Raw genomic sequence first — 57,671 nt, 5'->3', positions numbered from 1 at the left:
GGTCCAGGGCCGCGTCGGTGCCCGACCCGCCGAGCATCCGCGCGAGCTCGGCGACCCGGTCCTCGCCCTCGACCTCGTGGACCATGCTGCGGGTGACGTGCCCGTCGTCGGACTTCTCGACGACGAGGTGGCGGTCCGCGTGCGCCGCGACCTGCGCGAGGTGGGTGACGACGACGACCTGGGCGTGCCGGGCCAGCGCGGCCAGCCGGGCCCCGACGTCGAGGGCCGCGCGCCCGCCGACCCCGGCGTCGACCTCGTCGAAGACGAAGGTGGGGACGGACGAGGCGCCGTCGGCGGTGGCGACCTCGATGGCGAGCATGACCCGCGACAGCTCGCCGCCGGAGGCCGCGCGGACCACCGAGCGCGGCGTCGTGCCGGGCCCGGAGGCGAGGCGCACCTCGACGACGTCCCGCCCGTCGGGGCCGTGACGGCCGGCGTCCTCGACCGCGACGGTGACGGTGGCCGAGCCCATCGCCAGGTGCGCGAGCTCCTCGGTGATCCGGGCCCCGAGCGTGGCGGCGGCCTCCTGGCGACAGGCGGTGAGCCGCGCGGCCACCTCCTCCCGCTCGGCCGTGAGCTCCTCGGCCCGTCGCTCGAGGTCGCCGATCCGGTCGCCGGTGCCCTCGAGCAGCTCGACGCGGGCGGCGGCCTCGCGGCCCCACTCGAGGACGTCGTCGACGGTCTCGCCGTAGAGACGGGTCAGCTCGGTGAGGGCGGCCCGCCTGGCCTCGACGTGGTCCAGCCGCGCCGGGTCGACGTCGGCGTCGGCCAGGTAGGAGCCGAGGTCGGCCGCGACGTCGGCGGCCAGGTAACGCAGCTCGTCGACCCGGGTGCCGAGGGCGGCGAGCGCGGGGTCGCTGGCGGACGCCTGGCCGATCCGGGTGGCGGCCCCGGCCAGGGCGTCGAGCACACCGGGCGCGGCGGCGGGGTCGTCGGGGTCGCCGCTCAGCGCGTCGTGCGCGGCGCCGGCCGCCGCCCGTAGCTCCTCGGCGTGCCCGAGCCGGTCGGACTCGGCGCGCAGCGCGGCGTCCTCGCCCGGCCGGGGGTCCAGCGCCTCGATCCGCTCCAGCCCGGTGCGCAGGGACTCGGCCTCACGGGCCCGCTCGGCGGCGGCGGCGCGCAGGTCGGCGAGCTCGGCCTCGGCGGCGGTGAGGTCGGCGTGCACGCGCCGGTGGGCCTCGAGGGCCTCCTGGAGGTCGGGGCCGGCCGAGGCGTCGAGCACCTCGCGGTGCTGGTCGGCCCGGCGCAGCCGCCACTGGTCGGCCTGGCCGTGGACGGCGACGAGGTGCTCGGCCAGCTCGCCGAGGACGCCCACGGGGGCGGCGCGGCCGCCGACGTGCGCCCGGGAGCGGCCGTCGGCCTGCACGGTGCGCACGAGCACCAGCCCGTCGGCGACGTCGGCCCCGGCCTCCTCGGCGCGGACGGTGGCGGGGTGGCCGTCGGGGAGGTTGAGGACCCCCTCGACGACGGTGCGCGCCGCACCGGTGCGCACGAGGGCGGAGTCGCCGCGGCCCCCGAGCAGGAGCCCGAGCCCGGTGACGACCATCGTCTTGCCGGCCCCGGTCTCGCCGGAGAGGACCGTGAGCCCGGGGTGCAGCGGCAGCACGGCCTCGTCGATGACGCCGAGGTCGCGGATCCGGATCTCCTCGATCACGGCCGGGGCTCCGCCCCCCGGGAGCGCCGGGCCCCGCCGCGCCAGCCGTGCACCGGGAGGTCGAACTTCTGGACGAGCCGGTCGGTGAACACGCCCGCGGAGAGCCGGGCGAGGCGCACCGGCTGCGCGGAGCGCTGGACCTCGACCTGGGCGCCGGGCGGCAGCGGGGCGGCGCGGCGGCCGTCGCACCACAGGACGGCGCGCGCGTCGGAGTCCGGCAGCAGCTGCACTGCGACGTGCGAGGTGGGGCCGACGAGCACGGAGCGGGCGAAGAGGGCGTGCGCGCTGATGGGGACGAGCAGCAGCGCCTCGACGTCGGGCCAGACGACGGGCCCGCCGGCCGAGAACGCGTAGGCGGTCGACCCCGTCGGGGTCGCGACGACGACACCGTCGCAGCCCCACGTCGACAGGGGCCGGCCGTCGATCTCGACGGTGAGCTCGAGCATCCGCTCGCGGGCGGCCTTCTCGACCGTCACCTCGTTGAGGGCCCACGACGAGAACACCTCGCGGCCGTCGGCCCGCGCCCGCACCTCGAGGGTCGTGCGCTCCTCGACCGTGTAGTCGCGGGCGCAGATGTGCTCGACGGTGGCGTCGAGGTCCTCGCGCTCGGCCTCGGCGAGGAAGCCGACGTGCCCGAGGTTGACCCCGAGCAGCGGCGCGCCCGAGCCGCGGGAGATCTCCGCTCCGCGCAGGATCGTGCCGTCGCCGCCGAGGACGCACACGAGCTCGCAGTCGAGGTCGTCGTCGTGCTCGTCGACCGCGCCGACGCCCTCGACCCGGGACAGCGGTGTGTCGTGCAGGTCGGCGCGCGGAGCGCACACCCCGATGCCGGAGCCGAGCAGCTTGCCCGCCACGGCGGCGGCGAGCTCCCGGGCGTCGGCCCGGGTGGCGTGGGTGACGAGCAGGACCCGGCGCGTCGGCGTCGTCATGGTCCTCCTCCGTCGGTGTCGTGGACGACGGCCTCGACGGCCGCCTCCACCTCGTCCCCCGTCATTGTGTCCGACGCCTCCGACCGTGCCCACAACAGGTACTCGGCGTTGCCCGTCGACCCGGTGACGGGCGAGGGCGCCAGGGCCCGGGCGCGGAGCCCGCGGTCGGCGAACGCCGCGAGGACCGAGCGCAGCGCGTCGGCCCGGTCGCCCGCGTCGGTGACGACGCCGCGCGACCCGAGCCGGGCCCGGCCGACCTCGAACTGCGGCTTGACGAGGGCGACGAGGTCGCCGCCCGGCGCGAGGAGGGCGGCCAGCTCCGCGGCGACGAGGGTGAGGGAGATGAAGGACAGGTCGGTGACGACGACGTCGAAGGGGCCGCCGAGGGAGGCCGGGTCGACGCCGCGCACGGTGGTGCCGGAGCGGTCGCTGACCCGGGGATCCGCGGCGAGGGCCGGGACCAGCTGCCCGCGGCCGACGTCGAGGGCCACGACGTGGGCGGCACCGGCGTCGAGGAGGACCTCGGTGAAACCGCCGGTGGAGGCACCGACGTCGACGGCGCTGCGACCGCGCACGTCGAGCCCGAGCGGGGTCCACCGGTCGAGGGCGGCGCGCAGCTTGAGGGCGCCGCGCCCGACCCAGCGCGCCCCGTCCCCGGACAGGACGATGTCGCTCACCGGGTCGACGGGATGCGCCGGCTTGCGGGCCGGGCGGCCGTCGACCGACACCCGCCCGGCGGCCACGAGGTCGCGCGCGTCGCCCCGCGAGCGGGCCAGGCCGCGCCGCACCAGCTCGGCGTCGAGCCGCGGGATGTCAGCCCCCGAGGTCGCCGAGCCGCGCGCGCAGGGTCTGCTGCAGCCGCTCGCCCGTCTCGAGCTGGTTGTCGAGGTCGTCGGCCGGCACCCGGGCCAGCTCACGCAGGGCGTCGTCGACGGTGTCGTCGCCGGTCTCCGGGGGCTCCGGCGCCGTCGTGGCCGGGTCCGAGGTGTCGGGTCCGGGGGGCGGGCTGCCCGTCACGTGCCGGACCCGCCGGTCGTCGTGGGCGTGGCCTTCGTCGTCGACGCCTTCTTCGCCGATGCCTTCTTCGTCGATGCCTTCTTCGCCGATGCCTTCTTCGTCGACGACTTCGTGGTGGATGCGTTCTTCGCGGGCGATGTCGTCGCCGGCGTGCTCTTCGTCGCGGACGCCTTCTTCGTCGACGCCTTCTTGGTCGACGCCTTCTCGCTCGATGCCTTCTTCGCGGACGCCTTCTTGGTGGATGCCTTCTTCACCGGCGTGCTCTTCGTCGCGGACGCCTTCTTCGCCGTCGTCTTCGTGGTGGACGCCTTCTTCGCGGACGCCTTCCTGGTGGATGCCTTCTTCGCCGGCGTGCTCTTCGTCGCCGACGCCGTCGTCGTCGGCGACGCGACGACGTCGGCGGGACCGCGCGCGGTGGAGGTCGCGGCGCCCCGGGCCCGGGCGGCCCGGCGGGCGGCGGTCTGCTTCGCGGTGGGTCGCGGCGTCGGCGGCGCGGTGACGTCGACGGCGGCCGGGGTCGCGAGGACCGGCTCGACCGGCGCGGCTGCCGGAGCGCCGCCCCGTCCGGACCGGACGCCCATCGCCCGGGCCAGCTCGTCGACCTGGGCGGCGAGCCCGGTGACGGTGGTCGCGAGCGTCTGCACCTCCCCGAGCATCCGACCCGCGTCGAGGCGGCCGATCGCGGTGTCGACCTCGCGCTGCACGAGCGCGAGCACCTGCTCGCGGTTGTGCTCGGCCGCGCTCAGCAGGTCGTCCGCGAGCCGGGTGACCTGGGTGGCGACCTGGCGCGGTGAGGGGTCGGAGCCGGCGAAGGCCAGGATCTCCTGGGCCGCCTCGACGGCGCGGGCCCGGGTCAGCTCGCCGAGACCGGCGGCGAGCTCGACGTAGGCGCGGAGCGTGCGTGTGACCATGGGTCCTCCTCGACCGGACGGATGGGGCCGGTCGCCCACGCTACTCGTCCTGCAGCCGCTGCAGCAGGGACACCACGTCCGCCCGGGGCGTGGCGGCGTCCTCGCCCGCGTCGGCGGCCCGGTGCGCCTCCGCCACTCGGGCGGCGACGTCCGTGAGCGAGGGGTCCCCCGCGTCCGGGTCGTGCAGGAGGCCGCGCAGGTCCGCGGCGACGAGGGTGGGTCGCCGTTCCTTCGGAGCGGCGAGCAGGGCGTCGACGTCGTCGACGCCGGTGAGCACGAGCAGCGAGTCCAGGCCCGCGCGGCGCGCCCCCTCGATGTCGGTGTCGAGCCGGTCGCCGACCGCGAGCAGCCGATGGGCGGGCAGGCCGAGCCGTTCGGCGGCCAGCAGGTACAGCGGCGCCTCCGGCTTGCCGGCGACGAGATGGGGCTCGTGGCCGACGGCGCGCGCGACGGCGGCGACCAGCGTCCCGTTGCCGGGGGCGATCCCGCGTGCGGTCGGCAGCGTGGCGTCGGTGTTCGTCGCGACCCAGCGTGCTCCGGCCTCCACGGCGAAGGCGGCCTCGGCGAGGTCGGCGTGGCTCACCGCGGGACCGTAGCCCTGGACGACGGCGTCGGGGGACCGGCCGTCCTCGGCGTCGGCCGGCAGGACGGCCGCGAAGCCCGCCTCTGTCAGGGCGGCGGCCACGCCGTCGCCGCCTACGGCGAGGACGTGCGCCCCGCGGGCCAGCTCCCGGCCGAGCAGCCACGCCGCGGCCTGGCTGCTCGTCACCACCTGGTCGGCGCGGCACGGGAGCCCCAGTCCGCGCAGGTGCTCGGCGACCCCGTCCGGCGTGCGCGAGGCGTTGTTCGTCGCGTACAGGACGGGGACCGGTACGGAGCGCAGGGCCTCGACGGCGTGCGGCACCGGCTCCGGCCCGCGGTAGACCACGCCGTCGAGGTCGCAGACGAGCGCGTCGTAGCGGCCGGCCAGCGAGGTCACGTCGGCGACCCCGGTTCGTCCGCCCCGTCCTGCTCGTCCGGAGGGGTGGGGGCGACGCCGACGGCCTCGTCGTCCTCGGCGGGACCGAGGTCGGTGAAGGCGACGCCGTCGAGCTCCTCGAGCCGCTCCACGGCGTCGGTCTCGTTCTCGGTGTCCCCCTCGATCGCCCGGAGGAACCACTCGCGCGCCTCGTCCGCCCGGCCGAGGGACACGAGCGCGTCGCCGTAGGCGTAGTGCAGCCGGTGGACCCCGGCCTTCGGACCCCGCGCGAGCTCGGGCACCTGCAGCGCCAGCAGGGCGGCGTCCGGCTGGTCGAGGTCGCGCCGGACCCCGGAGACGACGATGGCGAGCTCGACCCGTTCCGCGGCGGTCAGGTCCTTGGCCTCGGGGCTCGCCGCGAGCTCCAGCGCCCGTGTGTGCCGGCCGAGGCCCCGCTCGCAGTCGACCATGAGCGGCAGCAGGTGCGAGGACCCGCTGAGCCGGCGCACGGTGCGGAACTCGGTGAGGGCCCGGGCGAAGTCACCGGAACGGTAGGCCACCATGCCGAGCGCCTCCCGGGCGGCCGGGACCCGGCCGGCGCGGCGCACGGCGGTCTCGGCGTGGGCGAGCGCGGCGTCGATCTCGTCCGCCTCGAGGAACACCGCCACCATGACCAGGTGCTTGGCCACGCCCTCGGCGTTCTCCTTGGAGAGGGTGCGCAGCTGCACGTGGACGGAGCGGTCGAGCTCCTTGCCGGTGACCTCGTCCGGGATGCGCGGCTCGGGCAGCCGTGGGCCCTTGGGCGCGAGCCGGCTGCCGCTGCGTCGCTCCTGGTCCGCTCCCCCACGGTCCGGACGTCCGCGCCCTCCGCCGTCGCGTGTCCCCGGTCGCCCGCCACCGTCGCGGCCACCGGTGGGACGCCCGCCTCCGGGTCGTCCACCTCGGGGGCCGGCGCCCCGCCCACCGCGTGGTCCACCCGCGCCGCCACGACCGCCGGCCCCGGGCCCACGCCGTTCGTTCTCGCTCACGCGATCTCGTCCTCTCGTCCTGCGTCGTGCACGGTACCTCGACCGTCCGTGGAGTCTACGGACACCGATCACCGCGAAATGGGCACGAAAAAGGGCCCGTCGCAAACGACGGGCCCTTTTCCAAAGTATGTCCGGCTGCGTCCTACTCTCCCACACCGTCTCCAGTGCAGTACCATCGGCGCTGAAAGGCTTAGCTTCCGGGTTCGGAATGGAGCCGGGCGTTTCCCTTTCGCTATGACAGCCGAAACTCTATGGAGATGTCAGTCTTCCCGACCGTATCTCGGGAACTGCACAGTGGACGCGAGCAAAAGTCTTGAGTGTGAGTCAAGTTGTCGGCTTATTAGTACCAGTCAGCTTCATGCATTGCTGCACTTCCACATCTGGCCTATCAACCCGGTAGTCTAGCCGGGAGCCTCTCGGGGCAAGCCCCATGGAAACCTCATCTTGAAGCGCGCTTCCCGCTTAGATGCTTTCAGCGGTTATCACTTCCGAACGTAGCTAATCAGCGGTGCTCTTGGCAGAACAACTGACACACCAGAGGTTCGTCCATCCCGGTCCTCTCGTACTAGGGACAGCCCTTCTCAAGTTTCCTACGCGCACAGAGGATAGGGACCGAACTGTCTCACGACGTTCTAAACCCAGCTCGCGTACCGCTTTAATGGGCGAACAGCCCAACCCTTGGGAGCAACTCCACCCCCAGGATGCGACGAGCCGACATCGAGGTGCCAAACCATGCCGTCGATATGGACTCTTGGGCAAGATCAGCCTGTTATCCCCGGGGTACCTTTTATCCGTTGAGCGACGGCGCTTCCACAAGCCACCGCCGGGTCACTAGTTCCGACTTTCGTCCCTGCTCGACATGTCTGTCTCGCAGTCAAGCTCCCTTGTGTACTTACACTCGACACCTGATTGCCAACCAGGCTGAGGGAACCTTTGAGCGCCTCCGTTACATTTTGGGAGGCAACCGCCCCAGTTAAACTACCCACCAGGCACTGTCCCTGATCCGGATCACGGACCGAGGTTAGACATCCAGAACGACCAGAGTGGTATTTCAACGTTGACTCCACACACACTGGCGTGCATGCTTCACAGTCTCCCACCTATCCTACACAAGCCGTACCGAACACCAATACCAAGCTGTAGTAAAGGTCCCGGGGTCTTTCCGTCCTTCTGCGCGTAACGAGCATCTTTACTCGTAGTGCAATTTCGCCGAGTTCGCGGTTGAGACAGTGGAGAAGTCGTTACGCCATTCGTGCAGGTCGGAACTTACCCGACAAGGAATTTCGCTACCTTAGGATGGTTATAGTTACCACCGCCGTTTACTGGGGCTTAAATTCTGAGCTTCGACCCGAAGATCTAACCCGTCCTCTTAACCTTCCAGCACCGGGCAGGCGTCAGTCCGTATACATCGTCTTGCGACTTCGCACGGACCTGTGTTTTTAGTAAACAGTCGCTTCTCCCTGGTCTCTGCGGCCCTTTCCCCTAGGAGGCAAGCTCCTTCAGGGTCTGGGCCCCCCTTCTCCCGAAGTTACGGGGGCATTTTGCCGAATTCCTTAACCACGATTCACTCGATCGCCTTGGTATTCTCTACCTAACCACCTGAGTCGGTTTGGGGTACGGGCGGCTCGAACCTCGCTAGAAGATTTTCTTGGCAGCATAGGATCACCCTGCTTCCCGCATTCGCGGTCACTATCAGATCTCAGGATATGTGTGAGACGGATTTGCCTATCTCACTCCCTACACCCTTGGACGTGGACTACCATCGCCACGCGGAGGCTACCTTCCTGCGTCTCTCCATCGCTTGACTACTACAACCTCGGGTCGCGCGCTCCACTCAGGTCGTTCCCCGAAGGGTCGGACAAGAGCTTCAGGCGCTTAGCATCAGAAGGTTCGTCATGGGCGGTTCTTCGCCGGTTCCGGAATATCAACCGGATGTCCATCGACTACGCCTGTCGGCCTCGCCTTAGGTCCCGACTTACCCAGGGCAGATTAGCTTGACCCTGGAACCCTTGGTTATTCGGCGGACGGGTTTCTCACCCGTCATTCGCTACTCATGCCTGCATTCTCACTCGTGTGGCCTCCACGGCTGGATCACTCCGCCGCTTCCCTGGCCGCACGACGCTCCCCTACCCATCGACACGCTTGGACCGTGGACCCGCAGGTGTCACGGCCGGGCAGAAGTGTCAATGCCACAGCTTCGGTGGTGTGCTTGAGCCCCGCTACATTGTCGGCGCGGAATCACTTGACCAGTGAGCTATTACGCACTCTTTAAAGGGTGGCTGCTTCTAAGCCAACCTCCTGGTTGTCAATGCAACTCCACATCCTTTCCCACTTAGCACACGCTTAGGGACCTTAGCTGGTGATCTGGGCTGTTTCCCTCTCGACTACGAACCTTATCGCCCGCAGTCTCACTGCCACGCTCTCACTTACCGGCATTCGGAGTTTGGCTAACGTCAGTAACCTGGTGAGGCCCATCGGCTATCCAGTAGCTCTACCTCCGGTAAGAAACACGTGACGCTGCACCTAAATGCATTTCGGGGAGAACCAGCTATCACGGAGTTTGATTGGCCTTTCACCCCTACCCACAGCTCATCCCCTCAGTTTTCAACCTAAGTGGGTTCGGTCCTCCACGACGTCTTACCGTCGCTTCAACCTGGCCATGGGTAGATCACTCCGCTTCGGGTCTAGACCCAGCGACTCATTCGCCCTGTTCGGACTCGCTTTCGCTACGGCTTCCCCACACGGGTTAACCTCGCCACTGAGCACTAACTCGCAGGCTCATTCTTCAAAAGGCACGCCGTCACCCCACAAGGAGGCTCCGACGGATTGTAGGCACGCGGTTTCAGGATCTATTTCACTCCCCTCCCGGGGTACTTTTCACCTTTCCCTCACGGTACTTGTCCGCTATCGGTCACCAGGGAATATTTAGGCTTAGCGGGTGGTCCCGCCAGATTCGCACGGGATTTCTCGGGCCCCGTGCTACTTGGGATGGTTCTCTGGAGTTCGCATGATTTCGTCTACGGGGGTCGCACCCTCTGTGCCGGACCTTTCAATGTCCTTCGACTATCACGCGAGTTTTTGACTCCATGTCAGCATGTCAGTACTGACCGAGAAGTCCCACGACCCCATACCTGCAACGCCTGACAGCTATCACACAGATATGGTTTAGCCTGTTCCGCTTTCGCTCGCCACTACTCACGGAATCGCGGTTGCTTTCTCTTCCTGTGGGTACTGAGATGTTTCACTTCCCCACGTTCCCTCTACCTGCCCTATGTGTTCAGACAGGAGTGACTGGACTTGCCTCCAGCCGGGTTTCCCCATTCGGAAATCCTCGGATCACAGTCTGGTTATCGACTCCCCGAGGCTTATCGCAGATTCCTACGTCCTTCTTCGGTTCCTGGTGCCAAGGCATCCACCGTGTGCCCTTATAAACTTGAGCCACAAAGATTTAAGATGCTCGCGTCCACTGTGTAGTTCTCAACATACGGGCGGGCCCCTCGTCATGCTTCGGCGCCTGCCGGCTGATGCCGGCGGTTCGTCCGTGACGAGGGTCCTGGCCATAACGGCCTGAGGTGAGCATGACGCCCGAGCCCTCAGGACCCAACAACGTGTCAGGCACCGTGCCTCTCCGGGCCGCGTTCCACTCTCCATGAAGGAGCTGTACTGACGTGCCCGGGTCGACCCGGTGCCAAATAATCGATGTTCCACCCTTGAGCACCTGCCGACCGACATTCGCGGTCGGACCAGGCTCTGGACCGCTTGCGCGGCCAGTGCTCCTTAGAAAGGAGGTGATCCAGCCGCACCTTCCGGTACGGCTACCTTGTTACGACTTAGTCCCAATCGCCAGTCCCACCTTCGACGGCTCCCTCTCAAAGAGTTGGGCCACCGGCTTCGGGTGTTACCGACTTTCGTGACTTGACGGGCGGTGTGTACAAGGCCCGGGAACGTATTCACCGTAGCGTTGCTGATCTACGATTACTAGCGACTCCGACTTCATGGGGTCGAGTTGCAGACCCCAATCCGAACTGAGACCGGCTTTTTGGGATTCGCTCCACCTTACGGTTTCGCAGCCCTCTGTACCGGCCATTGTAGCATGTGTGAAGCCCAAGACATAAGGGGCATGATGATTTGACGTCGTCCCCACCTTCCTCCGAGTTGACCCCGGCAGTCTTCTATGAGTCCCCGCCATGACGCGCTGGCAACATAGAACGAGGGTTGCGCTCGTTGCGGGACTTAACCCAACATCTCACGACACGAGCTGACGACAACCATGCACCACCTGTATACGAGTGTCCAAAGAGAACGTCATCTCTGACGCGTTCTCGTATATGTCAAGCCTTGGTAAGGTTCTTCGCGTTGCATCGAATTAATCCACATGCTCCGCCGCTTGTGCGGGCCCCCGTCAATTCCTTTGAGTTTTAGCCTTGCGGCCGTACTCCCCAGGCGGGGAACTTAATGCGTTAGCTGCGGCACGGATCTCGTGGAATGAGACCCACACCTAGTTCCCAACGTTTACGGCGTGGACTACCAGGGTATCTAATCCTGTTCGCTCCCCACGCTTTCGCTTCTCAGCGTCAGTAGTGGCCCAGAGACCTGCCTTCGCCATCGGTGTTCCTCCTGATATCTGCGCATTTCACCGCTACACCAGGAATTCCAGTCTCCCCTACCACACTCTAGTCTGCCCGTACCCACTGCAAGTCCGGGGTTGAGCCCCGGATTTTCACAGCAGACGCGACAGACCGCCTACAAGCTCTTTACGCCCAATAATTCCGGACAACGCTCGCACCCTACGTATTACCGCGGCTGCTGGCACGTAGTTAGCCGGTGCTTCTTCTACAGGTACCGTCACTTTCGCTTCTTCCCTGTCGAAAGAGGTTTACAACCCGAAGGCCGTCATCCCTCACGCGGCGTCGCTGCATCAGGCTTTCGCCCATTGTGCAATATTCCCCACTGCTGCCTCCCGTAGGAGTCTGGGCCGTGTCTCAGTCCCAGTGTGGCCGGTCGCCCTCTCAGGCCGGCTACCCGTCGTCGCCTTGGTGAGCCTTTACCTCACCAACTAGCTGATAGGCCGCGAGTCCATCCCAGACCGAAAAACTTTCCAGACGGTAGAGATGCCTCTCCGTCTCGTATCCGGTATTAGCTCCGGTTTCCCGGGGTTATTCCAGAGTCTGGGGCAGGTTACTCACGTGTTACTCACCCGTTCGCCACTGATCCGGTCGGAGCAAGCTCCGTCCTTCACCGTTCGACTTGCATGTGTTAAGCACGCCGCCAGCGTTCGTCCTGAGCCAGGATCAAACTCTCCGTTGATGTGTGACTCTCGGCGCGAGGCCGAGAAATCTGTACCCTTGGAGGGTTGTTTCACTGGCTGAGCACGAACAACCAGCTTTCGCTGTTGTTCGTTGTCAACCAAAGGATTTTCGTGACGTCTCCGCGGGATCCCGGCCGATGGCCGGTGCCCCACCTCGACGTGACGAGGTAATTGGCATCGATTTTTGACACGCTGTTGAGTTCTCAAGGTTCGGACGCGCACCGCCGAGTCGCTCAGTGAGCTCGTCGTCCGGGGCTGTTCCGTCGGTGCTGTCCCAGTCGCTGGGAAGCAACCGGTCCAACGTAACCGCGTCCATGCTTGGGCGTCAAATCCGTGACCCGCTCCTCGAGCGGCCGGCTTCGATCGCGCTTGGATCTCTGCGGTGGGCCTCACCCTAGCACCCTGTCGGGCGCTTCCTCCACCTCGTCCTCCGGGCGCTGTCGCGACCCGTGGTCTTGCTGGGGGTGAGTGTCAGCTCGTGGGACCGGCCTTCTTGGTGCGGGGCTGTTCGGCCCTGCCGCTTGGTGTCCGTTCCTCCCTCTCGGGCTGACGTCGAGAACATTAGAGGACGTCCGTCGCGGAACACAAATCGCCCTCGCCTGCGTACGCCCTCGACCCCCCTCCACGAAGCGAGACCCGTTGCCGGGCAACGGGTCTCGCTCTCAGGTAACTGCCGATCATGGCGTCGGGGCGTCGTGCACCCGGCCGGCGGCCAGGTTCCTACGGCCCCGGCGGAGCACGACGACGCCCCCGGCGAGGACGTCGGCCTCCTCGATGACGGCCTCGACGTCGGCGACCTTGCTGCCGTTGACCGACGCCCCGCCCTCCCCGATGGTGCGCCGCGCCGCGTTGCGGGAGTCGACCAGCCCGACCGCCACGAGGGCGTCGACGACGGACATGCCGGTCGCGACCGTCCCCCCGGGGAGCTCCGCGGTGGCGTCCCGCAGGGTCGGTCCGTCGAGACCGCGCAGGTCCCCCGTGCCGAAGAGGGCCTCGCTCGCCGCCTGGACCGCGGCCGTCGCCGTCGCCCCGTGGACGAGGGTCGTGACGTCGGCCGCGAGCGCGCGCTGGGCGGCCCGCTTCCACGGCTCGTCGGCGACCTGCCGCACCAGCTCCTCGACCTCCCCGCGGGTGCGCTCGGTGAGCACCTTGAGGAGGGTGACGACCGACGCGTCCTCGACGTTGAGCCAGTACTGGTAGAAGGCGTACGGGCTGGTCATGTCCGCGCTGAGCCAGATGGCGTTGCCCGCGCTCTTGCCGAACTTCTCGCCCGAGGAGTCGGTGAGCAGCGGGGTCGTCAGGAGGTGGACCGACGCCCCTTCGGCCCGGTGGACCAGGTCCGACCCCGCGACGAGGTTGCCCCACTGGTCGCTGCCCCCGGTCTGGAGGGTGCAGCCGTACTGCCGGTAGAGCTCGAGGTAGTCGAGCCCCTGCAGCAGCTGGTAGCTGAACTCCGTGTACGAGATGCCCTCGTCGCTGGAGAGACGGGCCGCGATCGCGTCCTTCTTCAGCATCTGGTTGACCCGGAAGTGCTTCCCCACGTCGCGCAGGAAGTCCAGCGCGCTGAGGCCGGCCGTCCACTCGAGGTTGTCGACGAACACCGCCGGGTTCTCACCGCCGGTGTCGAGGAACGGGCGCACCTGGTCCTGGATCCGCCGGACCCACTCGGCCGTCTGCTCCTTGGTCTTCAGCACCCGCTCCGAGGTCGGCCGGGGGTCCCCGATGAGCCCGGTCGAGCCCCCCACGAGGCAGATGACCCGGTGCCCCGCCTTCTGCAGGTGCCGCAGGACGACGAGCTGGACGAGGTTGCCGAAGTGCAGCGACGGCGCGGTGGGGTCGAAGCCGCAGTACGCCGTGATCGGACCGTCGGCGAGTGCGGTGCGCAGGGCGGACTCGTCGGTGGTCTGCGCCACCAGTCCCCGCCACTGCAGCTCGTCGAGGATGTCGGCCACGGTGCTCGTCCTTCCCGGTCGTCGTCGCCGGCGGACCGCCGGACACGCCCAGCCTGCCACGACGAGGGTCGCCGGCGTCCCCGGGTCCCACGCGGCCGGCGGCCCGGGGCTCCCGCGGCCCTCCCCGACGACGCGGTGGACTGCGGCCGGCCGACGTGGTGGGCTCGGCGGGTGCGACGCATCCACGACGAGGAGGCCGACACCGGCGAGGACGTGGTCCGGTCGCTGGTGCGGTCGGCCGGACCGGCCTGGGCCGGGCTGCCCCTGCGGCCGCTGTCGACGTCGGGGACCGACCACGCGATGTACCGGCTCGGCGACGACCTCGTCGTCCGCCTGCCCCGGACCGCGGGTGCCGCCGAGAGCCTCGTCGGGGAGCTGGGGCAGCTCGAGGTGGTGGCGCGGGTGGTCCCCGTCCCCGTCCCCGTCGTCGTGCACCGCGGGGAGCCCGACGGCGCCTACCCGTACCCGTGGGCCGTGCTCACCTGGCTGGACGGCGAGGACGCCTGGGCGGCCCGTGACCGGCTCGGGGGTGCGGCGGACCTGGCCCTGGCCGAGGACCTCGCCGCGGTCGTGACGGCGCTGCGCGCGGCGTCGCCGACGGGCCTGGTCCGGCGCGGGTCGGGGCGGCGCGGCGGTCCGCTCGCCGGCGTGCTGGACCGCGCCCACCGCTGGCTCGCCGGGGAGTCCGGTCCGCTCCCGGCGTGGGTCGACACCGACCGGGTGCGTCGCCGCCTCGACCGGTGTGCCGGGGCGGCCGACGCCGACGTCGCGTACGTCCCGACCCACGGCGACCTCATCCCCGGCAACCTCCTCGTGCGCGACGGGCGGCTCACCGCCGTCATCGACTGGGGCTACCTCACCGCGGCCGACCCCGCCCTCGACGTCGTCCCGGCCTGGGCCGTCCTCGACGGGCCGGCGCGGCGCCGCTACCGGTCCCTCCTCGACGTCGACGACGCGACCTGGGCCCGGGCCTGGGCCAACGGCGTGGAGCAGGCGCTCGGGGGCATCGCCTACTACACCCCGCGCGGGCACCCCCTGGCCGACGTCATGTCCCGCACGTTGCGGCGTCACCTGGAGGACTCCTGACCGCCGGGCCGCGACGCGGGACCCGCCCGGGCCCTAGGTTGGGCCGATGGCGATCGAGGCGAGCGACGCGGCCGGCCCTCGCGACCGCCTCGCGGCGCTGGGTCTGGACTACCTCGTCGTCGTGGGCCTGCTCGCCGGCGCCGCCCTCGTCGGGGTCGGGGTGCAGGTGCTCGGCCCGGACCTGCGCGGTTCCGTCCTCGCCACCGACCTCCTCGCCCTCGCCTGCTCCGTCCTGCCCGTCGCGCTCTACCTCGGCCTCACCGAGGGCGGCGCGGCCCAGGCCACGTGGGGCAAGCGGCGTCGCGGCCTCGTCGTCACGACCGTCGACGGGCGCCGGGTGGGGCGGGGCCGGGCGCTGGCCCGCGCCGCCGTCAAGCTGCTGCCCTGGCAGCTCGCGCACGTCGCGGTGGTCCGTCTCGCGCTGGAGGTCGACGCGCCGATCGTGGTCGGCGTCACCTACGGCGCCTCGCTGCTGCTGCTCGTCCTCACCCTCGTCCTCGCGTGGCGCACCGCGCGGCACCGGGCCCTCCACGACCTCGTCGCCGGGACGGTCGTCGTCGACGCCCCGGGCCCCTCGTGCCGTCCCGGCGGTCTGCCAGCATGACCGGATGGCCCGCTCCCCCGTCCGCCGCGTCGCGGTCGTCGGGGGCGGGATCGCCGGGCTGACGCTGGCGGTGGCGCTGGGCCGCGACGTCGAGGTCGTCGTCCACGAGGCCGACCCCGGCCGGGCCGGTGCCGGGTCCTCGCTCGTCCTGTGGCGCTCGGCCGGCCGGGCGCTGGACCGGCTCGGGGTCCTCGACGCGGTGCGGCACGACCTGCGCCCCGTGGGACGGGGGCGGCTCTTCGACCTCGCGGGGCGGCCACTGACCTCCGCCCACGACCCCGGGCTCGCGGCGGTCCCGCGTCCGGCGCTGCTGGCCGCCCTCGCCGCGGCCCTCCCGCGAGGGGTGCGGCGGGTGGAGGACGAGGTGACCGCTCCGGAGGACCTGGACGCCGACCTCGTCGTCGGCGCGGACGGCGTGCGCAGCCGGGTCCGCGGTCTCGTCGACCCCGCCAGGAGCGCCCGGCGGTCCACGCCGTACCTCGCCCTGCGCGGGGTCCTGCCCCGGGCGCCGGAGCCGGACCGGGTCGGCGAGTACTGGGGACCGGGAGCGCTGTTCGGGCTCGTGGCGTTCGGGGACGGCGGCTCCTGGTTCACGACCCACCGGGGCGCCGCGGGCCCCGAGCCGCTCGACGTGCCCGCCGTGCTCGCGCAGGCGCGGACGGCGTTCGGGGACGCCCACCCGGCGCTGCGCCGGACGCTCGCGGAGGCCGGGCCCGGCACGTCCGCCACCCGGGTCTGGGTCGCTCCGCCGCTGCGGCGCTACACGCGCGGCCGCTACGTCGTCCTCGGGGACGCCGCGCACGCCATGACGCCCAACCTCGGACGCGGGGCCGGCGAGGCGGTCCTCGACGCCGTGTCGCTGGCCGCCGCGCTGCGCGCCGGCGCCCCGCTCGCCCGCTGGGAGGCCCGGCGGCTGCCGGTGACGCAGGCGGCGCGGGCGGCGTCGGGCGTCGTCATGCGGACCGCCCTCCTGCGGCGCGGGGCGCCCGTACGCGACGCGGTGCTGCGGGTCAGCCTCGCCGGCGCCGGACCGCGGGCCGGTAGGGGCTGACCGTCGGCTCGCCGTCGAGCCAGAAGCGCCAGGGGAAGCGGCTGCCGTCGCCGCCCTCGCCGCTGACCCCCACCCTCGGCCCGGTGCGGACCCGCGCCGGGTCCGCCGGGGGCTGCGCGAGGACCAGCGTGCCGTCCAGGAGGTCGAGCCCGTCGTGCTCGCGGTCGAGCCCGAGGGCGACGGCCAGCCGGGCCGGACCGCGGGCGAGGTCGCGCTCGCGCAGGTGGTCGCGACCGCGCCGCGCGGTGTCGCCGCCGGCCACGACCTCGCCGGCGCGCAGGAGGACGGCCGAGGCCTCCCCGTCGGCGCCGGTGACGACGTTGGCGCAGAAGTGCATGCCGTACGTGAAGTAGACGTAGAGCCGGCCGGCCGGCCCGAACATCGCGCCGTTGCGGGCGGTGCGGCCCCGGAACGCGTGCGACCCCGGGTCCCCGGCGGCGGCGTACGCCTCGACCTCGGTGAGGCGGACGGTGACGCCGGCGTGGGTGACCCGTGCCCCGAGCAGCGCCGGGGCGACCGTGAGGACGGGGCCGCCGAGCACCCCGGCCAGGCCCTCCGGCGCGGTCACGGGACCGGGTGCGCGCTCAGCGGGCGACCGGCACGTCGGTGGTCCAGGTGCGGGCCTCGCGCGCGACCGCGACGACGCGGTCCAGCTGCTCGGCGACCCGCGCCGGCGCCGTGCCGCCCTTGCCGGCCCGCGAGGCCAGCGAGCCCTCGACCGACAGCACCTCGCGCACCCCCGGCGTCAGGTGCTCGGACACCTCGGCCAGGTCGGCGTCGGTGAGGTCCCACAGCTCGATGCCGCGCTCCTCGCAGCGCCGCACGCAGGCGCCCGCCACCTCGTGGGCGACGCGGAAGGGCACCCCCTGCCGGACGAGCCACTCGGCGACGTCGGTGGCGAGCGAGAACCCCTGCGGGGCCAGCGACGCCAGGCGCCCGGTGTCGAACGCCAGCGTCGCGACCATCCCGGAGAACGCGGGCAGCAGCAGCTCGAGGGTGTCGACGGCGTCGAAGACCGGCTCCTTGTCCTCCTGGAGGTCCCGGTTGTACGCCAGCGGCAGGCCCTTGAGCGTCGTCATGAGGCCCGCGAGGTCGCCGACCAGCCGGCCGGCCTTGCCCCGGGCGAGCTCCGCGACGTCCGGGTTCTTCTTCTGCGGCATGATGCTCGACCCCGTCGAGTACGCGTCGTCGAGGGTGATGAACGAGAACTCCTTGGTGGCCCAGAGGATGACCTCCTCGGCGAGCCGCGAGACGTCGACGGCGACCATGGCCGCGACGAAGGCGAACTCGGCGGCGTAGTCGCGCGAGGCGGTGCCGTCGATGGAGTTCTCGACCGCGGCGCCGAACCCGAGGTCGGTGGCGACGGCCTCGGGGTCGAGCCCGAGGGAGGAGCCGGCCAGCGCTCCCGACCCGTAGGGCGAGACCCCGGCGCGCACGTCCCAGTCGCGGAAGCGGTCGACGTCGCGCAGCAGCGCCCACGCGTGGGCGAGCAGGTGGTGGGAGAGCAGTACCGGCTGGGCGTGCTGGAGGTGGGTGCGTCCGGGCATGGGCACCCCGAGGTGCTCGCGCGCCTGCGCGGTGAGGGCGTCGACGACGTCGAGGACGAGACCCGCGACCCGCCGGGCGTGCTCGCGCAGGTACATCCGGCCCAGGGTGGCGATCTGGTCGTTGCGCGAGCGCCCGGCCCGCAGCCGCCCGCCGACCTCCGGGCCGGCCCGCTCGATGAGACCGCGCTCCAGCGCGGTGTGGACGTCCTCGTCGGCCGGGTCGGCGACGAACGCCCCGGACTCGACGTCGGCCCGCAGCCGCTCCAGCGCGTCGAGCATGGCCGCGAGGGTGGCGTCGTCGAGCAGCCCGGCGGCGTGCAGCACCCGGGCGTGCGCCCGCGACCCCGCGAGGTCGTGCAGCGCGAGACGCCAGTCGAAGTGCGTCGACACCGACAGCGCGGCGAGCGCGTCGGCCGGTCCGCCGCTGAAGCGCCCGCCCCAGAGGCTGACGGCGGCCGGGGCGGCGGGGTCGGGGGTGCTCACGAGGGGTCCTTCCGGGTGTAGGACAGGAGCCGGTCGACGACCTCGCGGCTGCGCTCGGGACCGGCGGTGATGACCATGATCGTGTCGTCGCCGGCGATGGTGCCGAGCACCCCGTCGACGGTCGTGTGGTCGATGGCCGAGGCGAGGAAGTTCGCGGCGCCGGGCGGGGTCCGCAGGACGACGAGGTTGGCCGACAGGTCGGCCGAGACGAGCAGCTCCTGGCAGCGCGACTGCAGCCGCGAGACCCGCTCCTCCGCGTGCGCCGCGACCCGTACCGTCCGGTCCCCGCCCTCCTCGGGCACGGCGTAGACGAGGGTCTTGCCGACCCGCACCCGCTCGGCGCCGACGTCGACGAGGTCGCGCGAGAGCGTGGCCTGGGTGACCTCGATGCCGTCCTCGGCCAGCAGGTCGAGCAGCTCGGTCTGGTTGCGGACCTGGACCGCCCGCAGGATCTCGGCGATGCGCTGCTGCCGCGCGGCCCGGGTCGTGGAGACGGTCACGACGACGCCTGCTCGACGAGCCAGGACAGCAGCGCCTTCTGCGCGTGCGTCCGGTTCTCGGCCTCGTCCCAGACCCGCGAGCGCGGTCCGTCGATGACCTCCTCGGTGACCTCGAAGCCGCGGTAGGCCGGCAGGCAGTGAAGGAACACCGCGTGCCCGGCCGCGTGGCCGAAGAGCGACGCGTCGACCCGGAACGGCTCGAACGGGCCGCCGTCGCCGTGGCGCAGGTCCGCCTGGTCCTCCATGCCCATCGACACCCAGGTGTCGGTGGCGACGACGTCCGCGCCGGTGACGGCGGCCACCGGGTCGTCGGTGACGAGGACCGACCCGCCGGTCCCGGCGGCGACCTCCTGCGCGCGGGCGAGGACGGCCGCGGAGGGCCGGTGGGTCGCCGGGGTGCCGATGCGCACGTGCATGCCCGCCGTCGCGCAGCCGAGGAGGTAGGACTGGGCCATGTTGTTCGCGCCGTCGCCGAGGTAGGCGAAGGTGAGCCCGGCGAGGTCGTCGAAGGACTCGGCGACGGTCTGCAGGTCGGCGAGGACCTGGCAGGGGTGGAAGTCGTCGGTGAGGGCGTTGACGACGGGCACGCCGGCGTACCGCGCCATGAGCTCGAGGTCGGACTGCGCGAAGGTGCGCCACACGACGGCGGCGCTCTGCGGTCCGAGGATGCGCGCCACGTCGGCGACGGACTCGCGCTCGCCGATGCCGGCCAGGCGCCCGTCGACGACCATCGGCTCGCCGCCGAGCCCGGACACCGCGGCCATGAACGACACCTGGGTCCGCAGCGTCGGCTTGTCGAAGATGATCGAGACCATCCGCGGGCCCTCGAGGCAGCGGTCGTCGTACGGCGCCGCCTTGAGCGCGGCGGCGCGGCGCAGCACCTCGGCCTGCTCGGCGGGCGCCAGGTCGTCGTCGCGCAGGAAGTGGCGCAGGGTCACGGGCCCTCCTCCGTGGCGGCGTCGAGCAGCCCGGGCAGGGCGTCGACGAAGAGGTCCAGCTGGTCGGTGGTGACGACGAGCGGTGGCGCGAGGCGGATCGCGTCGGACGCGACGGGGTTGAGGATGAGGCCTGCATCCCGGCCGTGGGCGGTGACCGCTGCCGACCACTCCCCCGCGAGGGTCACCGCGCGCAGCAGCCCGGCGCCGCGGATGCCGGTGACCCGCGGGTCCCCCAGGTCCCGGACGCGGCGCTCCAGGTGCTCCCCGGCCGCCCGGGCGTGCGCGATGAGCCCTTCGGACTCGATGGTGTCCAGGACGGCCAGCCCGGCGGCGCAGGACAGCGGGTTGCCGCCGAAGGTCGTGCCGTGCTGGCCGGCCGCGAGCAGCGCGGTGACCTCCGGGCCGAAGGTGACGAGCGCGCCGATCGGCACCCCTCCGCCGAGGCCCTTGGCCAGCGTCATCGCGTCGGGGACCACCCCAGCCTGCTGGCAGGCGAACCAGCTGCCGGTGCGCCCGATCCCGGTCTGGATCTCGTCGACCACGAGCAGCGCGCCGGCCTCGGCGGTGAGGCGGCGGGCGGCCCGCAGGTACTCGGGGTCCGCGGGGACGACGCCGCCCTCGCCCTGGATGGGTTCGAGCACGACGGCGGAGGTGTCCGGGCCGACGGCCTGCTCCAGCGCCGCCACGTCGCCCCAGGGCAGGTGGACGACCCCGGGCATGAGCGGCTCGAACGGCTCGCGGAAGGCCTGCTTGTGGGTGAGCGCCAGCGCACCGGTGGTGCGGCCGTGGAAGGCGCCCTCGGCGGCGATGATCCCGGTCCGGCCGGTGCGACGGGCCAGCTTGACCGCCCCCTCGATCGCCTCGGCACCGGAGTTGCAGAAGAAGACCGCCGAGCCCTCGGGGGCGCCGGTGATGCCGAGGATGCGCTCGGCCAGCTCGACCTGCGGCACCGAGGTGAAGAAGTTCGAGACGTGCACGAGCTGTCCCGCCTGCTTCGACACCGCCGTGACGAGGGCCGGGTGGTTGTGGCCGAGCGCGCTGACGGCCAGGCCGCCGACGAGGTCGAGGTAGCGGCGGCCGTCGACGTCCCAGACCCAGGCGCCGTCGCCGTGGTCGAGGACGAGCTGGGGCCGTCCGAACACCCCGAGCAGGGAGCGCTCGTAGCGGCCGAGGAGCTCCTCGGTGTGGGGGGCCTGCGCGGTCATGCGTCGTCTCCGTCCTCGTCGTCGGACACCATCGTCCCGATGCCCTCCTGGGTGAAGATCTCCAAGAGGATGCCGTGCGGCTGCCGCCCGTCGACCACGTGGGCCTGTGGCACCCCGGCCTCCACGGCCCGGATGCACGCCTCGAGCTTGGGGATCATCCCGGCGTCCACGGTGCCCAGCAGCTCGCGGGCGCGGGAGAGCGAGAGCCGGGAGAGCAGCGAGTCGCGGTCGGGCCACTGCGCGTAGATCCCCTCGACGTCGGTGAGGACGACGAGCTTGCGGGCCCCGAGCGCCGCGGCCAGCGCCGCCGCGGCGGTGTCGGCGTTGACGTTGAGCACCTGTCCCTCGGCGTCGAGGTCGGGCGCGACGGTGGAGACGACGGGGATCCGTCCGGCGTCCAGGAGGTCGAGGACGGCGCCGGGGTTCACCTGCTCGACATCACCGACGAGGCCGATGTCCTGCGGCTCGCCGTCGACGGTGACCCCCCGCCTGCGCGCCCCGAACAGCCCGGCGTCCTCGCCGGAGAGCCCGACGGCGACCGGGCCGTGCTGGTTCAGCAGGCCGACGAGCTCGCGCCCCACCGAGCCGGTGAGGACCATCCGCACGACGTCCATGACCTCGGGGGTGGTCACCCGCAGGCCGGCCTTGAACTCGGTCTCCAGGCCCAGCCGGTCGAGCATGGCCTTGATCTGCGGGCCGCCGCCGTGGACGACGACCGGGCGCAGGCCGGCGTAGCGGAGGAAGGCGACGTCCTCGGCGAACGCCTGCTTGAGGGTGTCGTCGGTCATCGCGTTGCCGCCGTACTTGACGACGACGAGCGCGCCGCGGAAGCGCTCGAGCCAGGGCAGGGCCTCGACGAGGGTGTTGGCCTTGGCCTGGGCGACGCGCAGCGCCGCGGCGTCGATGGCGCCGCGCAGGGCCTGGTCGGGAGGGGTCATCGGAGGGCTCTCCTGCGGGTCAGGTGGAGTACGCGGAGTTCTCGTGGACGTAGTCGTGGGTGAGGTCGTTGGTCCACACCGTGACGGTCTCGTCGCCGGCGTGCAGGTCGACGAGGACGTGCACCTCGCGCGCGGCGAGGTCGACGAGGTCCCGGCTCTCCCCCACGCCGCCCGCCCGGCAGACCTGCACGCCGTTCATCGACACGTCGAGCGTCGCGGGGTCGAAGGCGGCCCCGGTGGTGCCGACCGCGGCGAGCACGCGGCCCCAGTTGGGGTCGCCGCCGAAGACCGCGCACTTGAAGAGGTTGTTGCGGGCCACGGAGCGGGCGACCTCGAGGCCGTCCGCCTCGCTGGCCGCGCCGCGGATCTCGACGGCGATGTCGTGGTGGGCGCCCTCGGCGTCGGCGACGAGCTGCCGGGCCAGGTCGGCGCACACGGCGGTGACGGCCTCGGTGAGCTCGCCTGCGTCGGGGGTGGACCCCGACGCGCCCGAGGCGAGCAGGACGACGGTGTCGTTGGTCGACATGCACCCGTCGGAGTCGACGCGGTCGAAGGTCGTGCGGGTGGCCTCGCGCAGGGCGCTGTCGAGCGCCGCGGCGTCGGGGACCACGGCGTCGGTGGTGACGACGACGAGCATCGTCGCCAGGGCCGGGGCCAGCATGCCCGCCCCCTTGGCCATGCCGCCGACCGACCAGCCGTCGCGGGCCGCGGTCGCGGTCTTGGGCACCGAGTCCGTCGTCATGATCGCCTCGGCCGCCTCGCCCCCGCCGTCGGCGGCCAGGGCGGCGTGGGCGGCGTCGACCCCGCCGAGGAGTCGCTCCATGGGCAGCCGCTCGCCGATGAGCCCCGTGGAGCACACGACGACGTCCCCGGCCGCGACGCCGAGGGCCGCGGCGACGTGCTCGGCCGTGACGTGGGTGTCCTGGAAGCCCGGCGCCCCGGTGCACGCGTTGGCGCCGCCGCTGTTGAGGACGACGACGTCGGCGCGGCCGTCCGCCACGACGGTGCGCGACCACGTGACGGGGGCGGCCTCGACCCGGTTCCCGGTGAACACGGCGGCGGCGTGGTGGTCGGGCCCGTCGTTGACGACGAGCGCGACGTCGGGCCGGCCGGAGGCCTTGAGCCCGGCGACGACGCCGGAGGCGCGGAACCCGCGCGGGGCGGTGACGGACATCAGGACCTCTTCCCGTCGAGGGTGGTGGGGGTGACGACGAACCCCGCGCGGCGCCAGACCCGTGAGGCGTCGTCGGTCCGGGTGGCGGGCACGAGGACCCAGTCGGTGTCGAAGGTCGACAGGCCGAGGACGGAGATGCCGGCGTCGACGAGCGGCGCGAGGACCTCGGCGAAGACGCCGACGGCGGAGAAGTCCAGCGGGCCGGCCACCTCGACGGCCCGGAACGGCCCCTCGGACCGCGCGCCCGCGGGGACGGCCGCGCTCGCGCACACGACGGAGGTCTCGTCCGCCGTGCGGGTCAGCGAGGCCAGCGGGCCGCTGCGCCAGTCGAAGGCGGGGTCCTCCCCGCTCGGCAGCCGGACGACGGCGACGTCCTCGGGGTGCTCCATGAGGTGCAGCGGCATCGCGCTCACGGGGCCACCCCCGCGACGGGCAGGCCCGTGGCCTCGGGCAGCCCGAGGGCGAGGTTGAGGCACTGGACGGCGGCGCCGGCGGTGCCCTTGGCGAGGTTGTCGACGGCGGCGACGACGACGACCCGCCCGGTGCGCTCGTCGAGGGTCACCTGGACGTGGACGCAGTTCGAGCCGAGCACGCTCGACGTGTTCGGCCACGTGCCCTCGGGGAGGAGGTGGACGAAGGGCTCGTCGAGGTAGGCGGTCTCCCAGGCTGCGCGCACCTGCGCGGCGTCCGTGCCGGGGACGGCCCGGGCGGTGCACGTCGCGAGGATCCCGCGCGGCATCGGGGCCAGGGTGGGCGTGAAGGACACCGTGACGTCACCGGCGCCGCAGGCCGAGAGGTTCTGCTCGATCTCCGGGGTGTGCCGGTGGACGCCGCCGACGCCGTACGGGGACATCGAGCCCATGACCTCCGAGCCCAGCAGGTGCGCCTTGAGCGATCGGCCGGCCCCCGAGGTGCCGGAGGCGGCGACGACGACGACGTCCTCCGGGGACACCACGCCCCCGGCGAGGCCCGGCGCCAGCGCGAGCGACACGGCGGTCGGGTAGCACCCGGGGACCGCGATCCGGGTGGCGCCGGCCAGGGCGTCGCGCTGCTTGCCCTCGGCAGTCGGGAGCTCGGGCATGCCGTAGGGCCAGGACCCGGCGTGCGAAGTGTCGTAGAACGTCGTCCAGGCCTGCGCGTCGCGCAGCCGGAAGTCGGCGCCGCAGTCGACGACCACGACGTCGTCGGGGAGCTGCTCGGCGATGGCCGCGGAGTGCCCGTGCGGCAGGGCGAGGACCACCGCGTCGTGGCCGGAGAGCACCTCGACGGTGGTCTCCTCGAGCACGCGGTCGGCCAGCGGGGTGAGGTGGGGGTGGACCGAGCCGAGGGTGCTCCCGGCGTTCCCGCCGGCGGTGAGCGCACCGACCTCGAGCTGGGGGTGGGCGAGCAGGAGGCGGAGGACCTCGCCTCCGGCGTACCCGCTGGCTCCGGCGACGGCGACCTGCTGCATGTGCATGACCATACAGTGACACTGAAAAGTATGCAAAGCGGCGCAGCGCCGCGGCCAACCCGCTGGCACCGGACCGGGTCGCCCGTCGACCATAGCGGTATGCCCGAGGAGAGAGCACGGCGTCAGGACGAGGTCGACGCCCGTGTCCGCGCCTACTACGGGTCCGAGTTCGCCGAGGCCGACCGGCTCACGGACCGGTCCGGGCAGGGCCTCCTGGAGCTGCACCGGACCCAGTCGCTCGTCACGGCCCGGGTGCCGGCAGGCTCCGCGGTGATCGACGTCGGCGGCGGGCCGGGGGCCCATGCCGCCCTCCTGGCCCGGCGCGGGGACCGGGTCGTCCTCGTCGACCCGGTGCCCGAGCACGTCGCCCGGGCGGCCGAGCACGGGACCTTCCTCGCCCGGGTCGGTGACGCCCGGGAGCTCCCCGACGGTGACGACTCCTACGACGCCGCCCTGCTCCTGGGTCCGCTCTACCACCTGCTCGAGCGGGCCGACCGGCTGCAGGCGCTGCGCGAGGCGGCTCGCGTCGTCCGCCCGGGCGGCTGGGTCTTCGCCGCGGCGGTGTCCCGGCTCACCACCGTCGCCTGGGTCACCGCTCTCCAGCCGGCGCTGCTGCGCGCCGCCGGACGACCGGTGCCCGAGCGCGACCCCCTCCCGCCGTCCTGGGACCGGCTGGTGGCCGAGGGCCGGGGCGGGCTGTCGGCGACCGGGTTCCCCGGCGGCCACTTCCACCTCGCGGACGAGCTCGAGGAGGAGGTCGGCGCGGCGGGTCTGGTCGAGGTCGAGGTCGTCGGGCTCGAGGGTCCGGCCGCGCTGGCCCTCGACGTCACCGGCCGCTCGGACCCCGCCCTGGTCGCGGCCGCCGACCTGCTGGCGGACGCCTTCGCCGGGCACGCCGGCACCCGGGACCTCAGCCCGCACCTGCTGGCGCTCGCCCGGGTTCCGGGCTGAGCCGTCAGCGCAGGGGGTCGTCCTCGCGCAGGACGAGGTCGAGGGTCCGCTCGCGCTCGTCGAGCCCGCGCTCGGCCATGGCCCGCAGGGAGTCGACGGTGTCGACGCCGGCGCGCACGAACCGCCCGGAGAACGCGTCGAGCTCGCCGGCGGCCATCGCGAGGACGAGGGCGGTGACCTCCTCGGGGCTGGTCCACTCGGTGCGGTCGGCGTGCGCCTCCATGCCCTCGGTCATGTCGGTGCGGACGACCCCGGGCATGAGGTCGAAGGCGCGGACCCCGTGCTCGCGCCCGGCCAGGTGCGTCGACCCGGTGATCCTCGCCAGCGCCGTCTTCGACACGTTGTAGCCCGTCGCGACCTCAGCCGCCCGCCGGCCGGCGCCGGAGTTGAGGTTCACCACCCGCCCGCCGCCTCTCGCGACGAGGTGCGGCGCGACGAGCCACGTCATGAGGTAGGCCCCGAGGACGTTGACCTCCTGGGTGTGCCACCACTGCTCGGGGTCGGAGGCGAGGAGGTCGACCTCGTCGTCGATGACCCCGGCGTTGTTGACGAGCAGGTCGATCCGCCCGTGCCGCTCGACGATCTCGTCCACCCAGGACGTCAGCGCGGCGCGGTCGGTGACCGGCGCGACCGTCGAGGAGCCCCGCTCGACCGCCCAGCCGGCGTCCTCGAGGGCGTTCGCGACCGACCGGCCGATGCCGCGGGAGGCTCCGGTGACGACCGCGACGGGATGCCCGCCGCGGCCGGCCTCGGCGTCGGTGTCCGGCTCGGGCGTGACGTCGCCGTCGTCGTCCACCGGCTCGTCGATGACGTCGCTCACGCGCGCTGCACCGCCCCGTGCGCCTCGGCCGCTGCCGCGACGGCGGCGTCACGGAGCCGCGAGACCTCCTCGGTCGTCATCGTTCGGTCGGGCGCGCGGAAGGTCAGCCGGTAGGCCAGCGAGCGCCTGCCCGCTCCGACCTGGTCGCCCTCGTAGACGTCGAAGAGGCGCACCTCCTCCAGCAGGTCGCCGCCGCCGGAGACGAGCGCGTCGTGCACCTGCGCGGCCGGCACCGCGGCGTCGACGACGAGCGCGACGTCGCTCTGCGCCATCGGGTACGTCGCGAGCGTCCTCGCCCGCACCGTGCGGTCGGCCGCGGCGGTGAGGACGTCGAGGTCGAGCTCGCCGCCGACGGTCCGCGCGGGCAGCCCGAGGGCCGCGACGACCTTGGGGTGCAGCTCGCCGACGTGGCCGACGACCGTGCCGTCGGCGAGGGCGACCCGGGCGCAGCGGCCCGGGTGCCAGGGCAGGACGGCGTCCGCGGTGACGACGACCTCGACCGCCAGCGCCTCGGCGAGCGCCTGCACGAGCTCCACGACGTCGGTGACGTCGGCCCGGCGGCCGGCGCCCCACCAGCCGGCGCGGTCGGCGTCGCCGGTCAGGAGCATCGCGACGTGCCGCGGCTGCGGGGGGACCGCGGCGCGGACCGCCGCCAGCACCTCCTCGCTCGGCCGCACGCCGACGTCCTCGGTCGGGGCCTGCTGCTGCGGGCCGTCGAGGGCGGTGACGAGACCGACCTCGAACAGCCCGACGTCCTTGGCGCCGCGCGAGGTGTTGCGGCGCACGGCGTCGACCATCGTCGACAGGAGGCTCGTCCGCATCCACGGCTGCTCGTCCGAGAGCGGGTTGGCGATCCGCACCGTCCGTGCCGTCTCGGCGTCCACGTCCAGCCCGAGCGCCGCCAGCCGGTCGGTGCCGACGAAGGGTGCGCCCCAGACCTCTGACAGCCCGCGGGCGGCCAGCAGGTCGGCGACGAGCCGCCGGACCCGCTGGCCGTGCGTGAGCCCGGAGCCGCCGGGCGGGGTCGGCAGCACCGACGGGATGGTCGCGTAGCCCTCGATCCGCGCGACCTCCTCGACGAGGTCCTCGGCCGTCGTGAGGTCCGGCCGCCAGGTCGGCGGGAGCACGGTCAGCGCGTCGCCGTCGCCGTCGACGGCGCAGCCGATGTCGGTGAGCACGCGCACGACGGTCTCCCGGTCGTAGGCCACGCCGACGAGGCGCGAGGGGAAGCCGGCGTCCATCGTGACCGGGGCCGGCTGCGGGGCCGACCCGGCGTCGGTGACCTCCTCGCCCGCGGTGGCGCCGCCGTACTCGACGAGCAGCTCGACCGCGAGCTGCAGCGCGGCGGGCGCGAGCTCGGGGTCGACGCCGCGCTCGAACCGGCGCGAGGCCTCGGACGGCAGCCGGTGCCGCCGGGCCGTCCGGGCGATGGTCACGGGGTCGAAGTGCGCGGCCTCGAGGAGGACGTCGGTCGTCGTCCCGGAGACCTCGGTGCTCGCCCCGCCCATGACGCCGGCGATCCCGATGGGGGTCTCGCCCCCGTCGGTGATGACGAGGTCCTCGGGGTCGAGCGCGCGGTCGGCGTCGTCGAGGGTGGTGATGCGCTCCCCCGGCCGGGCCCGCCGCACGACGATCCGCTCGCCCAGCGTCGCCAGGTCGTAGGCGTGCAGCGGCTGGCCGAGCCCGAGCATCACGTAGTTCGTCACGTCGACGGCCAGCGAGATCGGGCGCATGCCGGCCTCGGTGAGGCGGGTCCGCATCCAGCCGGGCGACGGCGCCGAGACGTCGAGGCCCCGGACGACGCGGGCGTTGAACCGGTCGCACCCGGCGCGGCCCCGGATCGGGGCGTCGTCGGCGAGCTCGACCGGGTAGCCGTGCTCGCTCGGGGGCGGCACGCGGGTCGCGAGGTCGGCGACCGGGTCGGAGAACTCCGCCCCGGTCGCGTGGCCGTACTCGCGGGCGACCCCGCGCACCGAGAAGCAGTAGCCGCGGTCGGGGGTGACGTTGACCTCGACGGTCTCGCGGTCCAGCCCCAGCAGCGCGACGGCGTCGGCGCCCGGGACGCACCGCGCGAGCATCGCCTCGTCGCCGGCGTAGCGGCGGTCCAGGACGATGATCCCGTCGTGGTCCTCGCCGAGCCCGAGCTCACGCTCGGAGCAGATCATCCCGGCCGACACGTGGCCGTAGGTCTTGCGGGCGGAGACCTTCAGCGGGCCCTGCGGGGTGGGCAGGACGCCGCCGGGGAGGACGACGACGACGAGGTCGCCCGCGGCGAAGTTGTGCGCGCCGCAGACGATGCCCTGGGGCTCGCCGGTGCCGTTCGCGTCGCCGACGTCGACCTGGCACCAGTTGATCGTCTTCCCGTTCTTCTGCGGCTCGGCGACGAGGGACAGCACGCGCCCGACGACGAGCGGGCCGGTGACGCCGCCGCGGTGGACCGCCTCCTCCTCGAGCCCGACGGACACGAGGTCGGCGGCGATGCCGACCCCGGTGGCGTCGCTCGGGACGGCGACGTACTCGCGCAGCCAGTCGACGGGAACCCGCATCAGATCTCCATCCCGAACTGCGCGTCGAAGCGCACGTCACCCTCGATCATGTCCCGCATGTCGCTGACGCCCGTCCGGAACATCAGCGCGCGGTCGACCCCCATGCCGAACGCGAACCCGGTGTAGCGGTCGGGGTCGACGCCGCAGGCCAGCAGCACGTTGCGGTTGACCATCCCGCAGCCGCCCCACTCGATCCAGCCGGTGCCCTTGCAGGTGCGGCAGTCGGGGTCCTCGCCGCGGCACACGAAGCAGCGCAGGTCCATCTCGGCGCTGGGCTCGGTGAAGGGGAAGTACGACGGGCGCAGGCGCGTGGTGATGCCGTCGCCGAACAGCTCGGCGGCCAGCCGGTCCAGCGTGCCCTTGAGGTGGGCCATGGTGATGCCCTCGTCGACCGCGAGGCCCTCGACCTGGTGGAAGGCCGGCATGTGCGTCGCGTCGAGCTCGTCGGTGCGGAACACCCGCCCGATGGCGGCGACGTAGACCGGCACCCCCCGCTCGAGCAGCGTGCGCGCCTGGACCGGCGAGGTGTGCGTGCGCAGGACGAGCCCGTCGCCCGGCGGGTCGACGTAGAAGGTGTCCTGCATCTGGCGCGCCGGGTGGTCGGCGTCGAAGTTCAGGGCGTCGAAGTTGAACCACTCGGCCTCGATCTCCGGGCCCTCGGCCACCTCCCAGCCCATCCCGGTGAAGAGGTCGGCGATCCGCTCGGACATCAGCGCGATCGGGTGACGGCGCCCCATCGGGCGGCGGCCCGGGGGCAGCGTGACGTCGACCGCCTCCTCGACGAGGATGCGCTCGTCGCGCTCGGCCTCGAGCTCGGCCTGGCGGGCGGCGAAGGCCTGCCCGACCCGGCCGCGGGCCTGGCCGACCCGCTTGCCGGCCTCGGCCTTGGCGCTGGGCGGCAGCGCGCCGATCTCCCGGTTGGCGAGCGCGAGGGGGCTCTTGTCGCCCTGGTGCGCGCCGCGGACGGCCTTGAGCTCCTCGAGGGTGCTCGCGCCGGCGGCGGCGGCGAGCGCCTGCTCGACCGCGGCGTCGACGGCCGCGGGGTCGAGGGCGGCGACCTCGACGGGGTCGTAGCTGGTGTTGGGTCCGGACATCGTCCTGCTTCCACGTCTCGTCGGCGGGCGCGCCCGAGTCTAGGCAGGCGCGCGGGTGGTCGGGCACGGCCCCTGGGCGGTGGGGTCGCCGCGGCGCGAGTGCCGCCGGCGGGAGGGTGCGGCGCTCAGGACGCGCGCGACTCCGGGCCCAGGGGCCCGGTAAATCGGCGCGGAGCGGTCGGCACGGGCCCAGGGTAGCGGCGAGGGCCCGGGGGCGTCACGCGTGCTGGTCGACGTGGACGTCCTCGGTGGCGGGCCGCCGCGCGACGACCGTCGCGACGAGCCCGACGACGACGCCGACGACCGCGATGGCGACGAACCCGGCCCCGGGACCCCACCGGTCCAGCACGAGGCCCGCGAAGGGCGCGCCCGCGGCGCCGCCCGCCGTCATCGACGAGGAGTGCCAGCCGATGGCCTCCCCCCGGGCGTTGGCGGGCACGAGCCGCGCGACCTCCCCGAGGGTGGCGGTGATGATCGGGGCGCACAGCAGCCCGGCGACGAAGGCGAGGAGGGCCAGCTGCCAGGCCGACCCGGCGAAGGCCATCGGGACGGTCGCGACGGCGAGCCCGACGAGCAGCACCGACCCCGGGACGTCGCGCGAGAGCGCGCCGTAGGCGAGGCCGCCGACGAGCGAGCCCAGGGCCCACAGGGCCAGGACGATGCCGAGCTGCGAGACGCGGTCGAACTCACGCATCGCGGCGACGAAGGTGAGGTCGGACCCGGCGAGGACGACGGTGGACGCGGCGGCGGTGGCGCACACCATGACGAAGCGCGGCCGGATCCACTGCCGGCGCGGGACAGAGCGCGTGCCCGGCGCGTCCTCGTCCTCGCCGCGCAGGGGCGGGTCGAGGTACCAGAGCACGGCGTCGGCGGCCACGCCCGTCATCTGCACGACGAAGAGGACGATCGAGGTGCCCCAGATCGACGCCGCCCAGATGGCGATGGCCGGGGCCAGCATGTAGCAGGCCTCGATGAGGGCCGAGTCCAGCGAGATCGCCGTGCGGCGCTGCTGCTCGGGCGTCGTCGCGATGATCGCCTGGCGGATGATCGAGAAGGACGGCACCGAGAAGACGCCGGCGACGACGACGAGGACGAGCAGGGGCCAGTACCCGACCCAGGGGGCGATGCCCCAGGCCACCCCGGAGAGCAGCAGCGCCGGGGCGACGACCCGCCGCATCCCGAAGCGGTCCAGCAGGTGACCGCGCAACGGGCCGCTGGCCGCGATGGACAGGGTGGCGGCCGCCCCGATGACGCCGGCCTCGGCGTAGCTGCGCCCGAGGGTCGTCACGACGTGGATGCTCACGATGATCGCCGTGGCGAAGACCGGGGTGCGGATGAGGGCCCCGACGACGAGCAACCTGCGCAGCCCCGGGACGGCGAGGGCACGCCGATAGGGCTCGAGGGTCATCGCGGGCACGAGGGACACCCTCTCAGCAGGTGTGCATCACCGCCATCGCAGGCGGGTACCTCTGTGGACGAATGTCACGGACGCCTGTCCTGACTCGTTCCAGAAGAGGGGCTAGCGTGGCAGGCGTACGGAGGGCTCACCCGCACGACCCGAAGGAGCTGCGATGACCACGCCAGACCCCTACGCCGACGAGAGCACCCTGGGCACCCCCACGGGCTCGACGATGGCGAACGGTGCCCCGGCCGAGAGCGACGAGCACAGCCTCAGCCTCTCCCCCGACGGCCCCCTGCTGCTGCACGACGTCCACCTGCTCGACACCCTCGCCCACTTCAACCGCGAGAACATCCCCGAGCGCAAGCCGCACGCCAAGGGCTCCGGCGCCTTCGGCACCTTCGAGTGCACCGAGGACGTCTCGGCCTACACCAAGGCCTCCGTCCTCCAGCAGGGCGCCTCGGTGCGCACCCTGGCCCGGTTCTCGACCGTCGCGGGCGAGCTCGGCTCCCCCGACACCTGGCGGGACGTGCGCGGCTTCTCCCTGCGGTTCTACACCGACGAGGGCAACTGGGACATGGTCGGCAACAACACGCCGGTCTTCTTCGTCAAGGACCCGATGAAGTTCCCGCACTTCATCCGCAGCCAGAAGCGTCTCGCCGACTCCGGTCTGCGCGACGGCACCATGCAGTGGGACTTCTGGACCAACTCGCCCGAGTCGGCCCACCAGGTCACCTACCTCATGGGCGACCGCGGCCTCCCGCGCTCGTGGCGGATGATGAACGGCTACGGCTCGCACACGTACATGACGAGCAACGCCGCCGGCGAGCGCTTCTGGGTGAAGTTCCACTTCCACAGCGACCAGGGCGTCGAGAACCTCACCAACGAGGAGGCCGAGCGCCTCTCCGGTGCCGACTCCGACTTCCACCGCCGCGACCTGTTCGAGGCCATCGACCGGGGCGAGTTCCCGAGCTGGACGATGTACATCCAGGCCATGCCCTACGAGGAGGCGAAGACCTACCGGTTCAACCCGTTCGACCTCACGAAGGTGTGGCCGCACTCGGACTACCCGCTCATCAAGGTGGGGACGTTCACGCTCAACGAGAACCCGGTGAACCACTTCGCGCAGATCGAGCAGGCCGCCTTCGCCCCGAGCAACATCGTGCCGGGCATCGGCTTCTCGCCCGACAAGATGCTGCTGGCCCGGGTGTTCTCCTACGCCGACGCCCACCGGGCCCGGGTGGGCACCAACGCCGAGATGCTGCCGGTCAACCGGCCCATCGACGCCGTGCTGGAGAAGGCCAACCACCACGTGTGGGACGGCGCGATGAACTACGAGGTCAAGGGCGGCCCGACGTACGTCCCGAACAGCGACGGCCGCGGCCACAGCGAGTTCCAGGGCCGGGTGGACGAGAGCTGGGAGGCCGACGGCGAGATCGTCCGGCAGGCCTACACCCTCCACCCGGAGGACGACCACTGGACCCAGGCCGGACAGCTCGTCCGTGACGTGTTCGACGACGATCAGCGGGACCGCTTCGTCGAGACCGTGGCCGGCGCCCTCGGCGACGTCCGCGAGGACGTGTGCGAGCGGGCGTTCGTGTACTGGACCAACGTCGACGCCGAGATCGGCCGGCGCATCCGGGAGCGGGTCGCCGCCGGCGGCGGGGACCCCATCCCCGGGGCCGCCGACGAGGACAAGTCCGAGGTCACCGAGCCCCTGCGGGAGCCCGCCGGGACCTCGGTCTGACTCGGTCCGACTCCACCACCGCGACGACGGCCCGCCCCACCCGGGGGCGGGCCGTCGTCGTCCGTGCGGTGTGTGCGGAGCGGGTCAGTCGCCGTCGGGGAAGGTGGCGCGCAGGGCGGCTCCGCCGGACGGGGCGTCCTCGACGGCCACCTCTCCCCCGTGCGCCTCGACGAGCCCGCGCACGAGGTAGAGCCCCAGGCCGGTGCCGTGCTTGGCGCCGGCCTGCCAGAACCGGGAGAAGACGAGCTCGCGGTGCTCGGGGGCGATGCCGTCGCCCTCGTCGGCGACGACGAGGTCCGCGGCGGCGGGGCCCTCCCACGTCGAGCGCTGCACGGCCACCGAGACCCGGCCGCGGCCGTAGCGCAGGGCGTTGTCGACGAGGTTGGTGAGGATCTGCTCGAAGCGGTCGGGGTCGGCCCAGACCACCTCGACGCCTGGGTCGACGGTGACCTCGAACCGCTCGCGCTCGGTCCCGCTGGCGACGCGCCGCTCGACCTGGGCCTCGAGCCGGGGCAGGACGGTGAGCGGCTGGGCGTGCACGGTGAGCCGGCCGGTGCCGATCCGCGAGGTGTCCAGCAGCTCGGTGATGAGCCGGGTGACCCGGTCGGCGTCGGCCTCGATGGTCTCGAGCATGAGGCGCTTCTGGTCGTCGGTGAAGCGGTCCCAGTTCTTCAGCAGGGTCGAGGAGAAGCCCTTGACGCCGGTGAGCGGGGAGCGCAGCTCGTGGGCCACCGAGGTGAGCAGCGCGGCGCTCTCCTGCTCGGCCCGGCGGCGGCTCTCGGCGTCGCGCAGGCCGAGGACGACCGAGGTCACCGGCTCGCCCCGGCCGGGGCGGACGTACCGCGCCGTGACGAGGAGCTCGCGGCCCGAGGGCAGGACGAGCAGCCGCTCACGGTGCCCGGTGCGGCTCTCCAGCCCCTCCCACGGGTCGCTGATGTCCCACCAGGAGTCGCCGCCGCGGTCCTGCAGGGGCAGCGCCACCCGGATGTCGCGGCCGACGACGTCGGCGGCGGCCAGGCCGGTGACGGCCTCGGCGCGGCTGTTCATGAAGCGGACGACCCGGCCGGGTCCCACGGCGGCGACGAGGCCGTCGGGGATGAACTCCAGCCCGTGGGCGGCGAGGTCGTCCGGGACCCTGAACCGCCGCTCCGTCATGGGCGCACGTTACCCCGCGGGTGGGCCGGCGGTGAGGACGCCCGCCGACGCGTACAGGCAGACGGTCGCGGCCATCGCGAGGTTCAGCGACTCGGCGCGGCCGTGGATGGGGACGGCGACGACGTCGTCGCAGCGGGCGCGCACGTCGGCGGGCAGTCCCCAGGCCTCGTTGCCCATGACCCAGCAGTGCGGGACCCCGAGCCGGGCGGCGGTCAGGGACGTGCGTCCGGTGCCGTCCGCGGCGTAGGTCGCGACGCCCGCGCCCGCGAGGTCCTCGAGGGTCTGCCCCAGGTCCAGGCCGGTGACGACGGGCAGGTGGAAGAGGGAGCCGGCGGTCGAGCGCACGACCTTCGGGGCGTGGACGTCGACCGAGCCGTCGGTGACGAGCACGGCGTCCGCTCCGGCCGCGTCGGCCCCGCGGACGACGGTGCCGGCGTTGCCGGGGTCACGCACGCTGCTGAGGAGCACGAGCAGCCGCGGCCGCCCCGCGAGCACGTCCGCGAGCGACGGGGCGGCGGCGTGGACGACGGCGAGCACCCCCTGCGGCGCCTCGGCGTCGGCCATGGCGGCGAGCACCTCGGGGCTCACCTCGTGCACGAAGAGGTCGGCCGCGAGCGCCGGGCCGACGACGTCGTCGGCGTAGCGGTCCGCGGCCTCGGCGGTGACGTAGACGTCCCGGACCCGCTCGGGGGCCCACCGCACGGCCTCGCGCACGCCCTGCGGTCCCTCGACGCAGAAGCGGCCGGTGCGCTCACGCACCGACCGCTTCTGGAGCGCGCGGACCGCCGTGACCCGGTCGGACCGGGGGTTGGTCAGCGCGGGACGCGGGCCGGTCAGGCCGACGCCTTGACCGGGGTCTGCTGGTTCGCCCTCGCGATGTCGACGAGCGCGGCGAACGCGACCTCGTCGTTCACGGCGAGCTCGGCGAGCATCCGACGGTCGACCTCGACCTCCGCGGCCTTGAGGCCCTGGATGAACCGGTTGTACGTCATGCCGTTGGCGCGGGCCGCCGCGTTGATCCGCTGGATCCACAGCCGCCGGAAGTCACCCTTGCGGGCGCGCCGGTCGCGGTAGGCGTAGCCCATGCTGTGCTGGACCTGCTCCTTGGCCTTGCGGTACAGCCGCGAGCGCTGGCCGCGGTAGCCGCTGGCGCGCTCGAGGACGACCCGGCGCTTCTTCTGGGCGTTGACCGCCCGCTTCACGCGTGCCACGTGAGTACTCCTTGATCTGCGTCGTCGTTCGGGGGGTGGTCGGCTCAGCGGCCGAGGAGCTTGTTGACCTTCTTGACGTCCGCGGGCGAGACCTGCACGTCCTTGCTCAGGGCGCGGGCCTTCTGCGGGGTCTTCTCGTGGAACTTGTGCACGTGGCCGGCCTGCTCGCGCATGACCTTGCCCGAGCCGGTGACCCGGAAGCGCTTCTTGGTGCCGCTGTGCGTCTTGTTCTTCGGCATGGTGCCGATCTCCTTGCGTCGTGGGTGGTGCGGTGCGTCGGGGGGTCAGCCGGCGTCGGCGGTCTCGGCCGGCGCGTCCACGGTCTCGTCGACGACCTCGTCCTGCGCGGGGTCGGCCGGCGAGGTCCGGGCCTCGTCGCGCCGCTTGCGCTGCTCGGCCATCGCCTGCGCCTTCTTCTTCGTCGGCGCAAGGACCATGACCATGTTGCGGCCGTCCTGCTTCGGCTGGGACTCGACGGTGCCGAGCTCCGCGACGTCCTCGGCGAGGCGCTGCAGGAGCCGGAAGCCGAGCTCGGGGCGGGACTGCTCACGGCCGCGGAACATGATCGTCACCTTGACCTTGTCCCCGCCGCCGAGGAACCGGACGACGTGGCCCTTCTTGGTGCCGTAGTCGTGCGGGTCGATCTTCGGGCGGAGCTTGATCTCCTTGATGACCGTGTTGACCTGGTTCTTGCGTGCCTCACGGGCCTTCATGGCGGCTTCGTACTTGAACTTGCCGTAGTCCATGAGCTTGGCGACCGGGGGCTTGGCCATCGGGGCGACCTCGACGAGGTCGAGATCCGCCTCCGCCGCGAGACGGAGCGCGTCCTCGACGCGGACGATGCCGACCTGTTCGCCGTTGGGGCCGACCAACCGCACCTCGGGAACCCGGATACGGTCGTTGATGCGTGGCTCGCTGATGTGCTTCTCCATTCGTCGGACTGCTGCTGTGCCGACCGCCACCACGAGAAGAGGCCCCTCGCCGCGGGTGCGCGAGGGGCCTGGGATCCGTCCGGTCGGCAACGGGAGGCCACGGCACGCCGTCAGGCGCGCGTGACGTCTCGCCACGGACCGGGACCCGGCGACCAGCTGGTCGTCGCGGGTGGAAGCGGGGCTCCTCTTGCACACCGTGCCCGAGGGCGCGGTCGGTCAGTGGACAAGAGTACCAGCGCCCGTGCGGGCCGGGAAATTCCCGCGGTGGGCGCCGCCTCAGGTGATCCGGAAGGCCAGGCCGTCGACCCGGGCGCGCAGCTCGCCGTCGGTGGCCAGCCGCTCCCCCACCCGGGTGGCGAGGGCCTGGACGGCGGCGGCGTCGAGGCCGGGCCGCAGCCGCAGCACGACGCCGAGGACCCCGGCCCCGGTAGGGGTGCCCTCCTCCACACGGTGCTCGACGACGTCGCGCTCCCCGGCCACGGCGGCGGCCACGCCGGACGCGACGAACGGGTCGGTGTGCGCGGGCTCCCACGCGCGCTGCTGGGCCAGCGCCCAGAGCATCGAGGAGCGCAGGACCCGGGTCGCGGGTCCGGCGACGTCGACGACGAGCACCTCGCAGCCCTCCGCCACCGCGGCCTGCGCGGCCCGCGCCGGGGTGACCGGGACCGGCCGGGCGGCACCGTCCCACGCGGCGAGGGCCTCGACGCCGGAGAACACCGGGAGGGCCCGCGCACCGTCGGGGGCGAGCAGGGTGACCGCGGCCATGTCGGTGCCGTCGTCGCGGGCGTCGGCGACGACCGGGACGAGCAGCCGGGCGGCCTCGACGGCCCGCATGAGGGAGACGTCGTCGGCCGCGCCGGCCAGCGCGGACGCCAGCGCCGGGTCGGCGGCACCGGTGTCCTGCTCGAACCCGGTGGCGCCGAGGTCACGCCCGGCCCAGGGGACGTCCGCGGAGTCCGCGGGTCCGGACGGGGTGACCGGGTGCTCGGGGGGCATCCGCGCCACGCTACCGGTGCCGGTCAGACCGGGGTCCGCGCGGGCCGGGCCGCGGAGCGGCCGGCCCAGCGGGCACGGGCCGGGCCGGAGGTGAGGACCGCTCCGAGCACGGCGACCAGCGCGCCCACGGCGGCGACGGTGAGGAAGCCGGCACCCCAGCCGGCATGGTCGATGACGAAGCCCGTGGCCGGGGCGCCCAGGGCCAGGCCCGCCGTCATCGACGAACCGTGCCACCCCATGGCCTCCCCCCGGGCGGCGGCCGGGACGACGCGGCTCACCTGGTCGACGGTCGCCGTGATGGTCGGGGCGCAGAACAGCCCGGCGAGGAAGGCGAGGGCGCCCAGGGTCACCCAGCCCCCCGCGAGGGCCAGGGGTGCGGTGACCAGGGCCAGGCCGCCGAGGAGCCGGAAGGCGTCGACCGAGCGGTGCAGCCCGCCGTAGACGAGCCCGCCGAGCAGCGAGCCGAGGCCCCAGAGGGCCAGGACCACCCCGATGCGCGACGGCGAGCCGAGGTCGCGCAGGGCGGCGACGACCCCGAGGTCGGTGCCGCTGAGGACGGCGGTCGTCGCGGCCGCGCCGAGGCAGACCGCGAGGAACCCCGGCCGCAGCCAGGTGCGCCGCGGCGGCACCGGGCCGGTCCCGGTGTCACCGTCCTCGCGCAGCGGCGGGTCGGCGAGCCACAGGACGGCGCCGGCGAGCACGCCGAGCATCTGGACGACGAGGAGGACGAGCGCCGTGGACCAGGCGGTGGCCGCCCACACCGCGAGCGCCGGGCCGAGCATGAAGGAGATCTCGACGGCCACGGAGTCCAGGGAGATGGCCGTGCGCCGGTCCTGCTCGGGGACGACGGCGAGGATGGCCTGGCGGATGACGCTGAAGGTGGGGACGACGAACAGCCCGGCGAGCACGGCCAGCCCCAGCAGCCACCAGTACGGGACGAAGGGCGCGACCGCCCAGCAGAGCCCCGTGACCACCACCGACGGGCCGACGACGCGGCGCAGGCCACGACGGTCGAGCAGCCGTCCGCGCCACGGGCCGGACACGGCGATGGCGAGCGTCGTGGCCGCGCCGACGGCCCCGGCCGCGCCGTAGGAGCGCTCGAGCGCGGAGACGACGTGCAGGGTGACGACGATGCCGCCGGCGAAGACGGGCGTGCGCACGAGCATCCCGAGCAGGAGGACCCGGCGCAGCGCGGGCACCGCGAGGACGCGGCGGTAGCGGTCGATCACCCCGACACTGTCCCACCCGGCGGTGACGTCCCGCCCGGCCGTTTTGCGGGGTCAGCGCCGGCCGGCGACGTCCAGCGCCTCGGGCAGGGTGAACGCGCCCCGGTAGAGGGCCGACCCGACGATCGCGCCCTCGACGCCCTCGGCCACGAGGCCCCGCACGGCGGCGACGTCCTCGAGGGTCGAGACGCCCCCGGAGGCGACGACCGGGCGGTCGGTGCGCGCACAGACCTCGCGCAGCAGCCCGAGGTTGGGGCCGGTCATCATCCCGTCCTTGGCGACGTCGGTGACGACGTAGCGCGCGCAGCCCTCGGCGTCGAGGCGGGCCAGGGTCTCCCAGAGGTCGCCGCCCTCGCTGGTCCAGCCGCGCGCAGCGAGCGTCGTGCCGCGCACGTCGAGCCCGACGGCCACCCGGTCACCGTGCTCGGCGATGGCCCGGGCGGTCCACTCGGGGTCCTCCAGCGCGGCGGTGCCGACGTTGACCCGCCGACAGCCGGTGGCGAGGGCCCGGGTGAGGGTCTCCTCGTCGCGGATCCCGCCGCTCATCTCGACGTCGATGTCGAGCCGGCCGACGATCTCGGCGAGCAGCGCGGCGTTGGACCCGCGCCCGAAGGCGGCGTCGAGGTCGACGAGGTGCAGCCACTCCGAGCCCTGCTCCTGCCAGCGCAGCGCGGCCTCGACCGGGTCCCCGAACTCGCCGCCGGAGCCGGACACACCCTGGACGAGCTGCACCGCCCGCCCCTCGACGACGTCGACGGCGGGCAGCAGCTGCAGGCGCGGGGCCTCGGTCACGGGGATCCTCCGGGGTCGGGTGCTCAGGGGGTGCTCGGGGCGCCCGTCTCGGCGCCCGACGCGGGGCCAGTCTGCCCGGTCAGAGCGAGCGGACCCAGTTCTCGAGCAGCGCGAGCCCGGCGGCCCCGGACTTCTCCGGGTGGAACTGGGTGGCGGCGAGCGGACCGTTCTCGACGGCGGCGACGAACCGCTCGCCGTGGACGGCCCAGGTGACGCGGGGGTCGGCGGCGGCGAGGGCCCCCTCGCCGGGGGGCAGGTCCCAGGTGTGCGCGGCGTAGGAGTGCACGAAGTAGAAGCGCTCGTCCTCGACCCCGGCGAAGAGGGTCGTGCCCGCCGGCGCCTGCACGGTGGACCAGCCCATGTGCGGGACGACGTCGGCGTGCAGGCGGGTGACCGTGCCCGGCCACTGCCCGGCCCCGGGCACCGGAGCGGCACCGGCCTCGGTGGAGCCCTCGAAGAGCACCTGCATCCCGACGCACACGCCGAGCACCGGACGCCCGCCGGCGAGGCGCCGGTCCACGACGGCCGGGCCGTCGGCGGCCACCAGCCCGGCCATGCAGGCGTGGAAGTTGCCGACGCCGGGGACGAAGAGGCCGTCGGCGGCGAGGGCGGCCTCGCGCCGGGCGGTGAGCTCGACGTCGGCGCCGACGTGCTCGAGGGCGCGCACGGCCGAGCGGATGTTCCCGCTGCCGTAGTCGAGGACGACGACGGACGGGCTCACCGGGTCTCCCGCGGGCCGGGCGCCGGGCCGCCCCAGGCGGCCTCCCACTCGGCCCGGTGCTGGGCCTCGTCGGCCATGAGCCGGTCGAACATCAGCACCCCGCGGGTCCCGGGCTCGACGTCGCTGGCGCCGGCACAGTCCCCGCGCACGAGGAGGTCCTCGCCGGGCAGGCCGAGCAGCCCGAGGACGGTGACGAGGACGTCGAGCGCCTGGCCCTCGTGGCCGCGGAGCACGCCGCCGACCCGCTCGGCGACGTCGTCGCCCCGCGCCCCGGCGGCGTCGACGAGCGAGGGCAGCCCGAGCCGCGGCAGGGAGGGGGTCTCGACGACGCCGACGCCCGGCTGCCAGACGAGCCAGCGCTGGGGCTTGCGCAGCCCGCTCGCCTGGAGGGTGAGGGCGGCCTTGCCGTGCAGGTCGAAGAAGCCGAGCACCGGCCTGCCCCCGCGCGGCGCCGGCCGGGCGGCGAGCACCTCGAGGGCGACGTCGTAGGGCGCGGCGCTGCGGGCGGCGGTCTCGGCGACGGTGACCCCGGTCCACGCGCCGAGCGGGGCCATCGTCGAGGCGACGAGCCCGCGCCGGAGCCACCGGCCGACGGCACCCGGCGAGCGGCGCACGAGCAGCAGCCCGTGCCCCGTCCCCGTGCGGACCTCGCCGGCCACGGGGTTAGAGGGCGCCCTTCGCACTCGGCACGCCCTCGACGCGCGCGTCGCGGGCCACGGCGGCGCGCAGGGCGCGGGCCAGCGCCTTGAACTGGGCCTCGACGAGGTGGTGCGGGTCGCGGCCGGAGAGGACGCGCACGTGCAGCGCGACCTGGGCGTGGAAGGCGAAGGACTCCAGGACGTGCCGGGTGAGCGAGCCGACGAAGTGCCCGCCGATGACGGCGTACTCCTGGCCCGCGGGCTCGCCGGTGTGGACGACGTACGGGCGCCCGGCGACGTCGACGACGGCCTGGACGAGCGCCTCGTCGAGCGGGACGGTCGCGTCGCCGAACCGGGCGATGCCCGACTTGTCCCCGAGGGCCTCGCGGACGGCCTGCCCGAGGACGATGGCGACGTCCTCGACGGTGTGGTGGGCATCGACGTGGGTGTCGCCGTCGGCCCGCACGGTGAGGTCGAGCAGCGAGTGCTTGGCCAGCGAGAGGAGCATGTGGTCGTAGAACGGCACCCCGGTGCTCACCTCCCCGCGGCCGGTGCCGTCGAGGTCGACGGTGACCTCGACGGTGCTCTCGGACGTGGCCCGGCGCACCGTGGCGGTGCGGTGGGTCTGCGCGGTGCTCACGGGACGGCTCCTGCGTGGGTGGGGACGAGCGCGGCGAGGGCGTCGAGGAACGCGGTGGTCTCCTCGGGGGTCCCGGCCGTGACACGAAGATAGTGCGGGATGCCCACGTCACGGACGAGGACGCCCCGCTCGAGCAGCGCGCGCCACGTCCCGGGGGCGTCGGCGAGACCGCCGAAGAGGACGAAGTTGGCGTCGCTCGGCACCGGGTCCAGCCCGAGCGCGGCGACCGCCTCGACGATGCGGTCGCGCTGGTCCTTGACGACGCCGACGGTCTCGAGCATGAGGTCGGCGTGGGCCAGCGCCGCGAGCGCGACGGCCTGGGTGACGCTGGAGAGGTGGTAGGGCATCCGCACCAGCCGCAGCGCGTCGGTGAGCGCGGGGTCGGCGGCCAGGTAGCCCAGCCGGCCGCCGGCCAGCGCGAAGGCCTTGCTCATCGTCCGGGTGACGACCATCCGCGGCCGCCCGGCGAGCAGGGTGAGGGCGGACGGCGTACCGGGGCGGGCGAACTCGGCGTAGGCCTCGTCGACGACGACGAGGCCGTCGGTGGCGTCGTGCACCGCCTCGACGACGTCGAGCCCGAGGGCGGTGCCCGTCGGGTTGTTCGGCGAGCAGAGGAACACGACGTCCGGCCGGTGCTCGCGCACCTGCGCGACGGCGGCCCCGGCGTCGAGGTCGAACGCGCCGCGGCCGGCGACGCCGCGCATCCCGTCGACCCAGGCGGTGCCCGTGGTCGTCGTGATGATCGGGTGCATGGAGTAGGCCGGGGTGAAGCCGAGCGCCGTCCGACCCGGTCCGCCGAAGGCCTGGAGCAGGTGGAGCAACACCTCGTTGGACCCGTTCCCGGCCCAGACCTGCGCGGCGTCCACGGCCGTGCCGGACCGGGACAGGAAGGCGGCCAGTCCCTCGCGCAGCGCCGTGAACTCGCGGTCCGGGTACCGGTTGAGCCCGGACGCGACGGCCTCAACCGCCCGGGTCATCGCGACGACGACGACGTGTGGCACCGGGTAGGAGTTCTCGTTCGTGTTGAGCGCCACCGGCACGTCCAGCTGGGGGGCGCCGTAGGCGGTGCGCCCGCGCAGGTCCGGCCGGAGCATGTCCTCGACCTGCTCCCGTGCGTCCATGGGGGCGAGTCTAGGAGGGGCGCGAGCCGGTCGGCCCGGGCGGCCACGCACCGGGCTCGACCTCCGGCACCCGGGCCAGGACGGCCTCGCCGTGGGCCGGCAGGTCCTCGGCCCGGGCCAGAACGACGACGTGCCCGCCGACCTCGCGCAGCGCCGCCTCGTCGTACTCGACGACGTGGATGCCGCGCAGGAACGACTGCACCGACAGCCCGCTGCTGTGGCAGGCGCAGCCACCCGTGGGCAGCACGTGGTTGGACCCGGCGCAGTAGTCGCCGAGGCTCACCGGCGCCCAGGTGCCGACGAAGACGGCCCCGGCGTTGCGCACCCGGGCGGCGACGGCGGCGGCGTCGGCGGTGTGGATCTCGAGGTGCTCCGCGGCGTAGGCGTTGACGACGTCGAGCCCGACCTCCAGGTCGTCGACGAGGACGACCGCGGACTGCCGCCCGGCGAGCGCCTCGGCCACCCGCTCGGTGTGCTTGGTCGCGGACACCCGACGCCCCAGCGCCTCCTCGACGGCGGCGGCCAGGGCCGGGCTGTCGGTGACGAGCACCGCGGCCGCGAGCGGGTCGTGCTCGGCCTGGGAGACCAGGTCGGCGGCGACGTGCTCGGGGTCGGCGGTGTCGTCGGCGAGGACGCCGATCTCGGTCGGGCCGGCCTCGGAGTCGATGCCGATGAGCCCCTTGAGCAGCCGCTTGGCCGCGGTGACGTAGATGTTGCCGGGACCGGTGACGAGGGACACCGGCTCGCAGACCGCGCCGTCCTCCTCGAAGCCGTACGCGAGGGCGGCGACGGCCTGGGCGCCGCCGACCGCGTAGACCTCGTCGACGCCGAGCAGCGCGCAGGCGGCGAGGATCGTCGGGTGCGGCCACCCGCCGTGGTCGCGCTGCGGCGGGCTGGCCACGGCGAGGCTGGGGACGCCGGCCTCCTGGGCCGGGACGACGTTCATGACGACGCTGCTCGGGTAGACCGCGCGGCCACCGGGGACGTAGAGGCCGACCCGGTCCACCGGCACCCAGCGCTCGCGGACGGTGCCGCCCGGGGCGACCCGGGTGACGCCCTCGGAGCGCCGCTGGTCGGCGTGGACGAGCCGGGCGCGGCGGATCGACTCCTCGAGCGCGGCGCGCACGAGGGGGTCGAGCGTCTCCAGCGCCCCGGCCACGACCTCGGCGGGCACCCGGAGGGCGGGCGGGCGCACCCCGTCGAAGCGCTCGGCGGCGTCGTGCAGCGCGGCGGCCCCGCGCTCGCGGACGTCCTCGACGACCGGCCGCACGGCGCCGAGGGCGGCCTCGACGTCGAAGTCCGCCCGCGGCAGCGCGGCCCGCAGCTCGCGCAGGCCGGGACGTCGGCCGCGCAGGTCCAGGCGCGGGATCACTCCGGTCGGGGTGTCGGACATGCCCCCAGTCTAGGGAGCGTCGGCCGGGCGTCCCGTCGCCGGTCAGCCGGTCTCGGCGACGTCGTCGTGCGAGGCGAGCGCCCACTCCAGGATCTGCAGCAGCGACCGCTCCGTGCCGGGCTCGGTCTGGCGGCCGAGCAGGTCGGCCACCCGGCGGGCGACGACGGCGAGCTTGACGTTGCCGCGCTGGCTGTAGCGCGAGAGCAGCCCGAAGGCGGCGTCGGCGTCCAGGCCGTACTCGAACATCAGCGCGCCCTTGACCTGCTCGATGGCGGCCCGGTCGGCCGTGGCGGCGGTCACCGCCTCCGAGGCCGCCTGGCGGGCGGCGCGCGAGACGTCGAAGGCGACGCCGCGCAGCCGGACCGGCCGCCCGTCCACGCCGAGCCGCGAGGCCCCCGAGGCGTCCCGCTCGACGTCGCCGACGAAGGCCACCGAGCGCTCACGTCCCTCGTCGTCGCGGATCCGGTACTGCCCGGCGAACGGACCGCCGTCCTCGATGCTGCGGGCGAGGCTCTCGGCCACCGTCGCCCGGTCCGAGGGGTGCATCCGCTCGTAGACCTGCTCCTCGACCGGCCGGCCGTCGTCGACGACGCCGAGCAGGGTGAACATCTCGGGGCTCCAGGACCAGCGGCCCGTCGCGTACTCGTAGAACCCCTCACCGAAGGTGGGGACGGGGTCCGGACGCGGCTGGTCCCCGCGCGTCGGGTCGCTCGTCGTCACGGGACGAAGCATGCCACGCCCTGGCCGGATCCTGCCCGGCGAGGCAGGCTCCGGACACCCGCGGTCAGGCGCCGTAGAACTCCTCCTCGAACGCCGCCCGGGCCCGCCGCGCCACCCGCCGGTAGTGCTCCGCGAGGTCCTGCCCTCCCCCGGTGCCGAGGCCGAGGATCCGGGCCACCCCGTCGGCGTCGCGGTCGTAGGTGGGCACGGCGTCGCTGGGCTTGCCGCGGAAGAGCACACTCGCGTTCCGCATCGTCGAGGCGAGCCGCCAGGACGCGGCGAGGGCCGCGGCGTGCTCGTCGCTGACCAGGCCGAGCCGCTGGGCCGCCTCCAGCGCCCCCAGCGTCGACGCGGTGCGCAGCTCGGGCCGGTCGTGCGCCCACCGCAGCTGGAGGAGCTGGACGACCCACTCGACGTCGGACAGGCCGCCGTGCCCGAGCTTGAAGTGCGTCTTGCGGTCGGCGCCCCGGGGCAGCCGCTCGGACTCCATCCGGGCCTTGAGGGTGCGGATCTCGCGCACCTGCGCGGGGGTCAGCCCCCCGGACGGCCAGCGGATGGAGTCGACGAGTTCCGTGAACCGCTCGGCGACGCCGGGGTCGCCCGCCACCGGGGTGGCGCGCAGCAGCGCCTGCGCCTCCCAGACGAGCGACCAGCGGGCGTAGTACTCGCGGTAGGACGCGAGCGAGCGCACGAGCGGGCCGTTCTTGCCCTCGGGCCGCAGCCCGGCGTCGACGTCGAGCCGAGGGTCCGGTCCCCCGCGCCCGAGCAGCGCGATGAGGAGCTTGACGACCTCCATGGCCTGGTGCTGCGCGGCCTGCTCGTCGGCGCCGGGCAGCGGGTCGTGGACGAAGAGGACGTCGGCGTCCGAGCCGTAGCCCTGCTCCCCGCCACCGAGACGGCCCATGCCGACGACGAGCAGCGCCGTGAGCGGCTCCTCGCCGGTGCGGTCGCAGACGGCGCGGTGGGCGACCTCGAGGGTCGTCTCGAGCAGTGCAGCGGTGAGGTCGGTCATGGCCGCCCCGAGCTGCGGCAGCGTGATCGTGCCGCCGAGGTCGGCGACGGCGACCCGGAACAGCTCGGACCGGCGGATGGTGCGGGCGGCGAGGACCGCGGCCTCGGGGTCGTCCTTGCGGCCGGCCGCCGAGCGCATCCGCCGCAGCACCTCGGCCCGCGGCCGGGGCGTCATGCCCTCGGCGTCGGCGAGGAACTGGACGCACTCCGGCGCCTGCTCGAGCAGCGCCCCGGCGTACCGGCTGCGGGCCAGGGTGTGCGCGAGCCGTTCGGCGGCCGACCCCTCGTCGCGCAGCAGCCGCAGGTACCAGTGCGTGGCGCCGAGCTCGTCGCTGATCTTGCGGAAGGCGAGCAGCCCGGTGTCGGGGTCGGCCTCGTCGGCGAACCACTGGAGCATGACCGGCAGGAGCTGGCGCTGGATGGCGGCCCGGCGGCTGACCCCGGAGGTCAGGGCCTCGAGGTGGCGCAGCGCCCCGGCGGGGTCGCGGAAGCCGAGCGCCGACAGCCGCGCGCGGGCGGCCTCGGGGCTGAGGCGGACGTCCTGGTCGGACAGCCGGGCGACGGCCGAGAGGAGCGGCCGGTAGAAGATCCGCTCGTGCAGGCGGCGCACCTCGCGGCGGCGCGCCCGCCACTGCTCCTGCACCGAGTCCGCGGGGTCGCGGCGCAGCCCGAGCGCCCGCCCGAGCCGCCGCAGGTCCTGCTCGCTCGTCGGCATGAGGTGGGTCCGCCGCAGCCGGGAGAGCTGCACCCGGTGCTCCAGCGCCCGCAGCCACCGGTAGGCGGCCTCGAGCACGGCGGCGTCGTCGCGGCCGATGTACCCGCCGGCCGACAGCGCCTCCAGGGCCTCCAGGGTCGAGGCGCTGCGCAGTGTCTCGTCGGCCCGGCCGTGGACGAGCTGGAGCAGCTGGACGGAGAACTCGACGTCGCGCAGGCCGCCGGGGCCGAGCTTGATCTGCCGCTCGGCCTCGGCCTTGGGGATGTGGTCCTCGACGCGGCGGCGCATGGCCTGGACGTCGGGAACGAAGTTGTCCCGCGCGGACGCCTGCCACACCATCGGCCGGACCGCGTCGACGTAGGCGGCGCCGACCTCGGCGTCGCCCGCGACCGGGCGGGCCTTGAGGAGGGCCTGGAACTCCCACGTCTTGGCCCAGCGCTCGTAGTACGCGCGATGGCTGGCGACGGTGCGCACGAGCGGGCCGTTCTTGCCCTCCGGCCGCAGCGCGGGGTCGACCTGCCACAGCGACCCCGCCGGCGTGGACGCCGAGCAGAGCCGCATGAGGCGGGTGGCGAGGTCGGTGGCGACGACGAGCGCGGCGTTCTCGGCGACGCCGTCCGCCGGCTCGGCGACGAAGATGACGTCGACGTCGGAGACGTAGTTGAGCTCGCGCCCGCCGGTCTTGCCCATCGCGACGACGGCGAGCCGGCAGGTGTCGGCCGCCTCGCCGACCTCCGCGCGGGCGATGACCAGGGCCGCCTCCAGCGCGGCAGCCGCGAGGTCGGCGAGCGCGGCGGCGGTCTCGGGCAGCACCCGCGAGGCGTCGTCGGCGACGAGGTCGAGCGCGGCGATGCCGAGCAGCTGCTCCCGGTAGGCGACGCGCAGCGCGTCCGCGGGCGGGACCGGACCGGGGTCACCGACCGCGGCGACGAGCGCGGCCCGCCGGTCGTCGGCGTCCCGGGGCACGGCGTCGGTGGCGGCCCGCCAGTGCTCCGGGTGGGCGACGAGGTGGTCGACGAGCGCGCCGGAGGCACCGAGGACGGCAAAGAGCCGGCGCCGGGCCGTCGCGTCCCGCCCGAGCCGGTCGACGAGGTCGCCGCGCACGCCGCCCGACGCGGCGGCGCTCTCGAGGACGCGGACCAGGCCGAGCAGCGCGCCGTCGGGGTCGGCCGTGCGCGAGAGCGCCTCGGCCAGTCCGCCGGCGTCGATGCGGTCCGGGGTCCCGGCCAGGCCGTCGAGCGCGGGGTCGTCGAGGAGGGCGTTCGCGCGGGCGGGGTCGGTGAAGCCCAGCCGGGCGACCCCGGCGGGGACCGACTCGGGCGCGCGCGAGCTCACGGTGAGGTCACAGGCTCGGCAGGTACCGCTCGAGCTCGAAGGCCGTGACCTGGTTGCGGTAGTCGAGCCACTCCGCCCGCTTGTTGCGCAGGAAGAAGTCGAAGACGTGCTCGCCGAGGGTCTCGGCCACGAGCTCGCTGTCCTCCATGATCTCGATGGCCTCGGACAGGCTCGCCGGCAGCGGCCGGATGCCCATGGCGCGACGCTCGGAGTCGGTGAGGCTCCACACGTCGTCCTCGGTCTCCTGCGGCAGCTCGTAGCCCTCCTCGATGCCCTTGAGGCCGGCGGCCAGCAGGACGGCGTAGGTGAGGTAGGGGTTGCACGCGGTGTCGATGCTGCGCACCTCGACCCGGGTGCTCTGCCCCTTGTCGGGCTTGTACATCGGCACCCGCACGAGCGCGGAGCGGTTGTTGTGGCCCCAGGTGAGGTGCGCGGGCGCCTCTCCCCCGCCCCACAGCCGCTTGTAGCTGTTGACCCACTGGTTGGTCACGGCGGCGGTCTCGGCGCCGTGGTGCAGCAGACCGGCGATGAACTGCCGGCCGACCTTGGAGAGCTGGTAGGGCGCGCCGGGCTCGTGGAAGGCGTTGGTGTCGCCCTCGAAGAGCGACATGTGGGTGTGCATGCCCGAGCCGGGGTGCTGCGCGAAGACCTTCGGCATGAAGGAGGCGTAGATGCCCTGCTCGAGGGCGACCTCCTTGACGACCGTGCGGAAGGTCATGACGTTGTCCGCGGTCGAGAGCGCGTCGGCGTAGCGCAGGTCGATCTCGTTCTGGCCCGGTCCGGCCTCGTGGTGGCTGAACTCGACGGAGATGCCCATCGTCTCCAGCATCGTGATCGCGGCCCGCCGGAAGTCGGCGCTGCTGCCGTGCGGGGTGTGGTCGAAGTAGCCGGAGGTGTCGATCGGCTCCGGCGCCGTGCCCGGCACCCAGCCCGGCTTGAGCAGGTAGAACTCGATCTCGGGGTGGGTGTAGAAGGTGAAGCCCATGTCGGCGGCCTTGGCGAGCGCCCGCTGGAGGACGTTGCGCGGGTCGGCCATGCTGCGCGAGCCGTCCGGCGTCGAGATGTCGCAGAACATCCGGGCCGTTCCGCCCGTGTCGCCGCGCCAGGGCAGCACCTGGAAGGTGCCCGGGTCGGGCTGGGCGAGCATGTCGGACTCGTAGACGCGCACGAACCCCTCGATGGAGGAGCCGTCGAAGCCGATCCCCTCCGCGAAGGCCCCCTCCAGCTCGGCCGGGGCGATGGCCACCGACTTCAGCGTGCCGAGGACGTCGGTGAACCAGAGCCGGACGAACCGGATGTCGCGCTCTTCGATGGTGCGGAGGACGAACTCCTGCTGACGGTCCATGGTCCGATCCTGCCGCATGCGGCGCGCCCCCGTGAGCGGGGCACGCGAAGGGCCCGGGCGCTCTCGCGCCCGGGCCCCGCGTGGTGCGACGTGGTCGTCAGTCGGAGAAGTTCACCGAGATGCCGAGCTCGTCACCGTTCTTCATCGCCTTGTCCACCGTGATGCTGGTGCCGCTGCCGGCGACCTTGGTGGAGGCCCACGGGTTGTCCGCGGTCCAGTAGGCGTTGGGGTTGGTGTCGTCGAACGTCGGGATGCCCTTGGAGGAGGGCACCGTCGTCGGGACGCCGTTGCGGTGGAACGTGACCTCGTCGGTCTTCTCACGACCGAAGGTCGCGTCGAACGGCTGCCGCCGGTTGCCGAGCAGCGCCCCGTTCGGGAACGTCACCGGCTTCGGGCGGGCGTCCACGGGCAGGATCAGACCGGCGCCCGGGTGGGTGCTGGTGTTGTTGTCCGTGTACTCACCGTTGGAGAACCAGACGAGCATGCCGTTCTGGTACGGGAAGCGCTCGACCCAGTCGGGCCGGGTGTTCGCGAAGCCGAAGTTGTACGGCCCCTGCGCGAGCGTCTCGTCGTAGCCGCTGTAGACGCGGTTCTCGACCATGTAGAAGTCCTGCACGGTCTTGGTGATGGTGCCCGAGGTGATGCTGAAGCCACCCGCGGGGGTCCAGGCGCCGGCGCCGCTCTCGACGTCGTCGGTCGTGCTCTCGCCGTCGACGGTCGTCGTGATGTCGTCGAGGAAGGCCTCGCTGCTCACGCCGCCGTCGCTGCTGAAGCGGAAGCGGAAGGTGATGTCCTGGCCGGCGTAGTCGGACAGGTCGAAGGCGATCTTCGTCCACGCGACGTTGCTGTCGCCGCCGTCGATGGAGCCGTCGATGGGCTCGTTGACCTGCTCCCACGTGGAGCCACCGTTGGTGGACACCTCGCCGTAGAGGAAGTCGTAGTCGAGCTCGAGGTCACCGTCGAGGTAGGCCTCGACCGAGGCGCTCGTGGCGCCCGTGAGGTCGATGTCCCGGCTCAGCGTCGCGTTGATGTCGTCGCCGTAACCGCTCCACCACTCGGCCGACCCGGAGCGCGGGGTGTTGCGCTTCGTCGTCAGCGTGCGCTCGGGCAGGTTGACCACGACGGCCTGCGGGAGGACCGCCGGCGAGTCGCCCTTGCCCTGGGGGCCCTTGACCTTGACCGAGCGGTCGGCCGGGCCGAGCGTGAGCGTGGTGTCGTCGCCGTACTCGACGGTCTCGTAGTCGAGCCAGCCGAGCTGCAGCTTCTCCCACGCACCCATGTAGCCGGGCGTGGTGCCGATGGCGTCCTTGCCGTGGTTCATCCACGAGCCACCGGACATGAGGGTCCAGAAGCCGGTGCCGTTGTCGCCACCCGCGGTGTCGTAGAGGTCCGGCAGGCCGAGGTCGTGGCCGAACTCGTGCGCGAACACGCCGAGGCCACCGTTCTCGGGCTCGGTCGTGTAGTCGCCGATCCACATGCCGGAGTCGCCGAGCGGCACGCCGCCGAGCTTGTTCATCTCCGGACCCTGGCGGCCCACGTTGTTGGAGTAGGCGTACCAGCGGTGGCTCCAGATGGCGTCCGTGCCCTGCTGGCCGCCACCGGCCTCCTCGCCCTCACCGGCGTGGATGGCCTGGAAGTGGTCGATGTAGCCGTCGGGCTCGTTGAAGTCGCCGTCGCCGTCGTAGTCGTAGCGGTCGACCTTGTCGAACTGCGAGAGGTAGTCCTTGATCTCGGCGTCGGTCTTGCCCTGGGCCTTCTGGTCGTTGTACCAGGCGGTCGCCGTGTCCTTGATGTAGTTCCAGTAGCCGTTGGACTGCGGCACCGAGTTCGAGCCGTAGCGCGCCTCGTTGTAGGGCACCTTGACCCAGTCGGAGACGTCGCCCTTGGCGGTGAACCGGCCGTTGGACTGCTTCTGGTAGAAGTCCTTGAAGGACTCCCCCTCGCCGAACATCATGTCCTGGTAGTGCTCCCGGTCGAAGTCCGGGATCCAGTACGTCGAGTTGTCGTCGGTCGCGCTGCCGTCCCAGTTGCGGTCCGGCTCCGGGATCTGGTTGTGCACCGGTCCGGGGGCCTGGTTCTGGCCGGCCAGCGTCTTGTCGCCGAAGTCGGTGAGGATCGTGAAGATGTCCTCCTCGCGCTCCGACGGGTAGTTGACGTACTTCGACTTGCCGTTGGCCTTCTCGCTCTTGAGCTCGATGACCCGGTTGCCCTTGATCGTCTTGGTCCGGGCCTTGCCCGTGACGAGCTGCTTGACGGCCTCCTGGCGCAGCTCCGCCTGACGGTCGCCGAGGGGGTTCGGCAGGTTGTCGTGCTGCGTGGGCGCACCCTTCTCCGGGATCACCGGAGCCTGGGATGCCGCCTGCGCGGTGTACGGCGCCAGCGTCAGGGCGAGGGCCGCGACGGCCACCCCTGACACAGCGCTGACGTGTCGTCTCTTCACGAGATCTCCTCCATGGGGGTTTGCTCCCGCTCTGTCAGTGCGGCGAGCACCGTGGACGAAACCACAGGATCGGCGGTCGAACACCCAACTGTTCGTCAGTTTTTCGTCAAGCGCAGGTCGGGTCGACCGGATCCGCGGGTTAGACGAACGTTCGAATCCGGCTCAACCATGCGCTCTGAACAGCGGCGACTCCGGCGTCCGGACCTGCGACGGGGAAGGTCACGAATCGGTAACGCCCTGCCATCCGCTCTGGTCAACACCCCGTCCGCGACCTGAGGATTCCCTCAACCTCGTGGCTCACACCTGCCCCGAGGTCCGTCACCCGCGATCCGGACAGGGGATCAATTCGTGAAGAGACACCTGAGCACCGTCGGCGGCCGTGCGGTCGCCGCGGCGGCGAGCGGCCTGCTCGTCGCCGGGCTCGTGAGCACCGGGCCGGCGCAGGCCGCCGCACCCGTGCAGACCGGGCTCGCCGAGCAGGGCGCCGAGAAGGACACGGGGCACGTCCCCGAGCACCCGCTCCCGATGGCCCGCAAGCAGGCCGCCCTCAAGGAGGCCGCGCTGCAGAAGCGGGTCGAGGGCAAGAAGGGCTACCAGGGCAAGACGGCCAAGGTCGGCAAGGGCCAGTACGTCGAGCTCGAGCGCGAGGGCACCGACCCGGTCTTCGTCATCATCGTCGAGTTCGGGGACGAGCAGTACCCGAACGCGATCTTCCAGGGTCCCCCGCCGGACGGCAGCACCACCGACGTCACCGGCCCGCTGCACAACGAGATCCCCGAGCCGGACCGCAGCGTCGACAACTCCACCCTCTGGCAGGCCGACTACGACAAGGCCCACTACGAGGACATGTACTTCAACCGGATGGCGGAGTACTACGAGACGCAGTCCTCGAACCGCTACTCGGTCCGCGGCGCCGTGCACGGCTGGGTCAAGGTGCCCTTCAACGAGGCGCTCTACGGCCGTGACTACTGCGGCGGCATCGTCTGCGCCACGTCCAAGGCCCTCACTCGCGACGCCATGGCCGTCTGGGTGAAGCAGCGCCTCGACGCCGGCATGACGATGGCCGAGATCCAGGACTACCTGTCGCAGTTCGACGTCTGGGACCGCTACGACATCGACGGTGACGGCGACTTCAACGAGCCGGACGGCGTCATCGACCACATGCAGGTCGTGCACGCCGGTGGCGACCAGGCCGCGGGCGACCCGAACCAGGGCAGCGACGCCATCTGGAGCCACCGCTGGTACGCGAACCTCCAGGGTGGCGGCCCGCTCGGCTCCGGGGTCAACATCGGCGCCAACAGCGGCATCGTCTCCAGCAGCAAGATCCCGAACAACCCCACGGGCATCTGGCTCGGCGACTACACCGTCCAGCCCGAGAACGGCGGCCTCGGCGTCTTCGCCCACGAGTACGGCCACGACCTCGGCCTGCCGGACCTCTACGACACCTCCGGGAACACCGGCGGCGCCGAGAACTCCACGGCCTTCTGGACCCTCATGTCCTCCGGCGCCAACATCGGCGACGGCGGGGACGACGGCATCGGCGACGCGCCCACGGACCTGTCCGCCTGGGAGCTGCTCCAGCTGGGCTGGCTGAGCCCGCAGGGTGACAAGGGCCCGTTCTACGAGACCGCCTACGCCGGCCAGAAGTCGACGCACAAGCTCGGCCCGAACGTGCCGGCCACGAAGTCCCCGCAGGCGGTCTTCGTCGTCCTGCCCGACAAGGAGGTCCCGCAGGAGATCGGGACCCCGTACGAGGGCGAGACGTTCTTCTACAGCGGGTCGGGCAACGACCTCAACACGACGATGACCCACGGCGGGATCACCGGGACGGCGCTGTCGGCCCAGGTCCGCTACGAGATCGAGGCCGAGTGGGACTACGCGTTCCTCGAGGCGTCCTCCGACGGCACGAACTTCTCGCCGGTCATGACCAACCTGTCCGACAGCGCCACGCACTCCGGCCACAACCAGAGCGGGTTCAACAACAGCGGCGCCGGCATCACCGGCTCGCAGCCCGAGTGGACCGAGCTGACGGCGACGCTGCCCGCGGGCACGACGTCGATCCGCTTCCGCTACCAGACCGACGGCGCCGTCGCGGAGTCCGGCTTCCAGGTCGACGCCATCACCGTCGGCGGCACCGCGCTGGACGACGGCTGGACGTTCGACGGGTTCAGCGAGACCACCGGGACCGAGGTCCAGAAGTTCTTCAACGCCTACGTCCTGGAGAACCGCCAGTACGACGGCTACGACGCCTCGCTGCGCACGGCGTACAACTTCGGCTTCGCGGACTCGCGGCCCGACTGGGTCGAGACCTACCCGTACCAGAACGGCCTGCTCGTCTGGTACTGGAACGACGAGTTCACCGACAACAACGTGGGCGACCACCCGGGTGAGGGCCTGCTGCTGCCGGTCGACGCGCACCCGACGTTCCACCACTACGCGGACGGGCAGCTGATGCGTCAGCGCCTCCTGTCGTACGACTCGACCTTCGGGACCGAGCGCACGGACGCGATCACCATCCACAAGGACAGCCAGCCCGCGAGCATCCCGTCGCAGCCGGCCGTCCGCACCTTCGACGACACCAAGACCTGGTGGTACGACTGCGACGCGGACGCCTGCACCGGCGACCACGTGGGCCGCTACCAGCCGGGCTGGACCGGTGTCGACGTGCCGAAGACCGGGACCACGGTCACGGTCAACGGCGGCTCGTCCGGCTCCCACCTCAACATCACGGTGGCGCCGAAGAAGTGAGCACGCTCCCGGCCCCGCGCCGGGAGCCGGAGCCCCGGCGGTCCTCGTGACCGCCGGGGCTCCCCCGTCTCCGGGCCTACGATCGAGCCATGAGCGAGCCGACGACGTCCTCCTCCCCCACGGCGGAACCGCCCGCGGCCGAGACCACCGCGCCCTACGGCACCGGCGTCCAGGCCGCGCCCCAGCGGCGGGTGCGGGTGCCGCACCTCACGGCGATGAAGGAGCGCGGCGAGAAGTGGGCCATGCTCACCGCCTACGACATGTACACGGCGGAGATCTTCGACGAAGCCGGCGTCCCCGTGCTCCTCGTGGGCGACTCGGCCGGCAACAACGTCTACGGCTTCGAGACGACCGTGCCGGTCACCGTCGACCACCTGGTCCCCCTCGTGCGCGCGGTGACGAGCGCCGCCCGGCGCTCGATGGTCGTCGCCGACCTGCCGTTCGGGTCCTACCAGGCGAGCCCGCAGCAGGCCCTGGCGACCGCGACGCGGTTCATGAAGGAGGGCCTGGCCCACGCGGTCAAGCTCGAGGGCGGGGCGGCGATGGTGCCGGAGGTCGAGCTGCTCGTGCGCGCCGGCATCCCCGTCATGGGCCACATCGGCTTCACCCCGCAGAGCGAGCACGTCCTCGGCGGCTACAAGGTGCAGGGCCGCGGCGCGGGCGCCGAGAAGCTCCTCGACGACGCCCTGGCCCTGGAGGCGGCCGGCTGCTTCGCGGTCGTCATGGAGATGGTGCCCGCGCCGGTGGCGGCCCAGGTGACCGAGGCGCTGCGCATCCCCACCATCGGCATCGGCGCCGGGCCCGACTGCGACGCGCAGGTCCTCGTCTGGCAGGACATGGCCGGGCTGCGCGGCGGACGGATGCCGCGCTTCGTCAAGCGGTACGCCGACCTGCGCGGCGCGCTCCTGCACGCGGCGCAGGAGTACGCCGCCGACGTCGCCGGCGGGACCTTCCCCGCCGCCGAGCACTCCTTCGACTCCTGAGGGTGACCCGATGACCGACAGCGCGCCGCGCAGCGGCATGTGGCCGACGAACACGCCCCCCGTGCGTCCGGGGCCCCCGACCCGGTGGTCCGGCCTCCAGCGCGGCCCGGCGGCGGCCCGCGCCTACCGGCAGCGCTTCCTCGACCTCGCCGCCGCCGGCCAGGACCTCCACGGCGAGGCCCGCTTCGTCACCGAGCTCGTGCCGCCGCCCTCCCGGGTGCTCGACGCCGGCTGCGGCTTCGGGCGGGTCGCCTCCGAGCTCACCCGCCTCGGCCACTACGCCATCGGGGTGGACGCCGACCCCGACCTCGTGGCCCTGGCCCAGGAGGACCGGAGCACCCGCTTCCTCGTCGCCGACCTCGCCACCCTCGACCTGCGCCACGAGCAGGAGTTCCACGTCGTGCTGCTCGCGGGCAACGTCGTCCCGTTCCTCGCCGACGGCACGCTGCCGCAGGTGCTCGAACGACTCGCGGCGCACCTCGCGCCGGGCGGGTACCTCGTCGCCGGGTTCGGCCTCGGGGAGTCGCTGCCGGAGGGCGCCGCACCCGTCGACCTGCGGCACTACGACCGCTGGGCGCGCGTGGCGGGGCTGTCCTACATCGGGCGCTGGTCCTCCTGGGACCGCGAGCGCTTCACCCCCGAGAGCACCTACGCGCTCTCGGTGCACCGCCAGGTCAACGGCTGAGCCCTTCGCTCAGTCCTCGCCGAACGAGGGCTTGCTGCCGCGCTGCTCCCACTCACGGTCCTCGGCGTCCCACGCCTCGGTCCGCTCGCGGGCGGCCGTGAGGGCGTTGGCGGCCGCCTCCTCGGTCTCGTAGGGGCCGAGGACGTTCGCGTCCTGGCTGCGGGTCTCGTCGGTCTCGACCGCTCCGGTGTCGACGTTGAACCAGTAGGGCATCTCGGGCTCTCCTTCGTCGGTGCGCACTGCCTAGACTCACCGTATGCGCTCGACCTCCACCAGTGTCGCCCCCGGAACGGTCGGTCCCCGCCGCGCCGTCCCTCCCTCGATCGCCCGACCGGAGTACGTCGACAAGCCGGGCCCGGCCCGCTTCACCGGGTCGGAGGTCAAGGACGCGGAGACGGTCGAGAAAATGCGGGTGGCCGGCCGGATCGCGGCGAACGCCATGGCCGCGGCCGCGGAGGCCATCGCGCCGGGCGTCACGACCGACGAGATCGACCGGGTGGGGCACGAGTACCTCCTGGACCACCACGCCTACCCCTCGACGCTCGGCTACCGCGGCTTCCCCAAGTCGCTGTGCACCTCGGTCAACGAGGTCGTCTGCCACGGCATCCCGGACGACCGCCGGCTCGAGGACGGCGACATCGTCAACATCGACATCACGGCCTACGTCGATGGCGTCCACGGCGACACCGACGCGACGTACTTCTGCGGCGACGTCGACGACGAGTCGCGGCTGCTCGTCGAGCGCACCCACGAGGCGATGATGCGCGGCATCCGCGCGGTCCGCCCCGGCCGCGAGGTCAACGTCATCGGCCGGGTCATCGAGTCCTACGCCAAGCGCTTCGGCTACGGCGTCGTCCGGGACTTCACCGGCCACGGGATCGGCTCGGCCTTCCACAGCGGGCTGATCATCCCCCACTACGACGCCGCGCCGTCCTACGACACGGTGATCCAGGCGGGCATGACCTTCACTGTCGAGCCGATGCTCAACCTCGGCACGCCGGACTGGGAGATGTGGGACGACGGCTGGACCGTCGTCACCAAGGACCGGCGCCGGTCCGCGCAGTTCGAACACACCCTGCTCGTCACCGAGGACGGGCCGGAGATCCTCACCCTGGGAGACGCAGCATGAGCACCGGACACCCGTTGGGCATCGACGTCGGCGGCAGCGGCATCAAGGGGGCGCCGGTCGACCTCGACGCCGGCGCGTTCGCGCAGAAGCGGCTGCGCATCGAGACCCCCGCGGTCTCGACGCCCGAGGCCGTCTGCGACGTCATCGCGCAGATCGTCGACCACTTCGACGAGGTCCGCAGCGACTCCCCCATCGGGGTGACGATCCCCGGTGTCGTCCAGCACGGGGTCGTGAAGACCGCGGCGAACATCGACAAGTCGTGGATCGGCTGCGACATCGAGAAGCTGCTGGAGGACCGGCTGCAGCACGACGTCGTCGTCGTCAACGACGCCGACGCCGCCGGGGTCGGCGAGCTCAACTACGGCGCCGCCGCCGGGCACGAGGGGCTCGTCATCCTCACGACCCTCGGCACCGGCATCGGGACGGCGATCTTCAACGAGGGCGT

General features: G+C 72.9%; 49 protein-coding genes and 3 rRNA genes (1 of these 52 running past the window's edge). 10 read left to right on the top strand and 42 right to left on the bottom strand.

The window, feature by feature from the left end:
* From recN to tyrS, 11 genes are all read right to left on the bottom strand, one after another.
* Positions 1-1,654, bottom strand: partial view of a DNA repair protein RecN gene (gene recN, locus EPD83_RS06945; RefSeq protein ID WP_128366833.1) — the 5' portion only. 35 nt of this gene lie to the left of the window's left edge; 1,654 of the gene's 1,689 nt are visible here — the first part of the coding sequence; it begins with the start codon at positions 1,652-1,654; its stop codon lies off the left edge, out of view.
* On the bottom strand, positions 1,651-2,583 hold the full coding sequence (locus EPD83_RS06940; RefSeq protein ID WP_165566395.1) for an NAD kinase: 933 nt from the start codon (positions 2,581-2,583) through the stop codon (positions 1,651-1,653). Before EPD83_RS06940 ends, recN begins: the two co-directional genes overlap by 4 nt.
* Complete coding sequence (locus EPD83_RS06935) at positions 2,580-3,395, bottom strand: TlyA family RNA methyltransferase (RefSeq protein ID WP_165566399.1); 816 nt, start codon at positions 3,393-3,395, stop codon at positions 2,580-2,582. The genes EPD83_RS06940 and EPD83_RS06935 overlap by 4 nt, the downstream gene beginning before the upstream one ends.
* Position 3,396: 1 nt before the next feature.
* A complete protein-coding gene (locus tag EPD83_RS06930; protein WP_165566394.1) occupies positions 3,397-3,600 on the bottom strand; it encodes a hypothetical protein in 204 nt (67 codons plus the stop codon).
* Positions 3,597-4,511: a hypothetical protein gene (locus tag EPD83_RS06925; RefSeq protein WP_165566393.1), complete on the bottom strand. Its 915-nt coding sequence runs from the start codon at positions 4,509-4,511 to the stop codon at positions 3,597-3,599. Before EPD83_RS06925 ends, EPD83_RS06930 begins: the two co-directional genes overlap by 4 nt.
* Before the next feature lie 40 nt (positions 4,512-4,551).
* Entirely contained in the window at positions 4,552-5,490 is a 939-nt protein-coding gene (locus tag EPD83_RS06920; protein ID WP_128365976.1) for an HAD-IIA family hydrolase, read from the bottom strand.
* Positions 5,487-6,197: a tetratricopeptide repeat protein gene (locus tag EPD83_RS06915; protein ID WP_235950387.1), complete on the bottom strand. Its 711-nt coding sequence runs from the start codon at positions 6,195-6,197 to the stop codon at positions 5,487-5,489. The genes EPD83_RS06920 and EPD83_RS06915 overlap by 4 nt, the downstream gene beginning before the upstream one ends.
* Positions 6,198-6,626: 429 nt before the next feature.
* A 5S ribosomal RNA gene (gene rrf, locus EPD83_RS06910) occupies positions 6,627-6,743 on the bottom strand.
* 74 nt (positions 6,744-6,817) lie between these two features.
* A 23S ribosomal RNA gene (locus tag EPD83_RS06905) occupies positions 6,818-9,936 on the bottom strand.
* A gap of 342 nt (positions 9,937-10,278) precedes the next feature.
* A 16S ribosomal RNA gene (locus tag EPD83_RS06900) occupies positions 10,279-11,804 on the bottom strand.
* Together the 16S, 23S and 5S rRNA genes form the textbook arrangement of a ribosomal RNA operon.
* Positions 11,805-12,482: 678 nt before the next feature.
* Entirely contained in the window at positions 12,483-13,757 is a 1,275-nt protein-coding gene (tyrS, locus tag EPD83_RS06895; RefSeq protein ID WP_128365975.1) for a tyrosine--tRNA ligase, read from the bottom strand.
* A 171-nt stretch (positions 13,758-13,928) separates the two neighbouring features.
* On the opposite strand from tyrS, the gene EPD83_RS06890 reads away from it, so the two are divergent.
* The 3 genes from EPD83_RS06890 to EPD83_RS06880 are packed head-to-tail and all read left to right on the top strand — an operon-like array spanning position 13,929 to position 16,498.
* Positions 13,929-14,843, top strand: coding sequence for a phosphotransferase (locus EPD83_RS06890; RefSeq protein ID WP_128365974.1), 915 nt, complete (start codon positions 13,929-13,931; stop codon positions 14,841-14,843).
* Between the two features lie 46 nt (positions 14,844-14,889).
* On the top strand, positions 14,890-15,447 hold the full coding sequence (locus EPD83_RS06885; RefSeq protein ID WP_165566392.1) for an RDD family protein: 558 nt from the start codon (positions 14,890-14,892) through the stop codon (positions 15,445-15,447).
* Positions 15,448-15,451: 4 nt separating this feature from the next.
* Complete coding sequence (locus EPD83_RS06880) at positions 15,452-16,498, top strand: FAD-dependent monooxygenase (RefSeq protein ID WP_128367248.1); 1,047 nt, start codon at positions 15,452-15,454, stop codon at positions 16,496-16,498.
* On the opposite strand, the gene EPD83_RS06875 is transcribed toward EPD83_RS06880, so the two are convergent.
* Genes EPD83_RS06875 through argC form a run of 9 tightly spaced genes read right to left on the bottom strand, consistent with a single transcriptional unit; the run spans position 16,458 to position 24,733 of the window.
* Complete coding sequence (locus tag EPD83_RS06875) at positions 16,458-17,066, bottom strand: DNA-3-methyladenine glycosylase (protein WP_128367249.1); 609 nt, start codon at positions 17,064-17,066, stop codon at positions 16,458-16,460. The two genes, EPD83_RS06880 and EPD83_RS06875, sit on opposite strands and share 41 nt — an antisense overlap.
* Positions 17,067-17,082: 16 nt before the next feature.
* Positions 17,083-18,528, bottom strand: a complete 1,446-nt coding sequence (argH, locus tag EPD83_RS06870) for an argininosuccinate lyase (protein WP_128367250.1) — start codon at positions 18,526-18,528, stop codon at positions 17,083-17,085.
* Positions 18,525-19,028, bottom strand: coding sequence for an arginine repressor (gene argR / locus EPD83_RS06865; RefSeq protein ID WP_128367251.1), 504 nt, complete (start codon positions 19,026-19,028; stop codon positions 18,525-18,527). Before argR ends, argH begins: the two co-directional genes overlap by 4 nt.
* The gene (gene argF, locus EPD83_RS06860; RefSeq protein ID WP_128367252.1) at positions 19,025-19,960 is read right to left on the bottom strand and encodes an ornithine carbamoyltransferase; all 936 of its coding nucleotides are present in this window, start codon (positions 19,958-19,960) and stop codon (positions 19,025-19,027) included. Before argF ends, argR begins: the two co-directional genes overlap by 4 nt.
* Positions 19,961-19,962: 2 nt before the next feature.
* Positions 19,963-21,171, bottom strand: coding sequence for an acetylornithine transaminase (locus tag EPD83_RS06855; RefSeq protein ID WP_128368619.1), 1,209 nt, complete (start codon positions 21,169-21,171; stop codon positions 19,963-19,965).
* Entirely contained in the window at positions 21,168-22,109 is a 942-nt protein-coding gene (gene argB, locus EPD83_RS06850; protein ID WP_165566391.1) for an acetylglutamate kinase, read from the bottom strand. Before argB ends, EPD83_RS06855 begins: the two co-directional genes overlap by 4 nt.
* A gap of 19 nt (positions 22,110-22,128) precedes the next feature.
* Positions 22,129-23,283 (bottom strand): bifunctional glutamate N-acetyltransferase/amino-acid acetyltransferase ArgJ, encoded by a 1,155-nt coding sequence (argJ, locus tag EPD83_RS06845; RefSeq protein ID WP_205859442.1) that lies wholly within the window; start codon positions 23,281-23,283, stop codon positions 22,129-22,131.
* The gene (locus EPD83_RS06840) at positions 23,283-23,687 is read right to left on the bottom strand and encodes an ACT domain-containing protein (protein WP_128368021.1); all 405 of its coding nucleotides are present in this window, start codon (positions 23,685-23,687) and stop codon (positions 23,283-23,285) included. The genes argJ and EPD83_RS06840 overlap by 1 nt, the downstream gene beginning before the upstream one ends.
* A 5-nt stretch (positions 23,688-23,692) precedes the next feature.
* Positions 23,693-24,733: an N-acetyl-gamma-glutamyl-phosphate reductase gene (gene argC, locus EPD83_RS06835; RefSeq protein ID WP_165566390.1), complete on the bottom strand. Its 1,041-nt coding sequence runs from the start codon at positions 24,731-24,733 to the stop codon at positions 23,693-23,695.
* Positions 24,734-24,832: 99 nt separating this feature from the next.
* Here argC and EPD83_RS06830 point away from each other — a divergent pair, with 99 nt between their 5' ends.
* A complete protein-coding gene (locus EPD83_RS06830) occupies positions 24,833-25,684 on the top strand; it encodes a class I SAM-dependent methyltransferase (protein ID WP_128367070.1) in 852 nt (283 codons plus the stop codon).
* Between the two features lie 4 nt (positions 25,685-25,688).
* On the opposite strand, the gene EPD83_RS06825 is transcribed toward EPD83_RS06830, so the two are convergent.
* From EPD83_RS06825 to EPD83_RS06810, 4 genes are all read right to left on the bottom strand, one after another.
* Positions 25,689-26,504, bottom strand: coding sequence for an SDR family oxidoreductase (locus EPD83_RS06825; protein ID WP_235950386.1), 816 nt, complete (start codon positions 26,502-26,504; stop codon positions 25,689-25,691).
* Complete coding sequence (gene pheT / locus EPD83_RS06820) at positions 26,501-29,050, bottom strand: phenylalanine--tRNA ligase subunit beta (protein ID WP_128367071.1); 2,550 nt, start codon at positions 29,048-29,050, stop codon at positions 26,501-26,503. The genes EPD83_RS06825 and pheT overlap by 4 nt, the downstream gene beginning before the upstream one ends.
* On the bottom strand, positions 29,050-30,144 hold the full coding sequence (gene pheS / locus EPD83_RS06815; RefSeq protein ID WP_165566389.1) for a phenylalanine--tRNA ligase subunit alpha: 1,095 nt from the start codon (positions 30,142-30,144) through the stop codon (positions 29,050-29,052). The genes pheT and pheS overlap by 1 nt, the downstream gene beginning before the upstream one ends.
* Positions 30,145-30,361: 217 nt before the next feature.
* Positions 30,362-31,552, bottom strand: coding sequence for an MFS transporter (locus tag EPD83_RS06810; protein WP_235950390.1), 1,191 nt, complete (start codon positions 31,550-31,552; stop codon positions 30,362-30,364).
* Between the two features lie 163 nt (positions 31,553-31,715).
* Between EPD83_RS06810 and EPD83_RS06805 the strand changes: the two genes are divergently transcribed.
* On the top strand, positions 31,716-33,290 hold the full coding sequence (locus tag EPD83_RS06805; RefSeq protein ID WP_128366782.1) for a catalase: 1,575 nt from the start codon (positions 31,716-31,718) through the stop codon (positions 33,288-33,290).
* Between the two features lie 84 nt (positions 33,291-33,374).
* On the opposite strand, the gene EPD83_RS06800 is transcribed toward EPD83_RS06805, so the two are convergent.
* The 17 genes from EPD83_RS06800 to EPD83_RS06720 all read right to left on the bottom strand — a co-directional run bounded on the left by EPD83_RS06800 (position 33,375) and on the right by EPD83_RS06720 (position 51,681).
* The gene (locus tag EPD83_RS06800) at positions 33,375-34,445 is read right to left on the bottom strand and encodes a sensor histidine kinase (protein WP_128366783.1); all 1,071 of its coding nucleotides are present in this window, start codon (positions 34,443-34,445) and stop codon (positions 33,375-33,377) included.
* A 9-nt stretch (positions 34,446-34,454) separates the two neighbouring features.
* On the bottom strand, positions 34,455-35,261 hold the full coding sequence (locus tag EPD83_RS06795; protein WP_128366786.1) for a TrmH family RNA methyltransferase: 807 nt from the start codon (positions 35,259-35,261) through the stop codon (positions 34,455-34,457).
* A gap of 17 nt (positions 35,262-35,278) precedes the next feature.
* Positions 35,279-35,656 (bottom strand): 50S ribosomal protein L20, encoded by a 378-nt coding sequence (gene rplT / locus EPD83_RS06790; protein WP_128366784.1) that lies wholly within the window; start codon positions 35,654-35,656, stop codon positions 35,279-35,281.
* 44 nt (positions 35,657-35,700) lie between these two features.
* Entirely contained in the window at positions 35,701-35,895 is a 195-nt protein-coding gene (gene rpmI, locus EPD83_RS06785; RefSeq protein WP_128366785.1) for a 50S ribosomal protein L35, read from the bottom strand.
* A 45-nt stretch (positions 35,896-35,940) separates the two neighbouring features.
* Positions 35,941-36,588: a translation initiation factor IF-3 gene (infC, locus tag EPD83_RS06780; protein ID WP_205859441.1), complete on the bottom strand. Its 648-nt coding sequence runs from the start codon at positions 36,586-36,588 to the stop codon at positions 35,941-35,943.
* A gap of 276 nt (positions 36,589-36,864) precedes the next feature.
* Positions 36,865-37,584: an SseB family protein gene (locus tag EPD83_RS06775; RefSeq protein WP_128368182.1), complete on the bottom strand. Its 720-nt coding sequence runs from the start codon at positions 37,582-37,584 to the stop codon at positions 36,865-36,867.
* 23 nt (positions 37,585-37,607) lie between these two features.
* Positions 37,608-38,813 carry an MFS transporter gene (locus EPD83_RS06770; protein WP_235950384.1) on the bottom strand — a complete coding sequence of 402 codons (1,206 nt, stop codon included), beginning with the start codon at positions 38,811-38,813 and terminating at the stop codon, positions 37,608-37,610.
* Positions 38,814-38,864: 51 nt separating this feature from the next.
* Complete coding sequence (priA, locus tag EPD83_RS06765) at positions 38,865-39,602, bottom strand: bifunctional 1-(5-phosphoribosyl)-5-((5-phosphoribosylamino)methylideneamino)imidazole-4-carboxamide isomerase/phosphoribosylanthranilate isomerase PriA (RefSeq protein ID WP_128368183.1); 738 nt, start codon at positions 39,600-39,602, stop codon at positions 38,865-38,867.
* 79 nt (positions 39,603-39,681) lie between these two features.
* The gene (gene hisH / locus EPD83_RS06760) at positions 39,682-40,323 is read right to left on the bottom strand and encodes an imidazole glycerol phosphate synthase subunit HisH (RefSeq protein WP_128366803.1); all 642 of its coding nucleotides are present in this window, start codon (positions 40,321-40,323) and stop codon (positions 39,682-39,684) included.
* Positions 40,320-40,982, bottom strand: a complete 663-nt coding sequence (locus EPD83_RS06755) for a hypothetical protein (RefSeq protein WP_128366804.1) — start codon at positions 40,980-40,982, stop codon at positions 40,320-40,322. Before EPD83_RS06755 ends, hisH begins: the two co-directional genes overlap by 4 nt.
* A gap of 4 nt (positions 40,983-40,986) precedes the next feature.
* On the bottom strand, positions 40,987-41,601 hold the full coding sequence (gene hisB, locus EPD83_RS06750) for an imidazoleglycerol-phosphate dehydratase HisB (protein ID WP_128366805.1): 615 nt from the start codon (positions 41,599-41,601) through the stop codon (positions 40,987-40,989).
* Positions 41,598-42,722, bottom strand: coding sequence for a histidinol-phosphate transaminase (locus tag EPD83_RS06745; protein ID WP_128366806.1), 1,125 nt, complete (start codon positions 42,720-42,722; stop codon positions 41,598-41,600). Before EPD83_RS06745 ends, hisB begins: the two co-directional genes overlap by 4 nt.
* Before the next feature lie 10 nt (positions 42,723-42,732).
* On the bottom strand, positions 42,733-44,094 hold the full coding sequence (gene hisD, locus EPD83_RS06740; protein ID WP_128366808.1) for a histidinol dehydrogenase: 1,362 nt from the start codon (positions 44,092-44,094) through the stop codon (positions 42,733-42,735).
* A gap of 63 nt (positions 44,095-44,157) precedes the next feature.
* Positions 44,158-44,835 carry a PAS and ANTAR domain-containing protein gene (locus EPD83_RS06735; RefSeq protein ID WP_164896406.1) on the bottom strand — a complete coding sequence of 226 codons (678 nt, stop codon included), beginning with the start codon at positions 44,833-44,835 and terminating at the stop codon, positions 44,158-44,160.
* A gap of 64 nt (positions 44,836-44,899) precedes the next feature.
* On the bottom strand, positions 44,900-47,896 hold the full coding sequence (locus EPD83_RS06730; RefSeq protein WP_165566388.1) for a bifunctional [glutamine synthetase] adenylyltransferase/[glutamine synthetase]-adenylyl-L-tyrosine phosphorylase: 2,997 nt from the start codon (positions 47,894-47,896) through the stop codon (positions 44,900-44,902).
* Positions 47,897-47,903: 7 nt separating this feature from the next.
* Positions 47,904-49,241, bottom strand: coding sequence for a glutamine synthetase family protein (locus EPD83_RS06725; protein WP_128365891.1), 1,338 nt, complete (start codon positions 49,239-49,241; stop codon positions 47,904-47,906).
* A gap of 97 nt (positions 49,242-49,338) precedes the next feature.
* Entirely contained in the window at positions 49,339-51,681 is a 2,343-nt protein-coding gene (locus EPD83_RS06720) for an immune inhibitor A domain-containing protein (RefSeq protein ID WP_128365892.1), read from the bottom strand.
* 348 nt (positions 51,682-52,029) lie between these two features.
* On the opposite strand from EPD83_RS06720, the gene EPD83_RS06715 reads away from it, so the two are divergent.
* The 3 genes from EPD83_RS06715 (at position 52,030) to EPD83_RS06705 (ending at position 56,097) form a co-directional block, all read left to right on the top strand.
* Entirely contained in the window at positions 52,030-54,429 is a 2,400-nt protein-coding gene (locus EPD83_RS06715) for an immune inhibitor A domain-containing protein (protein WP_128365893.1), read from the top strand.
* Between the two features lie 89 nt (positions 54,430-54,518).
* Positions 54,519-55,412 carry a 3-methyl-2-oxobutanoate hydroxymethyltransferase gene (gene panB, locus EPD83_RS06710; RefSeq protein WP_128365894.1) on the top strand — a complete coding sequence of 298 codons (894 nt, stop codon included), beginning with the start codon at positions 54,519-54,521 and terminating at the stop codon, positions 55,410-55,412.
* A 10-nt stretch (positions 55,413-55,422) separates the two neighbouring features.
* Entirely contained in the window at positions 55,423-56,097 is a 675-nt protein-coding gene (locus tag EPD83_RS06705; protein ID WP_165566387.1) for a class I SAM-dependent methyltransferase, read from the top strand.
* Between the two features lie 9 nt (positions 56,098-56,106).
* On the opposite strand, the gene EPD83_RS06700 is transcribed toward EPD83_RS06705, so the two are convergent.
* On the bottom strand, positions 56,107-56,310 hold the full coding sequence (locus EPD83_RS06700; protein ID WP_128365899.1) for a methionine aminopeptidase: 204 nt from the start codon (positions 56,308-56,310) through the stop codon (positions 56,107-56,109).
* A 43-nt stretch (positions 56,311-56,353) separates the two neighbouring features.
* Here EPD83_RS06700 and map point away from each other — a divergent pair, with 43 nt between their 5' ends.
* Both map and EPD83_RS06690 read left to right on the top strand, forming a co-directional pair.
* Positions 56,354-57,226, top strand: coding sequence for a type I methionyl aminopeptidase (gene map / locus EPD83_RS06695; protein WP_128365895.1), 873 nt, complete (start codon positions 56,354-56,356; stop codon positions 57,224-57,226).
* Positions 57,223-57,671 (top strand): ROK family protein (locus EPD83_RS06690; protein ID WP_165566386.1); only part of this gene is annotated, 449 nt, incomplete at its 3' end. The genes map and EPD83_RS06690, both read left to right, overlap by 4 nt.

Origin of the sequence: Phycicoccus flavus (assembly GCF_004025965.2) — a bacterium.
Lineage (GTDB): Bacteria > Actinomycetota > Actinomycetes > Actinomycetales > Dermatophilaceae > Phycicoccus > Phycicoccus flavus.
The sequence above is the reverse complement of the archived record's forward strand: the minus strand, read 5'-3'. Positions and strand labels throughout refer to the sequence as shown.

Bases quoted from the DNA above. Each gene is read 5' to 3' on its own strand.
- pheS (WP_165566389.1), bottom strand. From the start codon at position 30,144: ATGTCCGGACCCAACACCAGCTACGACCCCGTCGAGGTCGCCGCCCTC.
- EPD83_RS06725 (WP_128365891.1), bottom strand. From the start codon at position 49,241: ATGGACCGTCAGCAGGAGTTCGTCCTCCGCACCATCGAAGAGCGCGAC.
- EPD83_RS06810 (WP_235950390.1), bottom strand. From the start codon at position 31,552: ATGACCCTCGAGCCCTATCGGCGTGCCCTCGCCGTCCCGGGGCTGCGC.
- EPD83_RS06840 (WP_128368021.1), bottom strand. From the start codon at position 23,687: ATGCCGCTGCACCTCATGGAGCACCCCGAGGACGTCGCCGTCGTCCGG.
- panB (WP_128365894.1), top strand. From the start codon at position 54,519: ATGAGCGAGCCGACGACGTCCTCCTCCCCCACGGCGGAACCGCCCGCG.
- EPD83_RS06885 (WP_165566392.1), top strand. From the start codon at position 14,890: ATGGCGATCGAGGCGAGCGACGCGGCCGGCCCTCGCGACCGCCTCGCG.
- argJ (WP_205859442.1), bottom strand. From the start codon at position 23,283: ATGTCCGTCACCGCCCCGCGCGGGTTCCGCGCCTCCGGCGTCGTCGCC.
- EPD83_RS06775 (WP_128368182.1), bottom strand. From the start codon at position 37,584: ATGCCCCCCGAGCACCCGGTCACCCCGTCCGGACCCGCGGACTCCGCG.
- EPD83_RS06800 (WP_128366783.1), bottom strand. From the start codon at position 34,445: ATGACGGAGCGGCGGTTCAGGGTCCCGGACGACCTCGCCGCCCACGGG.
- rpmI (WP_128366785.1), bottom strand. From the start codon at position 35,895: ATGCCGAAGAACAAGACGCACAGCGGCACCAAGAAGCGCTTCCGGGTC.
- EPD83_RS06940 (WP_165566395.1), bottom strand. From the start codon at position 2,583: ATGACGACGCCGACGCGCCGGGTCCTGCTCGTCACCCACGCCACCCGG.
- argB (WP_165566391.1), bottom strand. From the start codon at position 22,109: ATGACCCCTCCCGACCAGGCCCTGCGCGGCGCCATCGACGCCGCGGCG.
- pheT (WP_128367071.1), bottom strand. From the start codon at position 29,050: ATGCGGGTTCCCGTCGACTGGCTGCGCGAGTACGTCGCCGTCCCGAGC.
- EPD83_RS06700 (WP_128365899.1), bottom strand. From the start codon at position 56,310: ATGCCCTACTGGTTCAACGTCGACACCGGAGCGGTCGAGACCGACGAG.
- map (WP_128365895.1), top strand. From the start codon at position 56,354: ATGCGCTCGACCTCCACCAGTGTCGCCCCCGGAACGGTCGGTCCCCGC.
- EPD83_RS06805 (WP_128366782.1), top strand. From the start codon at position 31,716: ATGACCACGCCAGACCCCTACGCCGACGAGAGCACCCTGGGCACCCCC.
- infC (WP_205859441.1), bottom strand. From the start codon at position 36,588: ATGGAGAAGCACATCAGCGAGCCACGCATCAACGACCGTATCCGGGTT.
- argC (WP_165566390.1), bottom strand. From the start codon at position 24,733: ATGCAGCAGGTCGCCGTCGCCGGAGCCAGCGGGTACGCCGGAGGCGAG.
- EPD83_RS06830 (WP_128367070.1), top strand. From the start codon at position 24,833: ATGCCCGAGGAGAGAGCACGGCGTCAGGACGAGGTCGACGCCCGTGTC.
- EPD83_RS06705 (WP_165566387.1), top strand. From the start codon at position 55,423: ATGACCGACAGCGCGCCGCGCAGCGGCATGTGGCCGACGAACACGCCC.
- EPD83_RS06880 (WP_128367248.1), top strand. From the start codon at position 15,452: ATGGCCCGCTCCCCCGTCCGCCGCGTCGCGGTCGTCGGGGGCGGGATC.
- EPD83_RS06925 (WP_165566393.1), bottom strand. From the start codon at position 4,511: ATGGTCACACGCACGCTCCGCGCCTACGTCGAGCTCGCCGCCGGTCTC.
- EPD83_RS06855 (WP_128368619.1), bottom strand. From the start codon at position 21,171: ATGACCGCGCAGGCCCCCCACACCGAGGAGCTCCTCGGCCGCTACGAG.
- EPD83_RS06745 (WP_128366806.1), bottom strand. From the start codon at position 42,722: ATGGACGCACGGGAGCAGGTCGAGGACATGCTCCGGCCGGACCTGCGC.